Source organism: Pseudomonas agarici (assembly GCF_900109755.1).
GTDB lineage: Bacteria > Pseudomonadota > Gammaproteobacteria > Pseudomonadales > Pseudomonadaceae > Aquipseudomonas > Aquipseudomonas agarici.
This window is the reverse complement of record NZ_FOAR01000034.1, coordinates 1-50,127: the sequence shown is the minus strand read 5'-3', so window position 1 is coordinate 50,127 and position 50,127 is coordinate 1. Positions and strand designations below refer to the sequence as shown.

At 58.0% G+C, this 50,127-nt stretch carries 42 protein-coding genes, 1 rRNA gene and 1 pseudogene; 15 read left to right on the top strand and 29 right to left on the bottom strand.

Translation table 11 applies throughout. The features are described from left to right. The 5 genes from BMX68_RS25215 to BMX68_RS22915 all read right to left on the bottom strand — a co-directional run. The coding region (locus BMX68_RS25215; protein WP_083400867.1) for a PoNe immunity protein domain-containing protein at window positions 1–855 on the bottom strand (855 nt) is incomplete at its 3' end. A 3-nt stretch (window positions 856–858) separates the two neighbouring features. Continuing rightward, a complete protein-coding gene (locus tag BMX68_RS22930; RefSeq protein ID WP_017133082.1) occupies window positions 859–2,379 on the bottom strand; it encodes a hypothetical protein in 1,521 nt (506 codons plus the stop codon). A 3-nt stretch (window positions 2,380–2,382) separates the two neighbouring features. Beyond that, window positions 2,383–5,319 (bottom strand): type VI secretion system Vgr family protein, encoded by a 2,937-nt coding sequence (locus tag BMX68_RS22925; protein WP_017133081.1) that lies wholly within the window; start codon window positions 5,317–5,319, stop codon window positions 2,383–2,385. Window positions 5,320–5,457: 138 nt separating this feature from the next. Then, window positions 5,458–6,468 (bottom strand): PoNe immunity protein domain-containing protein, encoded by a 1,011-nt coding sequence (locus BMX68_RS22920; RefSeq protein WP_074862651.1) that lies wholly within the window; start codon window positions 6,466–6,468, stop codon window positions 5,458–5,460. Window positions 6,469–6,470: 2 nt separating this feature from the next. Then, window positions 6,471–7,892, bottom strand: a complete 1,422-nt coding sequence (locus BMX68_RS22915) for a hypothetical protein (RefSeq protein WP_017133079.1) — start codon at window positions 7,890–7,892, stop codon at window positions 6,471–6,473. Window positions 7,893–8,478: 586 nt separating this feature from the next. On the opposite strand from BMX68_RS22915, the gene BMX68_RS22910 reads away from it, so the two are divergent. Beyond that, the gene (locus BMX68_RS22910; protein ID WP_017133078.1) at window positions 8,479–9,081 is read left to right on the top strand and encodes a BON domain-containing protein; all 603 of its coding nucleotides are present in this window, start codon (window positions 8,479–8,481) and stop codon (window positions 9,079–9,081) included. Window positions 9,082–9,362: 281 nt separating this feature from the next. Here BMX68_RS22910 and BMX68_RS22905 read toward each other — a convergent pair whose 3' ends face one another. From BMX68_RS22905 to BMX68_RS22840, 15 genes are all read right to left on the bottom strand, one after another. Then, window positions 9,363–9,662, bottom strand: a complete 300-nt coding sequence (locus BMX68_RS22905) for a DUF2845 domain-containing protein (protein WP_017133077.1) — start codon at window positions 9,660–9,662, stop codon at window positions 9,363–9,365. Then, window positions 9,659–12,583, bottom strand: coding sequence for a DUF748 domain-containing protein (locus BMX68_RS22900; RefSeq protein ID WP_017133076.1), 2,925 nt, complete (start codon window positions 12,581–12,583; stop codon window positions 9,659–9,661). The genes BMX68_RS22905 and BMX68_RS22900 overlap by 4 nt, the downstream gene beginning before the upstream one ends. Window positions 12,584–12,716: 133 nt before the next feature. Continuing rightward, window positions 12,717–13,733, bottom strand: coding sequence for a class I SAM-dependent rRNA methyltransferase (locus BMX68_RS22895; protein ID WP_017133075.1), 1,017 nt, complete (start codon window positions 13,731–13,733; stop codon window positions 12,717–12,719). A gap of 104 nt (window positions 13,734–13,837) precedes the next feature. After that, window positions 13,838–15,775: an acetate--CoA ligase gene (gene acs, locus BMX68_RS22890; RefSeq protein ID WP_017133074.1), complete on the bottom strand. Its 1,938-nt coding sequence runs from the start codon at window positions 15,773–15,775 to the stop codon at window positions 13,838–13,840. 117 nt (window positions 15,776–15,892) lie between these two features. After that, a complete protein-coding gene (gene pgi, locus BMX68_RS22885) occupies window positions 15,893–17,557 on the bottom strand; it encodes a glucose-6-phosphate isomerase (RefSeq protein ID WP_017133073.1) in 1,665 nt (554 codons plus the stop codon). Between the two features lie 326 nt (window positions 17,558–17,883). Beyond that, the gene (gene panC / locus BMX68_RS22880; protein ID WP_017133072.1) at window positions 17,884–18,744 is read right to left on the bottom strand and encodes a pantoate--beta-alanine ligase; all 861 of its coding nucleotides are present in this window, start codon (window positions 18,742–18,744) and stop codon (window positions 17,884–17,886) included. Continuing rightward, window positions 18,741–19,541: a 3-methyl-2-oxobutanoate hydroxymethyltransferase gene (panB, locus tag BMX68_RS22875; RefSeq protein WP_017133071.1), complete on the bottom strand. Its 801-nt coding sequence runs from the start codon at window positions 19,539–19,541 to the stop codon at window positions 18,741–18,743. Before panB ends, panC begins: the two co-directional genes overlap by 4 nt. A gap of 271 nt (window positions 19,542–19,812) precedes the next feature. Next, window positions 19,813–20,295, bottom strand: a complete 483-nt coding sequence (gene folK / locus BMX68_RS22870) for a 2-amino-4-hydroxy-6-hydroxymethyldihydropteridine diphosphokinase (RefSeq protein WP_017133070.1) — start codon at window positions 20,293–20,295, stop codon at window positions 19,813–19,815. A gap of 4 nt (window positions 20,296–20,299) precedes the next feature. Continuing rightward, a complete protein-coding gene (locus BMX68_RS22865) occupies window positions 20,300–21,688 on the bottom strand; it encodes a polynucleotide adenylyltransferase PcnB (RefSeq protein WP_017133069.1) in 1,389 nt (462 codons plus the stop codon). Between the two features lie 741 nt (window positions 21,689–22,429). Next, window positions 22,430–23,863 (bottom strand): sigma-54-dependent transcriptional regulator, encoded by a 1,434-nt coding sequence (locus BMX68_RS22860; RefSeq protein ID WP_017133068.1) that lies wholly within the window; start codon window positions 23,861–23,863, stop codon window positions 22,430–22,432. Between the two features lie 22 nt (window positions 23,864–23,885). Then, the gene (locus BMX68_RS22855; RefSeq protein ID WP_026013294.1) at window positions 23,886–26,840 is read right to left on the bottom strand and encodes a sensor histidine kinase; all 2,955 of its coding nucleotides are present in this window, start codon (window positions 26,838–26,840) and stop codon (window positions 23,886–23,888) included. Further along, entirely contained in the window at window positions 26,824–27,000 is a 177-nt protein-coding gene (locus tag BMX68_RS25725; RefSeq protein ID WP_003176118.1) for a hypothetical protein, read from the bottom strand. The genes BMX68_RS22855 and BMX68_RS25725 overlap by 17 nt, the downstream gene beginning before the upstream one ends. A gap of 77 nt (window positions 27,001–27,077) precedes the next feature. Next, the gene (gluQRS, locus tag BMX68_RS22850) at window positions 27,078–27,977 is read right to left on the bottom strand and encodes a tRNA glutamyl-Q(34) synthetase GluQRS (RefSeq protein ID WP_017133066.1); all 900 of its coding nucleotides are present in this window, start codon (window positions 27,975–27,977) and stop codon (window positions 27,078–27,080) included. Window positions 27,978–28,073: 96 nt separating this feature from the next. Next, window positions 28,074–28,520, bottom strand: coding sequence for an RNA polymerase-binding protein DksA (gene dksA / locus BMX68_RS22845; protein ID WP_017133065.1), 447 nt, complete (start codon window positions 28,518–28,520; stop codon window positions 28,074–28,076). A 21-nt stretch (window positions 28,521–28,541) separates the two neighbouring features. Continuing rightward, window positions 28,542–28,784, bottom strand: coding sequence for a hypothetical protein (locus tag BMX68_RS22840; protein ID WP_017133064.1), 243 nt, complete (start codon window positions 28,782–28,784; stop codon window positions 28,542–28,544). A gap of 140 nt (window positions 28,785–28,924) precedes the next feature. On the opposite strand from BMX68_RS22840, the gene BMX68_RS22835 reads away from it, so the two are divergent. Both BMX68_RS22835 and sfsA read left to right on the top strand, forming a co-directional pair. Next, the gene (locus BMX68_RS22835) at window positions 28,925–30,097 is read left to right on the top strand and encodes a pyridoxal phosphate-dependent aminotransferase (RefSeq protein WP_017133063.1); all 1,173 of its coding nucleotides are present in this window, start codon (window positions 28,925–28,927) and stop codon (window positions 30,095–30,097) included. Beyond that, window positions 30,097–30,804 (top strand): DNA/RNA nuclease SfsA, encoded by a 708-nt coding sequence (gene sfsA / locus BMX68_RS22830; RefSeq protein ID WP_017133062.1) that lies wholly within the window; start codon window positions 30,097–30,099, stop codon window positions 30,802–30,804. The genes BMX68_RS22835 and sfsA overlap by 1 nt, the downstream gene beginning before the upstream one ends. A gap of 4 nt (window positions 30,805–30,808) precedes the next feature. On the opposite strand, the gene BMX68_RS22825 is transcribed toward sfsA, so the two are convergent. Then, complete coding sequence (locus BMX68_RS22825; RefSeq protein ID WP_017133061.1) at window positions 30,809–31,126, bottom strand: Rieske (2Fe-2S) protein; 318 nt, start codon at window positions 31,124–31,126, stop codon at window positions 30,809–30,811. Between the two features lie 108 nt (window positions 31,127–31,234). On the opposite strand from BMX68_RS22825, the pseudogene BMX68_RS26515 reads away from it, so the two are divergent. Both BMX68_RS26515 and deoC read left to right on the top strand, forming a co-directional pair. Further along, window positions 31,235–31,374: pseudogene (locus BMX68_RS26515) on the top strand (heme ABC transporter ATP-binding protein); the annotation flags it as partial. A 179-nt stretch (window positions 31,375–31,553) separates the two neighbouring features. After that, a complete protein-coding gene (gene deoC, locus BMX68_RS22820) occupies window positions 31,554–32,345 on the top strand; it encodes a deoxyribose-phosphate aldolase (protein WP_017133060.1) in 792 nt (263 codons plus the stop codon). Between the two features lie 528 nt (window positions 32,346–32,873). Here the strand turns inward: deoC and BMX68_RS22815 are convergent. From BMX68_RS22815 to BMX68_RS22805, 3 genes are all read right to left on the bottom strand, one after another. Beyond that, complete coding sequence (locus tag BMX68_RS22815) at window positions 32,874–33,146, bottom strand: TfoX/Sxy family protein (RefSeq protein WP_017133059.1); 273 nt, start codon at window positions 33,144–33,146, stop codon at window positions 32,874–32,876. A 257-nt stretch (window positions 33,147–33,403) separates the two neighbouring features. Further along, on the bottom strand, window positions 33,404–33,748 hold the full coding sequence (locus tag BMX68_RS22810) for a pentapeptide repeat-containing protein (protein WP_017133058.1): 345 nt from the start codon (window positions 33,746–33,748) through the stop codon (window positions 33,404–33,406). A gap of 90 nt (window positions 33,749–33,838) precedes the next feature. Continuing rightward, a complete protein-coding gene (locus BMX68_RS22805) occupies window positions 33,839–35,395 on the bottom strand; it encodes a bifunctional aminoglycoside phosphotransferase/ATP-binding protein (RefSeq protein ID WP_017133057.1) in 1,557 nt (518 codons plus the stop codon). Between the two features lie 118 nt (window positions 35,396–35,513). Here BMX68_RS22805 and mrcB point away from each other — a divergent pair, with 118 nt between their 5' ends. From mrcB to BMX68_RS22790, 3 genes are read left to right on the top strand one after another with little or no spacing between them, the layout of a single operon-like run. Further along, window positions 35,514–37,838 (top strand): penicillin-binding protein 1B, encoded by a 2,325-nt coding sequence (mrcB, locus tag BMX68_RS22800; RefSeq protein WP_017133056.1) that lies wholly within the window; start codon window positions 35,514–35,516, stop codon window positions 37,836–37,838. A 16-nt stretch (window positions 37,839–37,854) separates the two neighbouring features. Then, window positions 37,855–38,592: a tetratricopeptide repeat protein gene (locus tag BMX68_RS22795; RefSeq protein WP_017133055.1), complete on the top strand. Its 738-nt coding sequence runs from the start codon at window positions 37,855–37,857 to the stop codon at window positions 38,590–38,592. Then, on the top strand, window positions 38,592–38,930 hold the full coding sequence (locus BMX68_RS22790) for a YqcC family protein (protein WP_017133054.1): 339 nt from the start codon (window positions 38,592–38,594) through the stop codon (window positions 38,928–38,930). The genes BMX68_RS22795 and BMX68_RS22790 overlap by 1 nt, the downstream gene beginning before the upstream one ends. Window positions 38,931–39,089: 159 nt before the next feature. Here the strand turns inward: BMX68_RS22790 and BMX68_RS22785 are convergent, their stop codons facing one another. The 5 genes from BMX68_RS22785 to BMX68_RS22765 all read right to left on the bottom strand — a co-directional run bounded on the left by BMX68_RS22785 (window position 39,090) and on the right by BMX68_RS22765 (window position 43,084). Continuing rightward, complete coding sequence (locus BMX68_RS22785; RefSeq protein WP_017133053.1) at window positions 39,090–39,725, bottom strand: FMN-binding negative transcriptional regulator; 636 nt, start codon at window positions 39,723–39,725, stop codon at window positions 39,090–39,092. A 12-nt stretch (window positions 39,726–39,737) separates the two neighbouring features. Next, window positions 39,738–40,589 carry a TauD/TfdA dioxygenase family protein gene (locus BMX68_RS22780; protein ID WP_026013293.1) on the bottom strand — a complete coding sequence of 284 codons (852 nt, stop codon included), beginning with the start codon at window positions 40,587–40,589 and terminating at the stop codon, window positions 39,738–39,740. A gap of 42 nt (window positions 40,590–40,631) precedes the next feature. Further along, on the bottom strand, window positions 40,632–41,636 hold the full coding sequence (locus tag BMX68_RS22775) for a TauD/TfdA family dioxygenase (RefSeq protein WP_017133051.1): 1,005 nt from the start codon (window positions 41,634–41,636) through the stop codon (window positions 40,632–40,634). 27 nt (window positions 41,637–41,663) lie between these two features. Further along, entirely contained in the window at window positions 41,664–42,278 is a 615-nt protein-coding gene (locus BMX68_RS22770) for an FcoT family thioesterase (protein WP_083400866.1), read from the bottom strand. A 380-nt stretch (window positions 42,279–42,658) separates the two neighbouring features. Next, window positions 42,659–43,084, bottom strand: a complete 426-nt coding sequence (locus BMX68_RS22765) for a DUF4124 domain-containing protein (protein WP_017133048.1) — start codon at window positions 43,082–43,084, stop codon at window positions 42,659–42,661. Window positions 43,085–43,485: 401 nt separating this feature from the next. Between BMX68_RS22765 and BMX68_RS22760 the strand changes: the two genes are divergently transcribed. The 7 genes from BMX68_RS22760 to BMX68_RS22725 form a co-directional block, all read left to right on the top strand. Beyond that, window positions 43,486–45,210: an acetolactate synthase 3 large subunit gene (locus tag BMX68_RS22760; protein ID WP_026013292.1), complete on the top strand. Its 1,725-nt coding sequence runs from the start codon at window positions 43,486–43,488 to the stop codon at window positions 45,208–45,210. A 1-nt stretch (window position 45,211) separates the two neighbouring features. After that, window positions 45,212–45,703, top strand: a complete 492-nt coding sequence (gene ilvN, locus BMX68_RS22755) for an acetolactate synthase small subunit (protein ID WP_017133046.1) — start codon at window positions 45,212–45,214, stop codon at window positions 45,701–45,703. 47 nt (window positions 45,704–45,750) lie between these two features. Further along, a complete protein-coding gene (gene ilvC / locus BMX68_RS22750) occupies window positions 45,751–46,767 on the top strand; it encodes a ketol-acid reductoisomerase (protein ID WP_017133045.1) in 1,017 nt (338 codons plus the stop codon). A 143-nt stretch (window positions 46,768–46,910) separates the two neighbouring features. Further along, complete coding sequence (pssA, locus tag BMX68_RS22745; protein ID WP_017133044.1) at window positions 46,911–47,768, top strand: CDP-diacylglycerol--serine O-phosphatidyltransferase; 858 nt, start codon at window positions 46,911–46,913, stop codon at window positions 47,766–47,768. A gap of 63 nt (window positions 47,769–47,831) precedes the next feature. After that, on the top strand, window positions 47,832–48,845 hold the full coding sequence (gene msrP, locus BMX68_RS22740) for a protein-methionine-sulfoxide reductase catalytic subunit MsrP (RefSeq protein WP_017133043.1): 1,014 nt from the start codon (window positions 47,832–47,834) through the stop codon (window positions 48,843–48,845). Next, window positions 48,845–49,471 (top strand): protein-methionine-sulfoxide reductase heme-binding subunit MsrQ, encoded by a 627-nt coding sequence (gene msrQ, locus BMX68_RS22735; protein WP_017133042.1) that lies wholly within the window; start codon window positions 48,845–48,847, stop codon window positions 49,469–49,471. Before msrP ends, msrQ begins: the two co-directional genes overlap by 1 nt. A 540-nt stretch (window positions 49,472–50,011) precedes the next feature. Then, window positions 50,012–50,127 (top strand): 16S ribosomal RNA (locus tag BMX68_RS22725); the annotation flags it as partial.

Genomic DNA, 50,127 nt, shown 5'->3' with positions numbered 1-50,127 from the left:
GCCGGAGGCTTTGCGTGATATCGAACGGTTTTCAGATTGTGGCCGGCCCGGTGGGTTACTGACGCTGCGTGCATAATCCACTAGATCTTTTGGATAAAAAGGCATGTCGCGGTAACTGCTGTCGTCGATGTCAAGTAGGAAGGTGATAGCCCCGGCTTCCAGCGACCAATAACCTGGAAAAAACGCACTCTTGTGCCGATCATGATAGGGCTCTCGGCGGCTGGCCAAATACCACTCTTTTAGATATTGAGTTATTAGGGCGGATCGTTCTTCCGGGTTGGCCTGGAAGATTTTTCGAGTTTTACGGTAGGGCAGTTGTCGAGTGTAAATAGTGGAGCCTGGACGCCCAGATAAATAGGGCGCGACCAAATCTTCCAGCAAGGCATCCTGGTCATCGTTTTCATGAGAAAGAAGATCCATGATTTTAACTAGTTTATCGGTATGACCCAGCAGAATGGAAAAACATACAAGTTGTAATGCTTTCCAGTAGTAAGTGTCGTATAGGTCAAGATGAGGCATTTTATGCCCGTCATTGTTGTCGCTTACTTCAAATTCAAAGTTGCATTTGGCGAACTCTTGATAAAAAGTGATACACTCAGGCATGCGAGGAGCTATTTCGTTGTTGATGTTCACCCCGGCTGAATAGCTATAAATCATAAGATCCAAAGACTGCTCGGCCCTAATTTTTGCGGCCCATGCTCTTCTGAATAAATCGGGGATTGGGTATTCATTTATCCTTTCCGTAAAAGAAGGTTGTAATTTTTTCGCTTTGGATATGACACTCTCATAGTCTTTGTACGATTGCAGTGGTTCACGTTTTACGTTGTTCCATTCGGGTTTTGATAGTATTTTCAAGGGTCACCGGCCTAGAATTTCATCGGGTATATTAATAATTGGGAGTTGTGGTTTGTGAGTTTTTCCTTTTGAACGCTCGTGGGTTTCATATTGTTTTCCTGTAACCATAAAAATTTCTCGGTTATAGGGGAGGTTTCCCTGTCTCGCCACAGCCAGTTGTAAAGCGTCAATTATTTTAATTTTGTGACTGGCTGGGATCGTATAATCTTGTTGTATGGACAGTTCAATCCACCAATGACTCATCTGTCGCCCTTTAGTTTTTGTCGAACTGAGCGTGCCGGTTTGCTTATCCACGTCTGCCAACGCTTTTTCATTATCGATAGTGACGTAAGTGCTGCTCGGTGCATCCTTACTCATTGCTAGCTCAGGGTTGTAAGCCTGTTGATCACCCAGCACTTTGGCGGTATCGGCGCGCGTGCCTTCCACGACTTTCCTATCCCCCTCGCTCATTGCGGCCAGAAAGCTGAACTGTGCCCAAGTGCTGCCCTTGGTTTCGCCCACCGTGTAGGGCCTTCCTTTATGCTGACCAAACCATAGGTGATCGAGTCCTTGGCTGGTCACGGCAGATTGACGATGAGGTGTATTGCCTTTCTTCTTGCTGCTTTCCCATTCTTCGGTCAACCGCCCGTGGTCATTGATTTTTCGACAACTCGGCCGGGCGCTTTTTACGTAGTACTCGACGATATGTTCTGCCGGTACACCCGAGGCCCAGCGTTTGCGTTTGCTTTGGCGAATCTGGTGAACGGTGGGCGTCTGGCCTCGATTCGCAGGGTTCTTGCCGGTGTTGTCGACGATGGGCGAGTGTTGCACTTTGCTGCTGGCCGTGGTGGTCGTTGATGAGGGACGAGTCGCCATCGGTGGGGTCGGCAGGCTGCGTTGGGCACCGGAAACCTGCGCGGTACTCAGGACGTTGGGTTGTTGCAGTAGGTCATCCACGGTTTTTTTCAGTTCACCAGTGGCTTTTTGTAACATCGAGGGTGCTTGTTGCTTCAAGTTGCTCAATGTCTTGATCAACTCATGGGCTTGTTGTCGACCGGCCACCAGTTTTACCAGCCAACCATCGAGCGCGCTGATGAGGTTATCGAGCATGCTATTAAGCATTTGCAAGGCTTCGCGTTGGATCTTGCTCCAATCGAGGCTTTGCAGGGCGGCGCGTGGGTTGATGCGCGCATAGGTGCGCATGGCGTCGAACACACGATTAACGTTCTGCCCGCTACGGGCCAATTTGAAGGCCGCTTTAAAGGCGTCGCCAAATCCAGGAATACAGCCAATCAAGGTCACCAGTAGTTCTACCCAACTACCGATACTGTTGGGCGATGTTGTGAGGGTAATGATGCAGCGAATCAAGTCGCGCAGATCAAACAGTTGGCCGACCACTGGAACGCAACCGAGTACGGCGGTAACGATGGCATGGGACGGCGTATTCCCCTTGCCATCCAGCAAACCGGTTAGCCATTGGCCTGCGGTCTCGTCGGCTTGACGTATTTGGCGTGAAAAGGCCGGTGCGGAAGACGGGGTGTTCATCGATCAGGGCTCCTGTTCCGGGCGAGGTGCGGGGTGGTCTTTTTTATAGTTGGCTGCGTTGGAATCTGACTCATCCGGGAGCTGGTATTCAAGAAAGCCCTCATGCCCCAACTCCATGTTTTCTTCCTGCAACGTTGCGATTTCATCGTCAAAGAAATACTCCTTGAGGTGCGCCTGTTCGCTCGTTGAAAATTGTTCTAGTACTGACAAGGTTTCATGGTCGTTCTGAGGGGTTTGACCAAACGTCGGATTCTTTAGCGGGGGAATAAAGTCATCGGGCTGTGTGCGGTCGGTTTCTCCATATTCGACTTCAGCAGGAAAGGGCGGCGGATTGTCAATCACCGCAGTACCTTGCTCATTGAGCAGGCCCGCCAAGGTTTGACCATTACTGAAGCGCAGAGTGAAAGGGGCACCCGTGACAGGAGACTGATCGAGGTAGCGATACGCAAGACTGAGTACTGCGGGTGTTAGGCCATCAAACAGAATAGACGTATTGAATAATCCTTTGGCTCCACCCAACAACGGATGCTCACGGCCCTTGACGCTGAATATCCCTGGACAGGCGAAGAAAATGTCATTGCCTTGCAAGGTTATGCTGGTCTGGCCGACTTGAAGCACGATACCGGCCTTAGCCACCAGGTCGATCCGCCCCTCCTTTGCGATAAAAGTGGCTGCCTGATCGGCCAGGATTTCCATTCGCTCGGTATGCGCCCGCACGCTGACCGGGCCGTTTTGCGCGATGACCTTCGCGCCACCGGCAGCGGTGTACCAATGCAGACTGGCGCCGCTGATGCCCGCGATGGTTTGCCCGGCACTCAGGTGCAGGTCCTGTTGACTGGTCACCTGCATCTGCTGGTCGGCATGGCTGTTGCTGCTGGTGGGCGTGGCTGCGATCAGGTGGTCCGGGGTTTCCAGCACCATATGCGGTGCCTGGAAACACTCCACCGGCTGTTCACCGCCGGGCGGGGTGGTGCTTTGGCCGTTGACCTGCGCGGCGTGGTGCGCCGCCTGTCCGGGGTCCAGTTCATCGACCAGTGCGCGTTGTGCGTCGTGGGCGGCAAGGTTACCCGGCTGCGCCTGCTGGGCGGCCTGACTCAAACGGTCGGTGGTGGCCACGGCGGCGCGCAGTTGGCCGAGGGCTGAGGCCATCTGCATCTGGGCCGCATCGGCGGCGTGCTGAAGGCTGGTGGACAGCAGCAGCCCTTCGCTAGCGCGAAGCTGGTTCCAGCCATCGGTGGTTTGGGCAAAACCGCAGCCTTGGTAGGCGTTGCGTTTAGCGCCTTCGCAGGCAATCAGATAACCCACGGCGAAGGTGCTGCGGGTGGTGTCGTTGTGCAGTTGCTGACGCAGTTGGCCGTTAGCATCGTCCAGTTGCCAGTGGTTGGCAGGTTTGCCATCAAGGGCCAAGGTCCGCATGCCGCTGATTGTGCCGGCATGGTTCGCCGAGGCGTCGATGCCGGCACTGAACGGTGGCGACGCTGTGCCGTTGTGTAGCTCGGCAATCACCACCGATTGGTCGATATCGGCATGGACGTAGCTGATCAACACCTCACCGCCAATGCGCGGGGTAAAGTTTTGGCCGAAATGCGCGCCTGCCATTGTTTCAGCTACGCGGACCCAGGTGCCTGAGGTTTCGTTTCCAGGCGCGTGGGCGTTAGGGTTGCCTGAGCTGTAGGTGTCCTGCAGGCCGCCCGTCAGGGCGTGTTTGCCGCGCTGCCAAAAGAATTGCACCCGCACCTGATGGTCACGCGTACTGGTGATGACGTGCTGCTCGGCGCCCACCACCGTGGCCGTTTGCATACCTGGTGCCAGCGGTCGGGGAATGTGTGGAGGGACTACCGACACGGTCGGCGCCAAGGCGCTGAACTGGTTGGCATAGGTGCCGTTTTCCAGATCAGCCTGCCCCAGGCGTGCGGCCAGCCCAATACCCAAATTGTTGGTCGCGACATGCCGGACTTCGCGACAAATAAAGGGCAGGGTGCCCAGGTCCGGGTGTTTGTTCAGGGTATAGCGTTTGCCCGGTCGTAGCTGGCGCGTGGCGCTCTCACCCTGATAGCCATGGGTTTCCAGGCGGCGTGCATTCAAGTGCCGAGTAGCGGCTTGTCGTGCCTCGTCAAACGTCACAAAGGCGGTGCCGGGATTGGCGTCAAAGACCTGCAGCGGCGGCAGTGTAGGGCCTTTCTGGTGGGTGTCTGTCGCGGATCCGCTTAATCCCAGTAGTACCTTGTTGTTCCAGGTGCCGGTAACCGCTGCATGGCTGGTTATTTGCCGCTGTTCGCCCAGGCGACGGATGCCATCATCGGCCTGTAATGAATCCTCGCGGGTGAAGATCAGTGAACCGCCGTCGGCCCACGGACAGTCGCACTCAACGATGACCAGTTTGGCGTGGCCCTCTGCAACTTTCTCGTGTTCAAAATAAAAACTCAAGCCTTCTTCGGATAACAATCGCCGAACGAACTCGAAATCGGTTTCCCGGTATTGGGTACACAACGCTCGCTTTGGCAACCGCTGGCGCACGCGTGCATCCCAGCGGGCTTGCGGATAGTCGGCGAAAATCAACGTGATGATTTCCAACGCGTCCAAATCTTGAAAGATGAGGGTATTACGGCGTTGTTTAAGTGGGCTCAACCAACTGCCCATGTGCAGCCGATAGCGAGCGATATCACCGTCACTGCCCTGGCGCTCGGCGTTGATCACCGTGCCGTGCCAGTGTCGTTGCGAACCATCAATTTGCGCCAGTTGCAGGGTTATCGCGGTGCCTGGCAATACACTGAGGTCCAACAAGGCCGAAGGGCTCAGGCAATCGAGGGTGAACACCAATTCCTCGTTGAGGGCTTCGATCCCCTGCATGCGCTCAATCAGCAGCGCGTCGGGTAGTACGGTTTTCAGGTGCAGCAAACGATTGTGCTGCGATAACAACGCGGGCCAGTCAGTGTGCATGCAAAGATCCTTCAGGAAAAGTGAGCGGGAGGCGGGCAGCCCGTGTGGAAAGCGGGATCTCTTTCGACCGCATGCAGTGATACCCAACCATTGGCGTCGCTTTCATTTTTGTTCTCGTGTCGCCTTGTCAGTGGCTGTTCACAGCGTTGGGTTGGATTGATCTGGGCTCCACTGCCAGAACGTCAGGCCGTAGTCGCTGCCTTCTATTACGGGGAAGGCAGCGCCTTGCTGGAAGTAACGGCGGGAGTTGAGTCGGGCTGGGGTGAACCACCAGCCCGATTTCGGGCAGGGTTGTCCCGCTGCAACCCGATTTGCAGTAGTTTTGTCGGTTGCAGGTGGTGTGCTATTTGAGTATTCGGCGGCATGAGCCCGGCACCAAGCAACCAGGTCTTTGGGGTAGTAGAGGTATTTATGGAGGCTGCTGTCATCTTCGATGCCGAGCAAGATGACTGCCGCGCCCGCTTCGAAACTCCAATAGCCGTAGTAACCACCTTCTGCTTTATGGCTGTCGTGCCATGCACAGCCCGCTAAGTCTTTGTACCAACGCTTTAGAAAAATGTTGAGTTCTTTTAACTGCTTGGGATACTCATCTTCGGTCAGTGCATAAAACAGCGGCTCATAGGGTTTCAGTGCACAGAGGTAATCACTTTGGTAGCGTTTTTCACGCCCTATGGCGTGAATCATGAACTCTTCAAAAAGTGCGTCGGCGCCGCCATTCTCTCCCTCTACACCATCTTGTAATGCAGCTATTCGAGGCAATAAATCGCGGCGATGTAATAGAAAGCAGAGACCTATCAGTTGCATTAGGTTCGCATAATCATCAGTAATGACGTAGTCGAATACGGGTTCGTTATGGTCCCCGTAGAGTGCCCAAAGCCTTTCAGAATATACCTCGTAGGCGTTAATGATATCTTCAATTTGCTGGCGCAATGGCTCAATAGGCTCGCCCGCCGTATATTCAAGAAAGAGCTTTTCATATAGATTCGCTACAATGCGTCGCTGTGAAATCATCCAGCCCTCTTGTTCCGTGGCACCAGAGCCCGCTGGACGTTGCCGAAACATTTCTAGAACACCAGGAATTTCTGAAATTGTTTCTGAGTAATGGCGTTCACCGAGGAATTGTTGTCTTCTTTTTGAGTTGAAATTCATTTCTACCTCCCTGTTCTGTTTCGAGCTGGTGCGGTAAGGCCGGCTCGGTTATTGGCGACTCTCTGGATTTCGTTGTCACGCCACTCTCGTGTGGCCTCGTGAGTAGCATGCACAATAGAGATTACTGAGGCTCCAACTGAGTATCTAAGTAAAGCCTCCGAGTGAGCCACTGCTTGAGGAACAGAAAAAAACAAGATATGGCGTGAGTAACCATGACTTATTATTTTTTCACTTAGATTTTTTGATAAAACAGCCGATTGCAAGCGGCTTTCTATCCAAGCATTACTCATCTGCGTGACCTTTCCATTTACTTGTCTGACTTGTCCCGAACCACCACCAGTATTTCCGCCAGATCCAGTTCTCCGACGTACATTACCGCCACCATTTAGATTGCTTTCGATCTTATCTCCCGCCGCACCCAGCAACTGCCCCAATGACTTGGCCGGATTGAAACTGGCCTTGGCTTCGATAATGGCGTATGGCTTAGGTCCATCCGGTTTCCATACCGCATCAATCCCCCGTCCGCGAGGAATACAAGGCCAGAGTTGCACCATCCGGTGCTGGTCATTGAGTTTGGCCGGATTCTTCTCACTGTTATCGTGAGCTGCTTGTTCTTTACCCCAGCCCTTGACGTCCTGGCAGTAGTAGTCAGCCATATGCTCACCCAGCACTCCAAGCAGCTTCTGGTTGACCTGTTTAAATCGAGCGGTGCGCTGGGTATGGGCATTGGCTCGATTGGGTAGCACCTCATTGCTAGCGTCGCGTCGGGTGCTCCGACCCTCGCCGTGCCAGCTGTTGGGCTTGGTGTCTGGGGTTCCGACCGCCTGCTTGTTTCTGAGTGGCGCTTCGGCACTGGTTTTTCGCCCCTGGGCCAGCCAACCGTCGACTTCCTTTTTAAAGGCTGCGAACTGCCTGTCCAAGCCACCGCGAATGGCGTTGACCTGAGTGTGCATCTGTGGGGAAAGCTGGTTGAGCAGGCGTGGGTTGTTAAGGATCTCGTCCAGCCTGTTACGCAACGGCGCAAGGTCCATTACTTGCCGCAGCAGTTTTTCCGGATCACCGGAATAGAAACGCCGAATCATCGCCAGCAGATCGTCGACGTTCGCCGCTCCACTTTTGATCGCTCGCAACGAGCGTTTGGTGGCATCGCCGCCGCCCGGAATCAGGCCGATCAAGGCGGTAATGACATTGAACCAAGCCGCCGTGCTGTCGGGTTGGTCCGAGACCTCGACCAAACCTTTAATAATGTCGCGTGCATCGACGATCTGCCCCAATATCGGAATGCAGCCGATAGCGGTTTCGGCGAGGATGGCCCAGGGCGCGTTGTTATCGCCTTTGAAGAAACTGATGGATTGTTCTTTTAGGGAATCAAACCAGCCTCTACGCGGGCTGGGCGCTTTGGATACAGCAGACAGATCGGTCAAGTCGCTTCTCCTGACAGGGTGTTACGCAGTTTTTCTTGTTGGACGAGGTGCGCAGCAGGGCATCGCCTTCGCGGGTGGCCCAGTAGGTGTCGGTCATGACGGCGCGTTCCGTGCGGACAGGGACAGCCATCGGAACATGAACGAAGATCGGAGATTAAGAGGACGGCCTAACTATATGGCGTAGGAATAATCTCTATAAACGGTTGAAAAGGCTGACTTTACAACCTGAGGAAAACCTGTAAGGCGTTTGGCGATCTCATTGTCCTCTTCGCAAGCAAGCCCGGCTCCGACAACGGACGGTGTTCGAGCTTGATTCGACCGAAATTGGCTCATAGAACTCATCACACAGGCCACCAGGGGATGACGGTGCCCGATGGGTTGCCCAGGGCGCAAACGCGCAACTTGCATGCTGCTTGGCGAGCTGTCATGCAAAATGCACGACAGCGATTTTTTTGATTTTATTTAAGCTGTTGATTCATATGTATTTATTTTATTGCTGAGGATTGGCACAGCACCTGCACTCATATTGGCAACCCTGTCGCCAGGACTAAGGCGCAGATTTTTCAGAAGAACAGGAGTTACCTGTATGAAGAAGTTCGCTATCGCTGCCGCCACTGCCAGCGCTCTGACCCTGACTTTGGCCAATACCGCCTTCGCTCAAACCTCTCAGGCACCCATGGTTCTGGCTGCCGGTGAAGTGACCGAAGCCAAACAAGCCACCTCCGACACCTGGATCACGACCAAGGTGAAGAGCGATTTGCTGACCGAGAAGGGTATTCCTGGTTCGAAGATAAAAGTTGAAACCAACCAGGGCGTGGTTTCCCTGTCCTCGGACGAGAAGATCTCCGATGCTCAGAAAACCACCGCTATAAATATCACCAAGAATATTAAGGGTGTTAAAGCGGTATCGGCTGACGGCTTGCTTGCCGGCGGTGTCGCGCATCCCGACAAAATCGACCGTGCCAAAGAATCGACCTCCGACACTTGGATCACCACCAAAGTAAAGGCTGACCTGGTGACTGAAAAAGGCATTCCTGGCACCGACATCAAAGTCGAAACCAACAAGGGTGTGGTGTCGTTGTCATCAGACGTGGCGGTGACTGAAGCGCAGAAAACCACTGCTGTCGCTATCACCAAGAAAATCAAAGGCGTCCAGGCTGTTTCGGCCGATGGCCTGAAAGCCAACTGAGGTTCATCGGTTTCGCTGGAACCCGCTTTAGGGTCAAGCAGGTGGTGTTGCAGTGTACCTGCTGAACCTTGAGGTTCCGGCGACGGGTCGCAGGGAGTGACCCACCACAGGTCCCGACGTTACGCGTCGGGACCTGTTTTTATATAGGGCTTGTGAAGACTGATGCCCTGTACGGGGTCCCCGTAGGCCATAGGGGTGGAGCCTGTCCGCACGGACGCCATCACCGCCCATCGAACGCTGACCGGTCATTCCTTCGGGGTGTTGTTGAGGTCAGCGGGTTGTCAGTTCCCGCGCTTGCTGTCGATGCGCTCCAGGCGCCCGCCGACAAAGCGCAGGTACTGGACCATGCCACCACTCTGGGGATAGACCCATTCTTCGATCTGCACCTCGACACGACGATCGACGCTGCGTTGATAGCCCACCACATCCCGGGAAAGTGGTTCGCCGCATTTATCCAGAACCTCCGATTTCCTGTCGCCGATGCTGATCAAGTGGCTGGCGCAACGCAAGGAGCCAGCCTGGGCCTGGCTGGCAATCAATGCCCATGCGAGGCCGAACAGAATAGGTTTGAGCCTGCTCATTCGCTATCCAGGTGCAAGGGAGTGACGACGCGGCCATCGCTCTCGGCTTGACCGAGGCTGGCATCAATGAAGTACACACGAGTGTCCTCCAGTTGGCCTTTGTCTACCAGGAAGTCCTTGATGCTGCTGGCCCGCTCCTGGCCCAATTTGCGCAGCAATGCGGCGTTGCCACTCCAGTTCTTGAGTACTGCGTCGCGCAGTCTGGCGGTGCGTTCGTCGCGGCTCAATTGCGCCCATTCGGCTGGCGGCTGTTGCTTGAGCTGACTGCGGTAGATGCCCTCCAGCATCGGCGCCTTCTCACCCTCCGGCACCTGCAACAACGAGGCCTGTGCCGGGACCTTGTCGCCACGGCGCTGGAGCATCTTGTAGTAAGTGGCCTGATATTCGCGGTCCAAGCGTTGCTGGGCGATGAGCGGGCCGTCGCTGGCCTGGGCACTGGTGCCTTCGATCTCCAGGCGCAGGTTTGGACGTTCCTTCAAGGCGGCGGCTAGCTTGCTCAGGGACGATTCGGCGTCCTTGCTCAAGTCGCTGGAGCCTGGGGTGAAGGCTACATTGCTGAGGTCCTGGGAATCGCCACCGGCAATCAGCCCGCCAATGAACTTGAAGGGGGCCGTGGCTGCCCGCACGACCAGGTTACGCAGGGTCTGCCAGACAATCGGCATGACGCTGAACTGCGGGTTGTTGAGGTCGCCGGAAACCGGTAGCTCGATGGAGATCTTGCCATCGGAGTCCTTGAGTAGGGCGATAGCCAGCTTGATCGGTAGATCGACGGCGTCCGGGCTGTCGACTTTCTCGCCCAGTTGCAGTTGCTCGACCACTAACTTGTTCTCGGCCTTCAACTGGCCCTTGGTGATCAGGTAATGCAGATCGAGATTGAGTCGGCCCTTGCGGATACGATAACCGGCGAACTTGCCGGCATACGGTGTCAGGGTGGTCAGCTCGACGCGTTTGAAGCTGGTGGCGATATCCAGGCTGGCCATCGGGTCGAAGGGATTGAGCGCGCCCTTGATGGTCACGGGTGCATAACGATCGACCTTGCCCTTGATATCGACATTGGCCGGCTTGGCCTGGCGGCTGTCGATGGTGCCGATCTGGCCGTTGAGTTGCTGGATGGCGGTGGCGAAGTTGGGAGTGAGGCTGAAGTCGGCGAAGTTGGCCGAGCCATCGTTGATGGCAATGCCGCCGACATGGATACCCAGTGGCTTGCTGTTCGACGGGGCGGCCTTGGCCGTTGATTTGCCAGGTCCCCCAGCCGGCTGTGGAATCAGCAGGTCATCGATGTTGGTGGTACGGTCGTCGTTGATCATGAAACGGACATAGGGCCGGAACACGCTGACTTTGTCGATCGACAGGCTGTCGCCGTGCTGGTAGTTCAGGCCGTCGACCGCCAATTTCTGCCATTTCACGAAGTCCCGACTCTTGAGAGTATCGAGGGTGTGCAGTTGATCGACCTGAGCTCTTCCGGTCACGCTGAAGGTCAGCGGGTCGATATTTTTCAGGTTGACGTCGAGGTCGCTGCCGAGCAGGCCGCTGCGTACTTCCAAGCGAATAAACGGCTCGACATAGGCTTGGGCCACTCGCAAGTCGATATCCTGGGTCTTGACCTTCAGCTTGGCACTGATCGGGCTCAAGCTGACTTCGCCACTGGCAAGCACCTTGCCTTGCTTGCCCAGTCCGATATCGAACTTGAGGCTGAAGGGCGATGGATTGAGGCTGTCGAAGTTCTGCAGGTCGAGGTTCAATGGGCCGAGATCGAGGGCGACCGGTGTTTTGTTCGCGCGGTCGGCGAGATGTATGCGGTAGTCGCGCAGTTGTACGTCCTTGAGCAGCACCTGCCAGGGTTTGCTGGGTGCAGTCGGTGCGGCGCGAGGGGTATCGGCGGTCGCAGGTGGTGGCTCCTTGGGGGCGGGTTTGGCTGGCTGGCTGGCGAGCAGTTTCTGCCAGTCCAGTTGACCATCGGCTTCACGGGCTGCCCAGGTTTCCAGCTTGCTACTGCGGATCTTGCCGACGACGACCTGCTGCTTGGCGAGGTCGATGCTGGTCTCGCTGACGTCTAGCCGCTCCAGGCGCGCCAGGGGCCGGCCATCGGGAGCCTTGATGGCGAACGGTGCGACGCTGAGCGACGTGTTGCTCAGCAGCAGCTCGGTGTCCTTGGCGAGGTTGAGGGTGTAATCGGTGCTGAGATTGACGATGCCATCTTCGAGGTCCAACGGCAGCGCATCACGGACGTAGGGCCACCAGAGCTTCATCTTGCCATCGGTGACTTTCAACGAGCCTTGGGAGGTGATCGGCACGAGGCTGACATTGCCTTTCCAGTCGATACGCCCACCTTCGGGGCCTGCGGCCACCAAGGTCATGTCGGCGGCGTCGTCGGGCAGGGTGCTGAGATTTTTCAGCTGCAGATCCATCTTGTCATAGAGGAACTCGATAGGTTCGCTCGGACGCAGGTCCTGGAAGTGCAGATAGCCGCCAGCCAGCGCGATCTGGTCGATGCGCACGGGGAAAGGCTTGGCATTGGGATCGGTCGGGGTCGGTTCGCTGGCGGGCAACTTGAACAACCGGGAGAGGTTGAGGCTGCCGTCTTTGCTGAAGGTCACTTCAGTCTTGGGCTGGTCCAGTTGGACTTCGGCCAAGTGCAGGGCCTGGGTCCAGAGGCTGTCGGCCTGCAGATTGACATAGAGACGCTCGAACGCGACCTGCTCCTGGCCCGGCTCGCCGATGTTCAAACCCCACAGCGTCAACTCCAGACTGAACGGGTTGAACTCCAGACGCTGGAGCTTGGCAGGCACCGTGGCGTAGTGCGCCAGTTGCTGGTTGGCAATACGCAGGCCCACGCCCGGCAGGATGAAAAAACCTAGCACGGTGTACAGCGCGAGGACGGTCAGCAAGGCGCCGAGGGCGCGTTTCAATCCTTTGGGCATGTGAGGCGTCGTCTATCTCAGTCGGAGGTGATTTGGAGTATGGCACGCGTTAGCGGTTCCGAAGCAATCGCCTTTTTTCATCGCTACTTACGTTGTTAGGTGCATTTCAAGAGACGGGTCTCTGGCGCCATGCCTACAGTTGGAGGATCAGGGTTTTCAACGGAGGTTGTCCGTCCCACGAAGGGAAGTCAGCCGCCGGTGCCAGTACCTGCCAATCGCGTACCGGTCGACCGGCTTTTTCCGCGCAACGCAAGACCTGTTCGCGCCAGTCGTCCAGGCTGACTTTTGCCAGATTGTTGCAGCATATCAGCACGCCATTGTCGGCTGTGGCCAGCAGTGCTGGCTTGAGCAGGCTCTGGTAGTCACGCAGCAGGTCGACGGTGCCGAAGGCACTCTTGGCCCAGGCGGGCGGGTCGAGCAGTACCAGGTCATATTGGCGCTGTCCCAGGCGCGGATAGCTCGGCAGCTTCTGACCGCGACGCTGGGCGATGGGCAGGCCGGCGAGCTGACGGATGGCCGGAAAGTAGTCGGACTGGACGAACTGCATGGCCGGCAGTTGCGGGTTGAGCAAACCGTTCTCGCGGCCCACGGCCAGGTTACCTTCGGCGAAGTCGAGGTTGCAGATTTCCAGGGCACCGCCGGCGGCTGCGCTCAGACCGACGCCGCAGGTATAGGCAAACAAGTTGAGGACGCTTTTGCCCTGGCTGTGCTGTTTGACCCAGCCGCGGGCATCGCGCAAGTCGAGGAATAGCAGTGGGTCCTGTCCGGCGTGTCGGCCGCGCACGCGGTAGTTGAGGCCCCATTCGTGGCCGATCAGGTCGGCGAGGGCGCTTTCGTCGGCCCGGTAGACCGGGTCTTCGCGATCGATCCGCGAATGGCCGCGGGAACGGTCGTTGTAGACCAGCAGAGTGTTCAGTTGCAGGTACTGGTTGATGGTCCCGTGCAAGGCGAGCAGCTCTTCGCGCGCCAGTGTCTGGTGGAAGGTCTGTACCAACAGTTGCGGGCCGTAGCGATCGACGGTCAGGCCACCGGCACCTTCCTGGCTGCCGTGGAACAGCCGATAGCAGTCGGTGCCCTGGGTATGAAGTTCGGCCAGCAGGTCCTGGCGACGATCGAGGGCGGCGCGCAGCGCCTGATTCAAGGAAGACATGGAGTGCGCCTTGGGGGATGTGGCGCGGGAGTTTACCAGCCTTCCGGGGATCAGGCCCATGCAGCAAGGTCGGTGGCGGCGAAAGTAGCTTTCGCCGCCACCGGTTATTGATTCAGACGCTTGTCGATGAGTCCTTCGACCACGCTGGGGTCGGCCAGGGTCGAGGTATCACCCAGGCTGTCCAGTTCATTGCAGGCGATCTTGCGTAGGATGCGCCGCATGATTTTCCCTGAGCGGGTTTTCGGCAAGGCGGGTGTCCACTGGATCAGGTCCGGCTTGGCGAAGCTGCCGATCTCCTGGCTGACATGGGCCAGCAACGCTTTGCTGAGGGCCTCGCTCGGCTCGATGCCCTTAATCGGCGTGACAAAGGCGTAGATGCCTTGGCCCTTGAGGTCGTGGGGGTAACCGACCACAGCAACTTCGGCGATGCTTTCGTGGAGCACCAGCGCGCTTTCCACTTCGGCGGTGCCGATGCGGTGTCCGGAGACGTTGATCACGTCGTCGATCCGTCCGGTGATCCAGTAATGACCGTCTTCGTCACGGCGGGCGCCGTCGCCGGTGAAGTAGTAGCCGGGGTAGGGCTTGAAGTAGGTGTCGAGCATGCGTTGTGGATCGCCGTAGAGGCTACGGATCTGCCCCGGCCAACTGGCCTTGATGGCCAGCACGCCGCTGCCGACGCCGCTGATTTCCTGACCTTGCTCATCCAACAGCACGGGTTGCACGCCGAACATCGGCTGGGTAGCGCAGCCCGGCTTGAGCTGTTGGGAGCCGATCAGTGGCGTGAGCATGATGCCGCCGGTCTCGGTCTGCCACCAGGTGTCGACGATAGGGCAGCGCTGCTCGCCGACTATGTTGAAGTACCATTCCCAGGCTTGCGGGTTGATCGGTTCGCCAACGCTGCCAAGCAGGCGCAGGCTTGCCCGAGAGGTCCGTTTCAGCGGTTCGTCGCCTTCGCGCATCAATGCCCTGAGGGCGGTCGGTGCGGTGTAGAGGATATTGACCTGGTGTTTGTCGATCACCTGCCAGAAGCGTGAGCTGTCCGGATGGCTCGGCACTCCTTCGTAGATCAGGCTGGTGGCGCCGTTCGCCAGCGGGCCGTAGACGATATAGCTGTGGCCGGTGACCCAGCCGACATCGGCGGTGCACCAGAAGACTTCGCCAGGGCGATAGTCGAAGACGTACTGGAAGGTCATCGCCGTTTGCAGCAGATAGCCGCCGGTGGTGTGCAGCACGCCCTTGGGGCGGCCGGTGCTGCCGGATGTGTAGAGGATGAACAGCGGGTCCTCGGCCTCCATCGGCTCGGGCGGGCAGTCATCGCTGACGCCATGCACGGCCTGGTGATACCAGAGGTCGCGGCCTTCGACCCACTGTACCTCGCCCTGGGTTCGCTCCACCACCAGGACGGTATCGACACCGGGGCAACCGAGCAGTGCCTTGTCGACATTCTGCTTGAGCGGTATGTACTTGCCGCCGCGTATGCCTTCGTCGGCGGTGATCACAGTATGGCAGTCGGCATCGAGGATACGGTCGCGCAGGGCATCGGGAGAGAACCCGCCGAACACCACCGAATGGATAGCGCCGATCCGCGTGCAGGCGAGCATGGCGTAGGCCGCTTCGGGAATCATCGGCATGTAGATGCAGACGCGATCGCCCTTCTTCACACCGCGCTTTTTCAGCACATTGGCCAACCGGCAGACGTTGTGGTGCAGTTTGCGGTAGGTGATTTGCGCCGATTCGGCAGGATTGTCGCCTTCCCAGATCAGCGCGATGCTGTCGCCGTGTTTGGCGAGGTGGCGGTCGATGCAGTTGTAGCTGACATTCAGTTGCCCGCCGGCGAACCATTGCGCCTGACCTGTACGCAGGTCCCATTGCTGGACCTTGTCCCAGGGGCGGGACCAGTCGAGAAAACGCCTGGCCTGTTCGGCCCAGAAAGTGTCGGGGTGGTCGATGGAGTCCCGGTAGAGCCGCTGGTAGTCGGCCTGGCTCAGTTGGGCGGCCTGGCGCACGGCTTCGGCCTTGGGGTATGTGCTGATATCGAACATGGCGGTTCCTTGTTCTTGTCTGCGACAAACCTAAGGGTGCGCCCTGTAGCGGGAAGGTTCAAGGGGGCAGGGAGAATCGATCGTTCCCGCTTGTGCGGGAACGATCTCAACAACCGGTCAGCCGCGATGACGACCGCGGAAGTAGTTGATCAGCCCCTGGGTCGAGGCATCGTCGGCCAAAGACTCCTCGCTGCCGACCAGGCGATTGTAGACGCCTTTGCCCAGTTCCTTGCCCAGCTCCACGCCCCATTGGTCGAAGGCGTTGATGCCCCAGATCACGCTCTGCACGAAGACCTTGTGCTCGTAGGTCGCCACCAGGGCACCGAGACGACGAGGACTGATACGCTCGACCACCAGCGTGTTGCTCGGACGGTTGCCGGGGATCACCTTGTGCGCTGCCAGTTTCTGCACCTCGGCTTCACTCAAGCCTTTTTCACGCAGTTCGGCTTCGGCTTCGGCGCGGGTCTTGCCGAGCATCAATGCCTGGCTCTGGGACAGGCAGTTGGCGTACAGCCATTGGTGATGGTCAGCCACTGGGTTGAAACTGACAATCGGCACGATGAAGTCGGCCGGGATCAGTTGGGTGCCTTGGTGCAGCAATTGGTGATAGGCGTGCTGGCCGTTGCAACCGACGCCGCCCCAGATCACCGGGCCGGTATCGGTGGACACCGGGCTACCGTCCTGGCGCACGCTCTTGCCGTTGGATTCCATGTCCAGTTGTTGCAAGTGCTTGGTGATGTTGCGCAGGTAGTGATCATACGGCAGGATCGCGTGGCTCTGCGCGCCCCAGAAGTTGCCGTACCAGACCCCGAGCAGGGCCAACAGCACCGGCATGTTCTGTTCGAATGGCGCGTTCTGGAAGTGCTGGTCCATGGTGTAGGCGCCGGACAGCAGTTCCTTGAAATTCGACATGCCGATGGCCAGGGCAATCGGCAGGCCGATGGCCGACCACAGCGAGTAGCGCCCGCCGACCCAGTCCCACATCGGGAAAATGTTCTCTTCGCGGATGCCGAAGGCCACGGCGGCGGCGTTGTTGCTCGATACCGCGATGAAGTGCTTGTACAGCTCCGCCTCGGAACCGCCCTGGGCCAGGTACCAGTCACGGGCGGCACGGGCATTCTTCAGGGTTTCGAGGGTGGTGAAGGTTTTCGAGGAAACGATAAACAGGGTCGTCTCGGCGCGAATCTTCGCCGACAGCTCGTGGAACTCGCTGCCGTCGATGTTCGCCAGGTAGTGGCAGCGCACGCCTTTGTGGGCGTAGGACAGCAACGCCTCGGAGACCAGCTCCGGGCCGAGGAACGAACCACCGATACCGATGTTGACCACGTCGGTGATTGGCTTTTCGGTGTAGCCGCGCCACAGGCCATCATGGATTTTCCCGACCAGCTCGGTCATCTGATTGAGCACTTTATGCACATCGGGCATCACATTGACGCCGTTGACCGATAGCTTGTCGCCGACCGGACGGCGTAGCGCGGTGTGCAGCGCCGGGCGACCTTCGGAGGCGTTGACCAGTTCGCCGGCAAACAGCGACTTGATTGCGCCTTGCAGATCGACTTCATTGGCCAGGCCCACCAATAGGTTGCGGGTCTCGTGGGTAATCAGGTTCTTGGAGTAGTCGAGGAACAACCCGCAGCTGCTGAGGGTGAATTGATTGAAACGCTGCGGGTCGGCATTAAAGGCTTCGCGCATGCTGAAGTTGTGCATGTTTTCGCGGTGTTGGTTCAACGCCTGCCAGGCGGGCAGGGCGGTCACGTCGTGAGGAGTGCGGTAGTACGCCATCGCTGCGGATTTCCTTTTACGAGAGCTGCCTGTTGGACATTTGACTTTTTTGGACACCAGAAACCCCGGAAGGTCCTGCTTTTATTCAGTGGCAGTGTCCGACAACCTGCGTCGGTACCTTGGAAGACGCAGCGCGATTACAGTAAACCTCGCGCTGGCGTCTGTCTTGGCTTTGTCTGACCTTTTCTCGATACTTTTTCGCACTCTTGGGGTTCAGGTTCGAGCAGGCCCGATCAAGCGACCTGGGCCGCGAACGCGTCCATTTGCCCATGAGATACTCGGACGGCGACCGTTTGACTCAAGCCTGGAGCTCGGGCAGTCGCTATTCATGCGGGAGTGTCGAGGCTCAAGTGCAGATTGTCGATCAGGCGGGTGGTGCCGAGGAAGGCGGCAACCAGGATCACCACGTCGCGGTCCTGCGCGGTGGCAGGGCGCAAGCTGAGGCCGTGGCGGATTTCCAGGTAGTCCAGGCGCAAGCCGGCACTTTCGATCAACCGGGTATGTTCGGCGAGCAGCTTGGGATAATCACGTTCGCCCTGCTCGATGAACCCGGCGATCTGGCTCAGGCTGTGATACAGCACCGGGGCCGCGGCCCGTTCGGTTTCACTGAGGAAGCCATTGCGCGACGACAGCGCCAGGCCGTCGGCAGCCCGAACGGTCGGTTCACCGATCACCTGGATGGGCATGTTCAGGTCATGCACCAGGGCACGGATCACAGCCAACTGCTGGTAGTCCTTCTGACCGAACACCACCAGATCGGGCTGGACCATGTTGAACAGCTTGCTGACCACGGTGGCCACGCCTTCGAAATGACCGGGGCGACTGCTGCTACACAGCCCTTCGGACAGGTGCGGGACGCTGACCCGGGTCTGTCCGGCCATACCGTCGGGGTACATCTCCTCGACCGTAGGCGCGAACAGCAGATTGCAGCCGGCCTGGAGCAGTTTCTCCTGGTCGGCGGCGAGAGTGCGCGGGTACTTGTCGAGATCTTCGTTAGCGCCGAATTGCAGCGGGTTGACGAAGATGCTTGCCACCACGAAATCCACGCGTTGGGCCGCCTTGGTGACCAAGGCGGTGTGGCCGGCATGCAGGTTGCCCATGGTCGGCACGAAGCCGATGCGTTTGCCCTCGCAGCGGGCCCGCGCGACGGCGGCGCGTAGTTCACGGACGGTCTTGACTGTATTCATGCCGAAAACCCGTGTTCGGTGCCTGGAAAGGTGACGGCCTTGACTTCGCTGACGTAGGCGCCCAATGCCGCTTGGATACTGCTCTGGCCGAGCATGAAGTTTTTCACGAATTTGGGCACGCGACCGCTGATGGAGAGACCGAGCATGTCGTGCAGCACCAGTACTTGACCGTCGGTGGCGGTACCGGCGCCGATACCGATGACCGGCACTTTGACCGCTTGGGTAATTTCCGCCGCCAGCTCGCTCGGTACACACTCCAGTAGGATCATGGCGGCACCGGCCTGCTCCAGGGCGATGGCGTCGGCACGCATTTGCCGGGCCTGGGCTTCACCACGGCCCTGGACCTTGTAGCCGCCGAAGATGTTCACCGATTGCGGGGTCAGGCCCAGATGCGCACAGACCGGTACACCCCGTTCGGCCAGCAGGCGAATGGACTCGGCCAACCAGGCGGCCCCTTCGACCTTGACCATATTGGCGCCGGCCTGCATCAGCAGAGCACTGTGGTGCAATGTCTGTTCGACGGTGGCGTAGGCCATGAACGGCAGGTCGGCGACAATCAATGCGCCCTGATTACCACGCTTGACGCTGGCGGTGTGGTACACGATGTCGTCCACTGTCACGGGCAGCGTGCTGTCATGCCCTTGGGAAACCATACCCAGCGAGTCGCCAATCAGCAGCACTTCAACGCCTGCTGCACAAGCGGTGTGGGCGAAAGTGGCGTCGTAGCAGGTCAGCATGGCGATTTTCTCACCTTTGTGCTTGAGGCTTTGCAAGGTGGTCAGGGTAATGTCTGGCATGAAAAAGTCCTCTTCAGGCTCCGTGCAAATTACTGCGAGTAACGCGCGTGGTTCGTCATTTATACAGGCGCACGTTTTTTGTCGTGCTTATAAACCTCGATTGCGCTCTTTAACGCCGCAGAGGCGGCAACGGGACGCCTATAGTCGTGAGGAGAACCGGGGAAGTCAATCGGATGTGTTACCGCTATGTTACGCCGGGGGTGTTACCGGTGTAACTGATGCGATTCAGCCAGACCGCCGCATCGACGCTTTTCGCGGGAGGGTGACGTTCCTAGCGGGAAAGTCGCTCCAGGCCGACAAACGGGCATTCTCCAAGCAAGTTGCGCAGTGTGCGGCCATCGGCCAGTCGCAGGTCGGCGGGGGCCAGTTCTGCCAGCGGATACAGCACAAAAGGGCGGGCCTGCATGTGGTAATGCGGAACTTTCAGACGCGGCTCGTCGATCAGCCGGTCGCCGAATAGCAGAATATCGAGGTCCAGCGTGCGCGGCCCCCAACGTTCATGACGCTCGCGACCCTGGTCGATTTCGATGGCCTGCAGCGCATCGAGCAAGGTCAGGGGGGGCAAGAGGCTGTCGAGCGCCGCCACCGCATTGGTGTAGCGCGGTTGGCCGGGCAACAGCGAATCGCTCTGGTAGAACGCTGAGACGCCTACCAGCTCGCTGTCCGGCAGTTGTGTCAGAGCGTTGATGGCATTGCGCAATTGCTCTGCCGGCTCAGCCAGGTTACTGCCTAGGCCGATATAGACGCGCTCCATCAACTTACTCTTCCGAACCTGCGGTACGCTTGCGCTTGCCGGCACTGCTGCGACGACGTTTGCGCGGCGCGCCGCTGACGTCTTCCTTGCCGCTGAGGTCGCGGATCATGTCGCGGCGGCCAGCGTCATTGGCGTCCTGATAGTCGGTCCACCAGTCACCCAGGCCGTCGGTCTGTTCACCGGCGGCTTCGCGTAGCAGCAGGAAGTCATAGCCGGCACGAAAGCGTGGATTGTCCAGCAACAGGTCGGCGCGTTTGCCGCTGCGGCGTGGCAAGCGTTCCTGCATGTCCCAGATCTCGCGGATCGGCAGGGTAAAACGCTTGGGGATTGCAATGCGCTGGCATTGCTCGCTGATCAGCTCGTGAGCAGCCTCCTGCATCGCCGGAATGGGCGGCATACCACGGGCTTGCAAGTGTAATACCCGCGTCGGCAGGGCCGGCCACAGCAAGGCGGCAAACAGAAAGGCCGGCGTGACCGGCTTGTTCTGCTTGATGCGCAGGTCGGTATTGATCAGCGCTTGGCTGATCAGCGTATGGGTGTAGTTCGGATTGTGTTCCAGGGCCTCGAAGCTGGCGGGGAACAGCGGTTCGAACAAGTTCAGGTCGACCAGCATCTCGAAGGTGTCGGCGGCATAACCCGAGAGGAACAGCTTGAGCACTTCTTCGAACAGGCGCGCTGAAGGGATCTCGCACAGCATAGGCGCCAGGTCGCGGATCGGTGTCACGGTATGTTTCTCGATACCGAAGTCCAGCTTAGCGGCAAAGCGCACGGCCCGCAGCATCCGCACCGGGTCTTCCTGGTAGCGCTGGGTCGGGTCGCCGATCAGGCGGATCAGCCGATTGCGAATGTCGTGTACGCCGTGGGCGTAGTCGAGGATACGTTCGCTGACCGGATCGTAATACAGCGCATTGATCGTGAAGTCCCGGCGCTGAGCATCGTCTTCGAGGGTGCCGTAGACGTTGTCGCGCAAGATTCGCCCGCTTTCGTTACGAGAGGACTGATTGCTGTCTTCCTCGTCGTCGTTCTGCGGGTGATTGGCGCGAAAAGTCGCGACTTCGATGATTTCCCGGCCAAAGTGGATATGCACCAGTTTGAACCGCCGACCGATGATCCGCGCATTGCGAAATTCGGCTCGGATTTGTTCTGGCGTGGCGCTGGTGGCGACGTCGAAATCCTTGGGGGTGATATTGAGCAACATGTCGCGCACGCACCCGCCGACCAGGTAAGCCTGGTATCCGGCGCTCTGCAGACGCTCGACGATGTTCACCGCATACCGGCTGAACTGCGCTTTTTGCAGCGAATGCTGGCTGCTGTTGAGCACTTCAGGGGTGCTGCGTTTGTGTTGCGTTCGACGCAAGGGAGAACGGAATGACTGGAACAGCTTCTTCAGCATGGGATGCACTGTTTGAAGGAATATTCGGCCAACACGAAGAATGGCCGCATGATGGGCGCAGATTCTAGCATTTAGTCGAGGGATGGTGTAGGAAGCTGCGCCAGTCAGTGCTGTGCAGTTGCTCGGAGCCTTATGGGGCGGGCCTTAGCGGGTGGAGCAGAAGCTTTATGGCAGAAACTACAAGGGGAGCTAAAGCTCCCCCAGAAGTAGTTGCGTGCTCTTTTTTTATTATGGTGACGGGCTTTTGTTTTTGTTGATCGCCCTATGTCACAAGTCTTTTTTGCTTGTGACGTCTCCCAATCGGGAGTCAAGAGCAAACGGATTGCTTTGGTTGCTGTGTTGTCATGATCCAGTGGATCCAACCAGTTCAGGCTCTGCCTTGAGGGCAGTTTTTGTTGTTCTCGGCCTGGTCGTGGGGCAAGCCCCAAATACAACGCCTCTCCAAAAGAATCAGTTAGCTGCGCCTCCGCCGTGTTGTTTTTATTGTGCGTGAGTCGATTCGTCTTATTTTTATTGTCTTGTACATTGCTTGTTATTGTTCTTGTACAAGACATATAGCAGGTGTCGTGCCAACTTTTGTGAGGTCCAGTAAAACCAGGGCTTTCGAGGGGTTTTAGATTTTTCACAGGCACAAAAAACCGGATCTTCGTTACCGATAGACCCGGCTTTTGTTACGCGAAAAAACTGGGGGTAACAGTTTTTTCATTTTTCGGGGAGGGGCCTGGAGAACTGAGTCCTCGTTCAGCTTTCGCTGGCCACTCCGGTTTTGCGACGTGGAATTCCCAGGCGCTGGCGCCGTTCCCACAGGCACTTGCGACTGACTCCGAGTTTGCGCGCCAGCTCGGTCTCGGTCATGTGGTCCTGATGCTCCAGGACGAAGTGCTGGAAGTAGTCTTCCAGCGACAGGTCCTCGGTGGGTTCGTGGCTGGTGTTACCGTTCGTGGTCGGCTGTGGCGCCAGGCCAACGAAATGGTCCTCTTCCAGATCGCTCAGTTCGATGTCGATGCCCAGCAGCTCAACCGAGATTTCCGGGCTTTCGCACAGAATCACTGCCCGTTCGACCGCATTCTCCAGTTCCCGGACGTTACCTGGCCATGAGTAATGACGGATGGCTTGTTCGGCATCCGGCGCGAACTTTAGATCGGTGCGCCCGACACGGGTACTCTGACGGCTGAGGAACGCCTTGGCGATCTCGTTGACGTCGGCGCCGCGTTCACGTAGCGCCGGCAGTTTCAGGGCGATCACATGCAAGCGGTAGTAAAGGTCTTCACGGAACTGGCCGATCTTGGCCAGGCTCTTGAGGTCGCGGTGGGTGGCGGCGATCAGGCGCACATCGACCTTCTGCGACTGGACCGAGCCGACCCGGCGGATCTCGCCTTCCTGCAATACCCGCAGCAGGCGTGCCTGGGCTTCCAGCGGCAGTTCGCCGATTTCGTCGAGAAACAGTGTACCGCCGTCGGCAGCTTCCACCAGGCCGGCGCGTCCGGCGCTGGCACCGGTGAACGCGCCTTTCTCGTGACCGAACAGCTCGGACTCGATCAGGGTTTCCGGAATGGCCGCGCAGTTCACCGAAATCATCGGGGCCTTGGCGCGTTTGGACAGATTATGCAAAGCGCGGGCTACCAGTTCCTTGCCGGTCCCCGATTCGCCCTGGATCAGCACGTTGGAGTCGGTGGGCGCGACCTTGCGGATCTTGCTGTAGAGGTCCTGCATCGGCGCGCAGGTGCCGATGATGCCGATCTCGCCATTGCTGTTATCAGTGCCTGATTTCTCTGCCGAGCCGGTGCCCTTGGCACCCCGCTCCGCCGGCGCGCCCTGGTTGTGCTGGCGGTCGCGCAGGATGCGGGCCACGGCTTGCAACATCTCGTCGTGGTCGAAAGGCTTGGCGATATAGTCCACCGCGCCCATCTTCATCGAGTCCACAGCCGAACGCAGGCTGGCGTAACTGGTCATGATCAGCACCGGCGTGCCCTGACCGAGCTTGATCAGCTCGGTGCCCGGCGCGCCGGGCAGGCGCAGGTCGCTGACGATCAAGTCGAACGAGGGGATGCTGAAGCGCTCTTGGGCTTCCTGCACCGAGCCGGCTTCGCTGACTTGGTACTGATTGCGCTCCAGCAGACGACGCAAGGCAGAGCGGATAATGGTTTCGTCTTCGACGATCAAAATGTGCGGCATTGATTCGGTTCTCTCGACGGTCTCAGTTCACAGCGGACGTCGCTTCGACGTGACGCGGTAAGGTCACCCGAATACGGGTGCCGCGTTGGCTTTCAGTGTCAGCCGGGCTGTCGATGGTGATTTGTCCATAATGCTCTTCAACGATGGAATAGACTAGTGCAAGGCCCAGTCCGGTCCCTTCTCCAGGATCCTTGGTAGTGAAAAAGGGTTCGAACAATCGGGCCATGATGTTCTTCGGGATGCCACTGCCTTCGTCTTCGACGATCAGATCGACGGTGTGTTCGAAGGCTTCGCTCTTGACCCGTACCGCGCTGCCGGAGGGCGACGCGTCACGGGCGTTGGACAACAGGTTGATCAGCACTTGCGCCAGGCGCTGCGGATCGCCGTCGACCCAATGTTTGGGATCGCACAGGTTGAAGAACTGTACTTCAAAATTGCGCCGATTCAGTGCTAGCAGACCAATGGCATCCTGGGCGACCTCGGCCAGGCACACCGGTTCGTCGTTGTGCTGGTGGCCACCGGCGTGGGCGAAGCTCATCAGCGACTGGACGATACGTGAGACGCGTTTGGTCTGTTCGATGATCTGCCCGCTGATTTCGGTGATCTCGCCGTCTTCTTCACGCTCTTCGCGCAGATTCTGCGCCAGGCAGGCGATACCGGTGATTGGGTTGCCGATCTCGTGGGCGACCCCAGCGGCCAGGCGACCGATACTCGCCAGGCGTTCGGAGTGCACCAGCTTGTCTTCGAGCATCTGGGTTTCGGTCAGGTCCTCGACCAGCAGCACCAACCCGCTGTTGCCCGGAGCCAACGGCTCGTCGATGGCGGCCTTGTGCAGATTCAGCCAGCGGGTCTGGCCGTCGAGGGCCAGGTGTTGTTTGTGCAGGTGTTCGTCTGGAAGGTTGATAAAACCTTGTAACAATTCTTTCCACGGTTCGCCCAGAGTCCCCAGTCGCGAGCCAACCACCCGTTGCGCGGCAACACCGGTAAGTTCTTCCATGGCCTTGTTCCACATCAGGATCTCCTGGTCCTTGGCCAGCGAGCAGACGCCCATGGGCAGCTCCTGCAATGTCTGGCGGTGATAGCGGCGCAGGGCATCGAGTTCGGCGGCCAACCCGGTCAGGCGCGAGTGATAGTCCTCAAGGCGGCTTTCGATAAAGTGAATGTCTTCAGTGACATAGCTTTCCCCGTCGGACTTGTACGGCAAGAAGGTCTCGACCATGTCCTGTGCCACGCTCGGCCCCATCAGGCCCGACAAGTTGGCCTCGATCCGGTCGCGCAGGCGGCGCAGGGCATAGGGACGTCGTTCGTCGAACGGCAGGTAGAGGTCACGCAAGGCTTGCTCGACCTCCTTCTGCGCGGCCTTGGCCCCCAGCGGCTTGGCCAGTTGCGTAGCGAACTCCTGGGGGGAGGCGGCGTGCAGTTCGCGCCGCTGCGGACGGCGGACATTGTCTACCGTACAGGCTTCGGCGGCACTGACTTCTTCCGGGCTGGCATTACTGAACAACGAAATCAGTGTGAACATCAGCACATTGGCTGCCAGCGACGCGATGGCTGCCATATGCCAACTGGTATCGTCCAGCACGTAGATCATGTTCAGCAGTGGAGTATAGAAATCTTGCAGGTCGCCGATCAGCGGCAACAGCATGGTGACCATCCAGACGATAATCCCGGCCAGCAGGCCGGCGATGAAACCGCGTCGATTGGCCGTTGGCCAGTACAGCACCGAGAGTACGCCCGGAAGGAATTGCAGGGTGGCGACAAAGGCGACGATGCCGAGGTTAGCCAGATCTTGTTCGGCTCCGAGCAGCAGGTAGAAGCCATAGCCGGCCATGATGATCGCGACGATCAGGGCGCGGCGGGTCCATTTCAGCCAGCGGTAGATATTGCCTTCGGCCGGTGGCTGGTAGAGCGGCAGCACCAGGTGGTTCAGGGCCATGCCGGACAGGGCCAGGGTGGTGACAATGATCAGCCCGCTGGCGGCCGAGAGCCCGCCGATATAGGCCAGCAACGCCAGGGCTTCGTTGTGGGCGGCGATGCCGATACCCAGGGTGAAGTATTCCGGGTTGGTGGTGGCGCCCAGTTTCAGCCCGGCCCAGAGAATCAGCGGTACCGCCAGACTCATCAGCAGCAGGAACAGTGGCAGGCCCCAGCTGGCGCTGACCAGGGAGCGCGGATTGAGATTCTCGGTAAAGGTCATGTGATACATATGCGGCATCACGATGGCCGAGGCAAAGAACACCAACAGCAGGGTGCGCCATGGGCCTTCCTGCAAGGGCGTGTGCAGCGCGGCGAGGGCAGTCTGGTTCTGCAACAGCCACAGTTCGAGCTGTTGCGGGCCGTCGAATACCCCGTAGAGGGCATATAGGCCGACACCGCCGATGGCGATTAGCTTGATCACCGATTCGAAGGCAATTGCGAAGACCAGGCCTTCGTGCTTCTCCCGGGTGGCGATATGGCGGGAGCCGAAGAAGATAGTGAACAGGGTAATCAGTGCGCAGAAGCTCAAGGCCACGCGGTGCTGCACCGGTTCGCGGGTGAGGATGCCGATGGAGTCGGCCACGGCTTGGATCTGCAAGGCCAGCAGCGGCAGCACGCCGATCAACATGAACACCGTAGTCAGCGCGCCGGTCCAGGTGCTGCGAAAGCGGAAGGCGAACAAGTCGGCCAGGGACGACAACTGGTAGGTACGGGTGATCTTCAGGATCGGGTACAGCAGCACCGGCGCCAGCAGGAAGGCCCCGGACACGCCGAGGTAGCTGGACAGGAAACCATAGCCATACTGATAAGCCAGACCCACGGTGCCGTAGAATGCCCCGGCGCTGGCATAGACGCCCAGCGACAAGGTGTAGGTCAGCGGGTGACGGATGATCGAGCGTGGAATCAGGCCTCGTTCGCTGATCCAGGCCACGCTGAACAGGACCAGCAGGTACGCGGCGCTGATCAGCAGCATTTGGCTCAGGCTAAAGCTCATCGGCATCTTTTTGGCTCTGCAGGATGAAAGTCACGACGATCAGAATCAACCAGAGCAGATAGGGCCGGTACCAGGCGCCAGTCGCATCGATCCACCAATCCATGATCGCTGGCGAGAACAGGTAGATCCCGACTACCAGAAGCAGGACCAATCGATAGATGTACATCCTGGCCTCTCTTTTTTATAGGCGTGTCCGAAAACGTGCGGCGATGGTAACGGATGGGCGCCAACCTGCAAGAGCCGTCAGCGCAATTGCGTTTCGTCCAGGGTCGCGACCCTGGGAATCAGTGTGGCATCCCAATGGCGGATTCCCCAATCGAGGACTTCCCTGGGCGTGGCCTGCTCCAGTATGGCAGGCGGTGTCTGTCCCAGTGTCCGCAGGGCCCGCATCAGCAACGGAGTGGCCTGATCGGCGGTCAGCGGCGGAGAGCGATAGGACTTGCCGAGCTTGTTGCCGTCCGGCTGGATAATCAGCGGGACATGCAGGTAACGCGGCTGTGGTAACCCCAGCAACTCCTGCAGGTAGAGCTGGCGCGGTGTCGAGTCCAGCAGGTCGGCACCGCGCACGATATCGGTCACGCCTTGCCAGGCATCGTCGAGCACCACCGCCAGTTGGTAGGCGTAGAGCCCATCGCGGCGACGGATCACAAAGTCGCCGACGTCACGACCCAGGTGCTGGCGGAATTGGCCCTGTACCCGGTCCTGGAAGCTGTAGCTCAACTCCGGGGCACGCAGGCGGATGGCCGCATTGTCGATATCGTGCCCGAGGTTGCGACACAGACCGGGATAGATGCCGTCATAGGCTTCCAGTGCTTTGCGCGAGCAGGTACAGGCGTAGGCCAGACCCTGGCTGAACAGGCGATTGAGTACGTGGGCGTAGACTTCATGACGATCGCTCTGGCGGATCATTTCGCCGTCCCACTCCATGCCATAGCGTTCCAGCGTATTGAGGATCGAGGCCTGGGCGCCGAGGACCTCCCGTGGCGGGTCGAGGTCTTCCATGCGCAGCAGCCAGCGGCCGCCGACCGAGCGAGCATCCAGGTAGGAGGCCAGTGCCGCGACCAGCGAACCGAAGTGCATGTGTCCGCTGGGAGTGGGGGCGAAGCGTCCGATATAAGCGGCTGAGGTGGTGATGGCAGTCATAAGTCGCAGGATACTGAATCCGTAGAGGGCAGTGCCAGAAAACGCAGAAACGAAAACGGAGCGTTCCAACGCTCCGTTCGTTCAGTCCGGCAGGGACTACTTGCCGACCTGTTTTTCCTTGATCTCTGCAAGGGTCTTGCAGTCGACGCACATGTCGGCGGTCGGTCGGGCTTCCAGTCGACGAATACCGATCTCGACGCCACAAGACTCGCACCAGCCATACTCTTCGTCCTCGATGAGCTGCAGGGTCTTGTCGATCTTCTTGATCAGCTTGCGCTCGCGGTCGCGGGCGCGCAGTTCGAGGCTGAATTCCTCTTCCTGGCTGGCGCGGTCGGCGGGATCGGGAAAGTTGGCCGCTTCATCTTTCATGTGGTCAACGGTGCGGTCGACTTCCTGCATCAAGTCCTGCTTCCACTTCTGCAGGATCTTGGTGAAGTGCTTGCGCATGGGCTCGCCCATGTACTCCTCGTCCTTGCCTTCGACATAGGGTTCGAAGCCGCTGATCTTTTGCTCAGTGCTTTGCTGCTTTGCTTGGGTGGGCATGAATGGACCGCCTCTACTCTTCTAATCCATTGCGCAGAATTTCAACATCACCGACACCTGCCGGCCCTGCGGCTGCAAGCGGGCGAACTTACCAGATCGAATCAGGGTGCGCCACTCCCGGTTGTCGAGCCTTGTGATGCGGGCCGGGCTCTTTAGTTTCTGGCGATCCTCGACGGCACCTTCGTCGGCTAGTATCGTATCAATAGGTTTCACGGTTGTTTCGGCACCGTGAGGGGTTGATCGATGAGGTGGTTGAATCTTCATTTTAGTCAATTCTGGGCGTATCGTCGCATTGCTTTAACCCAGGACAACCGTGGCATCAAGGTTGTTTTACAGGCTCGCGGGGTCAAGGTTGGGTAGAATCGAATGTTGCCCCCCGATCAAGGAACCATCAAGGAAGGCTAATGGCTCAGCCCTACAGTGCGCGTAGCCGCGCGATCGAACCGTTCCACGTGATGGCCCTGCTGGCACGCGCCAATGAATTGCAGGCGGTCGGGCACGATGTGATTCACCTTGAGATCGGCGAGCCGGACTTCACCACGGCGGAGCCGATCATCCAGGCCGGCCAGGCCGCCCTGGCCGCAGGCAAGACCCGCTACCTCGCGGCTCGCGGCCTGCCGGAGCTGCGTGAGGCGATCGCCGGCTTCTATCAGAAGCGGTATGGTGTGAGCGTCGACCCGCAGCGCATTCTGGTCACCCCCGGCGGCTCCGGGGCATTGTTGCTGGCTAGCAGCCTACTGGTGGACCCGGGGAAACACTGGCTCCTGGCCGACCCCGGCTACCCATGCAATCGCCACTTCTTACGCTTGGTGGAGGGGGCGGCGCAGCTAGTACCGGTCGGACCGGAGGTGCGTTATCAACTGACTGGCGAACTGCTGGATCGGCATTGGAACGAAGACAGCGTCGGTGCCCTGGTCGCGTCACCGGCCAATCCAACCGGCACGTTGCTGAACCGTGACGAACTGGCGGGGTTGTCGAGGGCGATCAAAGCGCATAATGGCCATCTGGTGGTCGATGAGATCTATCACGGTCTGACGTATGGCTGCGACGCTGCCAGTGTGCTGGAAGTCGACGACAGCGCCTTTGTCCTTAATAGCTTTTCCAAATATTTCGGCATGACCGGTTGGCGCCTGGGCTGGCTGGTGGCGCCACCCGAAGCCGTGGCCGATCTGGAAAAACTGGCGCAGAACCTCTACATCAGCGCGCCGAGCATGGCTCAGTATGCTGCCCTGGCATGCTTCGAGCCGCGGACTCTGAGCATCCTCGAAGAGCGTCGCGCCGAGTTCCGCCGTCGTCGGGATTTCCTTCTGCCTGCGTTGCGCGAGCTCGGGTTCGGGATCGCGGTGGAGCCTGAAGGGGCCTTCTATCTGTATGCGGATGTCAGCGCCTTTGGCGGCGATGCCTTCGCGTTCTGCGAGCATTTCCTCGAAACCGAGTATGTGGCGTTCACTCCGGGGCTGGATTTTGGTCGTCACCTATCCGGCCAACATGTGCGTTTCGCCTACACCCAAAGCCTGCCGCGATTGCAGGAAGCGGTGGAGCGGATTGCCCGTGGGTTGCGGAGTTGGCAAGGCTGATGCGTTTTTCCCCCGCACTCGAAGAAGGACGGCTGATCAGGCGCTACAAGCGATTCCTGGCAGATATCGAAACCGCCTCTGGCGAATTGCTGACGATCCACTGTCCCAATACTGGCTCGATGCTCAACTGCATGGTTGACGGTGGGCAGGTCTGGTTCAGTCGCTCCAACGACCCCAAGCGCAAATTGCCCGGCACCTGGGAAATAAGCCAGACCCCTCAAGGGCGGCTGGCGTGTGTCAACACGGCGCGGGCCAATCCGCTGGTTGAAGAAGCCTTGCACGCCGGACTGATCGTCGAACTCAACGGCTTTACCGGGCTCAAGCGCGAGGTCGCTTATGGCCAGGAAAGCAGCCGGATCGACTTTCGCCTGGACTACCTAGCGGAGTCGGCGTTTGTCGAGGTAAAAAGCGTCACCCTCGGCTATGACGGAACAGCTGTGGCCGCCTTTCCAGATGCGGTCACCCAGCGTGGCGCCAAGCATCTGCGCGAGTTGGCCAGCTTGGCCCGGGAAGGCGTGCGGGCAGTGCAACTGTATTGCGTCAACCTGACGGGGATCGAGGCGGTGCGGCCGGCCCGGGAGATCGATCCGGCCTATGCCGATGCGCTAGGCGAGGCGGTGGCCGCTGGCGTCGAGGTGCTTGCCTATGGGGTCAGCCTCAGCGTGGAGCAAGTGCGGGTTGATCGGCGTTTGCCGGTGCTGCTCTGACGGCTCAGGCCTGGACCCAGATGCCCTCGGCATCTTCCCGGCAGGGCAGCGCCAGCAGCGACTGTCCGACACAAGGCCCTGCCACACATTCGCCGCTTTCGATCAGGAACAGTGCCCCATGGGTGGCGCACTGGATCAGGCTGGCACTGGCGTCGAGAAACTGGTCGGGTCGCCATTCCAGCGCAATGCCCCTATGCGGGCAGCGATTCTGATAGAGATACACTCGACCTTCGCGGCGTACCGCGAGCACCGGCCTGCCATCCACTTCGAAACCACGGCTGCTGTTGTCGGCGAGGGTATGTGACGTACAGAGAAACTTCATGTTGATCCTTTGGCAGCCTGTCTTGCCTTTAAAAGGGCCTGAGTGGTTAGTTCTGTGAGGCAATTTCGGCGCCACAAGCCCCTGAGCGGCGTTACTGACCGCTTGTGACTCTTGGAAATGGGACGCCCACATGCCCTTGACTTCCCTAAGCAGGTCCTGCGGCCCGACATGCTCAACGCGGTGTGCTGTCTGGAAGCACCGTGCTGCCTCATCCGGAGCGTGGTCATCCCCTGATCATCGCGCGCTGACACTGCTCATATAGAGAATCTTCCTATTTTGATGTAGTCCAGGTCCTTGTCTTTGGCTCGCTGTGATTTCGTTCGGATCAGTCCTTTATTGTATCGGCTGCGCGTGTTTCGCGTCGTCTGAGGGTTTGAACTTCAGATGATTTGTCACGTTGATGCAATGATCGGATGTGGGAGCAAACATGAAGCAGATTAATCGAGCGGATCAGCAACTGGCGCGTCAGGCTATCGGCCTGCTCGACCTGACCTCTTTGAACAATGATGACGATGCCGAGCGAATCATCTCGCTCTGCCGGCGGGCCGTGACGCCCTTCGGGCCTGTAGCGGCGGTCTGTGTCTTCCCGCGCTTCGTGACCCTGGCCCGCAAGACGCTGGACAAGCTCAATGCGCCAGGGATACGGGTGGCCACGGTGGCCAATTTTCCCTATGGTGGGCCGAATGTGGCGGCGGCTGTCTCGGAAGTGGAGGCGGTACTCAAGGCCGGCGCGGACGAGGTGGACCTGGTCTATCCCTATCGTTCGCTATTGATGGGCGATACACAGACAGGCAGGACCATGGTTTCGGCCTGCCGCGAATTGTGCGCGGGCCGGGCCAGGCTCAAGGCGATTTTGGAAACCGGCGAGCTGCGCGATCCGCAAATGATTCGCCTGGCCAGCCAGGACGCGATTGCCGCTGGCGCCGATTTTCTCAAGACCAGCACCGGCAAGGTCCTGGTCAACGCCACGGAGCAGGCTGCGCGGATCATGCTTGAAGCCATAGCGGAGCGGGGTGGGCAGGTGGGCTTGAAGGTGGCGGGCGGGATTCGTACCTTCGATGACGCACGAACCTACATCGAGTTGACGAACGCCCGTTTCGGCGAGAATTGGGTCAACGCCGATCACCTGCGCCTGGGCGCCTCGGGGCTACTGGACGAATTGCTGGCACAACTGGAGTGGTCGGCGATGCCTCCGACAAAACGCCGTGGCCGGCACTGAGTTTTCTCCGGGATCGGCCCTGGGAGCGCCTTTGGTAGAGCATCCCCCTGTTACGCCGCCCGGCTTGCGGGGCCGTGCCCGCAGCGGTTTTTCTCGACCGCGCCATTGATCAGCGTGCTCATCTCAGGATTCACCCGGATCAGTCGTATCCAGGCGACCGCTCATTGCCGGGCTGGCAAAAAAAGACCCGGCAAAAAGCCGGGTCAATAACCGTGATTAGCCTGATGAGGAGATAATCTGAGCGTCCGAACCAAGGACCTTCCAGAAAATCCAACCGATCTTGCGATCAGTTGTGATAATCATAACGATTATCATTTGTAAGTCAATAGGTTTTTCTCAACCGCCCGTCGCCGACGCTTATCAGGCCATTGGGCCATGTCGCAGAGGCCCTGGGTCTGTGCGACCTCAAGCGCTCCGCCACAGGGCGGCAGACCTTCCAGTCATCGAATGGGCATGCTCTGCGGGCGATTGATCAATTCATCGACGTGCTTCGATGACTCCCGATAGATACATGACAAAGCTGCATAATCAATTCCTATGCCGTGACGATATTGCTTCCAGTTGTCTATTCAAGGCTTCTTTGCGCTCTAGCGGGATGTCATTCCAGTGAATGTCCATCAGCGCGCCCTCAATGGCGTACAGCAGCACTTTCGAGGCCCTGAATCCGCGGGTTTTTACTGCTCGATAGGCATCCACTGCCCCTAATCGACGTAGATCCGATGCGCTGTGGATACCCACAGCGTGCAGCCATTGCGCCGACGTCTTGCCAAGGTTCTTCAGGTGTTGCAGTTCATCGTTCATCAAGCCTCCTTGCGATGGCCGAACGCTGCGTTAACGAGAGTAGGCAAGCCTAAAAAGAGTGTAGCGGTCAGTAGGAAAAGCGTGGTTCTTTGGTCGGCTTGTGCGCAAAAGCTTCTAAGCCCACGCTATGGACTACACAGGCTCGGCGTTTTTGAGTCGGTCGCAGGAGGGGAAAAACACTGCCTGCCGTCGTCCAGGACAGCAACCGGCACCGGACTTCAGCGTTTGCAGCGGCGACCTTTTGCAGGCCGGAGCAGTTACTTTGGATCGTAGCGCAGACGTGTGCCGAATTGCACGGACATCAGGATCTCGGCAGCCTTCAGTTGTGTCGGAAAGTAGGCCCCGGAGATCTGCGCGTGTGCCACGCTGGCACCTTCCAGTATGGCGTTTTGGAAGTTCACGCCGCGCAGATCGGCGGAGCGGAAGTAGGCGTCGGTGAAATCGATGCCGTCAGCGTTCAGTTCGCGCAGGTCGAGACCGCGGAAGTCGCCGCCACGCATGTCGATCTGGCCATCCTTGGGGCGGGCTTTATTGAAACCGGCAATGTCATCTTTGTGCAGCAAGGCAAACAAAGCGGAGTCGAGAAGCTTGGGATGGCTCATGAGGCGTCTCCTGTAGGATTTATGACGCCATTATAATGCCACTATTCTTCAGCCGTGAAGCCATTGCGGCTTCGCGGCTGAAATAGTTTTTTACAGACCTGGCAGGCGCAGGCGAATCTGCGCAATCAGGGTGTCGAGGCTGCTGCTCTCGTTGGTTTGCACGCGTTTGCTCCGCGAAATTTCATCGGCATCCAGGGCTTCGCGAGTGGCCTGTTGGGCGGCGATGACTTCCAGGGTCGCATCGGAAGGATCGATGGCGTCTGCCTGGCGCTGGGTCAGCCAGCTCTCGATGACCGCCTGGGGAGCGTCGCAATCGAGGATCAGGCAGGGCGCACCAGTGGCTTCGGCAACCTTGGCGGCAGCGTCGCGCTGGTCGCGCTTGAGGTAGGTGGCATCGATCACCACCGGGAAACCGGCGCGTAGGATGATGTCGGCGATTTCATGCAGGCGCTGATAGGTCTGTGCGCTGGCATCCTGGCTGTAAATGCCGTTCCCCAGCGCCTTGGTGCCCTGCTGTTCGCCGAACAGGCGCTTGCGCTCGACATCGGAACGCAGGCGCAGCGCGCCCAGAGCCTCGACCAGGTGCATGGCCACATGGCTCTTGCCGACCGCCGACACCCCATGAGTAATGGCCAGAAAGCGCGACGGGATGGTGCTGTAGCTTTCCGCCAGGTTGGCGTAGTTGCGGTATTGGCGCAGGGCGATGGCCCGTTGTACGGCGGTGGCGTCCGTCGGCATGCTGAACAGCGCGACCTTGGCGCGGACCAGGGCACGGTAGGCTTTGTAGAAGTTCAACACCTCCAGGCCCTGATAATCACCGGTCAGTTCCAGGTACTGGCTGATGAAGCGTCGGGCCAGGCACTTGAGATTGCGGTCTTCCAAGTCCATGGCCAGGAAACCGATGTCGGCATAGACGTCGGTGAAACGGAACGGTTCATTGAATTCGATGCAGTCGAAGATCACCACGTTGTCGTCGATGACGGTGGCGTTGCCCAGGTGGATATCGCCATGGCATTCACGGATGAAGCCTTCGGCCTTACGTTGGGCAAACAACGGCTTGAGGCGTTCGAAACTGGTCTCGGCCCAGGTTTGCAGGGCCTCGAGTTGCAACAGGTCGGCCTTGTCCTGGAGGAACGGACGAATCTGCTCGAAATTTTGCCGCACCGGGTCCATGACCGCTTCTGGAGTACCTTGGTAGTGATCGTTCGGCACTTTCGGCGCGTTCTGGTGGAAGCGGGCGATTTGTTGCGCCATCTCGTCGATATGCCGGGTGGTCAACTCACCATTGGCCTGCAAGGTGCTGAGTAGTTGGCTTTGCGGGAACTGGCGCATTTTCAACAGGTATTCGAAAGCCGGGCCATCGCCGCCCAATTGCGGGGACTCGACCGTACCGGTGACTGGCAGGACTTCCAGGTACAGGTCGTCGGTCAGGCGCCGGTTCAGGCGGAGCTCTTCCGCGCAGAAGTGTTCGCGGCTGGACAACTCGGTGAAGTCGAGAAAGCCGAAATTGACTGGCTTTTTGATCTTGTAGGCATAGGGCCCGGTGAGCAGGACCCAGGAAATATGGGTTTCGATGAGCTGGAATCCTTCTACCGGGTGAGGGTAGAGGGCCGGGTTTTGCAGGGCGGCGATCAGGGACTGGCTCACGGGGCGATCCTTCAACGTTCGGAAAATTCAAGGCCGCTATTATGGCTGCTCGGGCGAGTGCTGCAAACCGCTGGAGCGTGCATGTTGCTCATGAATAAAGTGCGTATAATCCGCGCCCATGACTCGTACTCGATCCCCGCGTTCCAAACTCAAACCTGCCTCCCGCGGCCTTCGTCCCTGGCTCGGCTGGGTGCTCAAGCTCAGTCTGGTCGGCCTTGTGGTGCTGGCCGGCTTCGCCATTTACCTCGATGCCGTGGTGCAGGAGAAGTTCTCCGGCAAGCGCTGGACTATCCCGGCCAAGGTCTATGCCCGGCCGTTGGAGCTGTTCGTCGGCCAGAAACTGAGCAAGGCGGATTTCCTGACTGAACTCGATGCCCTTGGCTATCGCCGCGAGGCGGTGGTCAACGGTCCGGGAGCGGCGGCGGTCAATGGCAACACGGTCGACCTGAATACCCGTGGCTTCCAGTTTTACGAGGGCATGGAAGCGGCGCAGCCAGTGCGTGTGCGTTTCTCCGGCGACTATGTCGCCGAACTGTCGGCGCTCAATGGCTCGAAACTCTCGGTAGTGCGGCTTGAGCCGTTGCTAATCGGTGGCCTGTACCCGAAAAATCTCGAGGATCGGATCCTGATCAAAATCGATCAGGTGCCGCCCTATTTGCTCGATACCCTGGTGACCGTCGAGGATCGAGATTTCTATCATCATTTCGGTGTTTCGCCGAAGTCGATTGCCCGGGCGATCTGGGTCAATACTTCGGCGGGCCAGATGCGCCAAGGCGGTAGTACATTGACCCAGCAATTGGTGAAGAACTTCTTCTTGACCAACGAACGCAGCCTGAGTCGCAAGCTCACGGAGGCCATGATGGCCTTGCTGCTGGAACTGCACTACGACAAGAAAGAGATTCTCGAAGCCTATCTCAACGAAGTCTTTATCGGCCAGGACGGCCAGCGCGCCGTACACGGTTTCGGCCTGGCGAGCCAGTTCTTCTTCAGCCAGCCGTTTGCCGAATTGAAGCTGCATCAGGTTGCGTTGCTGGTGGGGATGGTCAAGGGGCCGTCCTACTACAATCCGCGTCGTTATCCCGAGCGTGCCCTCGAACGGCGTAACCTGGTGCTCGATCTATTGGCACAGCAGGGCGTGGTGCCTGTCGAACAGGTCGAGGCAGCGAAGAAGATGCCGCTGGGCGTCACCAAGCGCGGTAGCCTGGCCGACAGCTCGTTCCCCGGTTTTCTCGATCTGGTCAAGCGTCAGTTGCGCGAAGACTATCGTGACGAAGATTTGACCGAGGAGGGGCTGCGGATTTTCACCAGCTTCGATCCGATCTTGCAGATGAAGGCCGAAGCCTCGGTCAATGAAACGTTCAAGCGTCTGGCCGGTCGCAAGGGTTCGGAGGATGTCGAAGCGGCAATGGTAGTGACCAACCCGGAAACCGGTGAAGTCCAGGCTATGATCGGCAGTCGTCAGCCCGGTTTCGCCGGCTTCAACCGGGCGCTGGATGCGGTACGCAATATCGGCTCGCTGATCAAGCCGGCGGTCTATCTGACCGCACTGGAAAAACCGAGCCAGTACACGCTGACCAGTTGGTTGTCGGATGAAGGTTTCTCGGTGAAAGGCGCGGATGGCCAGGTCTGGAAACCGCAGAACTTCGATCGCCGTTCCCACGGCACGGTTTTCCTGTATCAAGGGCTGGCGCACTCCTACAATCTGTCGACGGCACGCCTGGGTCTGGAGGTCGGTGTACCGAACGTACTCAAGACGGTCGCCCGATTAGGGATTACCCGTGAGTTTCCCGCTTATCCATCGATATTGCTGGGGGCCGGTGGCATGACCCCAATGGAAGTGGCAACCATGTACCAGACCATCGCCAACGGCGGCTTCAATACGCCGATGCGCGGTATCCGCAGCGTCTTGACGGGCGAGGGCGAACCGCTCAAGCGCTACCCGTTCCAGATCCAGCAACGCTTCGATCCGGGTTCGATCTATCTGATTCAGGCGGCGATGCAGCGGGTGATGCGCGAGGGGACCGGGGCCAGTGCCTACAATGTGCTGCCAAGAACCCTGACATTGGCGGGCAAGTCCGGCACCAGTAACGACTCCCGTGACAGTTGGTTCTCCGGTTTCAGCCAGGACCTGCTGGCAGTGGTCTGGCTGGGGCGCGACGACAACGGCAAGACGCCGTTTACCGGCGCCACCGGTGCCTTGCAGGTCTGGACCAGTTTTATGAAGAAAGCCGATCCGCTGCCGCTGGACATGCCACAGCCGGATAATATCGTTCAGGCCTGGGTCGATCCGCACACCGGGCAGGGCTCCGATGCCAATTGCCCGGGTGCGGTGCAGATGCCGTATATTCGCGGTAGTGAACCCGCGCCAGGTGCGGCTTGTGGTGGTGCGGTGCCTGCGCCGGCCACCGAAGTGATGGATTGGGTCAAGGGCTGGTTGAATTAAGCGAAGAGGGTTTGCAGTGAACAAGTGGTGGTTTCCAGCTTTTACGGCTCTGGCTTTGCTCGGCGGTTGCTCGAGCGTGCCCCATGGTTCGATCCCTGTGGTCGATTCCGGGACTGCCGTCTCCAACAATGATCGGATTTCCGCCAACGGCGGTTTCCGCCAAACCATCGTCAAGCGCACCGCGCCGAACCAAGCTCAGGCCGTTGCGCAGGATTCCGGGGTGGTGGTGATGATTCCGGGGGGAGGCGCGGCGACTTCCGCGCCGATCAGCAGCGAACCCTGGACACCTGGCCCCGCCACGTCAGGGCCGATGACTCCGGGAGCACAGGACAGTGCGCCGATCAATCAGGGCAGCTACAACATGCCCAGCCAGGTGACGCCCAGCGGCGTGCCTTCGGGCAATGTCGGTGGCCTGTCGGCCGATGAGCAGTTGGATGGTCCGGTCCTGGCGCTTCTGACCACGGCCCAGCAGCAGCAGTCCAGCGGTGACCTGAACGGTGCCTCGTCAAGCCTGGAGCGGGCCCAGCGCGTGGCCCCGCGTGAGCCGCAAGTGCTTTATCGCCTGGCGCAGGTACGGATGGCCCAGGGCGATGCCCCACAAGCGGAACAACTGGCACGTCGTGGCTTGAGCCTTGCCAATGGTCGACCGGATTTGCAGGCCAGCCTCTGGGGCCTGATCGCCCAGGCTCGGGAAAAGCAGGGTGATGCGGCTGGCGCGGCCTTGGCGCGACAGAAGGCCAAGGTCAGTCTCTGATGGACGGGCGTTTGCTGTTGATTGCCGACCAGTTGCTGCTGATCGAACGTGAGTTGCGCATCCAGGGCTGGTGGGATGAACTACCGCCTCCCGCGCAGGCTCTGGCCAGTGTCGAGCCTTTCAGTGTCGACACACTGGAGTTCGAGCAATGGTTGCAATGGGTTTTCCTGCCGAAGATGAAGATCATTCTCGAACAGAATCTGCCGCTGCCCAACGCCTCGGGTATCCTGGCCATGGCCGAAATGGTCTATGCCCAGCGTCCGGGCCAGGGCCGAACGTTGCAGGAGTTGCTGGCACGGTTCGATCAGTTGATCAGCGAATCGCCCCGAACCGGCTGACATAAGTGTGGCGAGGGGCTTGCCCCTATTGGGCTGCGAGGCGACCCCGAAACCTCTGATCGCGGTGCTTCGGGGCTATTTATTAGTGAACAAGTCACGGCCATTCTGGTGGGTAAGGGGCCGTCGAGACGGCACCCTGACCTTGTGGCACAGAACCGCTTATCGCAGATGTTCTTCCATTATTTCAGCCACTGCCGCTGGTTTCTCATGGTTTTCACGCCTGAGCCCCTCGATTGCGCCCTTGCGGTCTTCTGTGGATGCGTATTGGCTCATCTTCCATTTCCCTTGAATGTGTTCCACCGGAATTTCAAAACCGACAACGCCATGGGCCATCGCGTGTATGTGATCTGACGGTGCCTGTGCGGGGCTCCAGGGATAAGCTCGCCCTGACTCGTGCCGTGCGGTTTGGCGGGTAAGGAGTTCCAGTATTTGCTCCTCCTCCTGGAAAAATCGAATCGTGCCGCGAATGTGTATGGCCGTGTAGTTCCAGGTCGGGACTGAACGACCTGTTTGTGCCGTACTGGGGTACCACTGAGGTGAAATGTACGCATCGGGCCCAAGAAACATCACGATCGCTCGGTTGTCGACTGACAATGGCTGGAACTGGGGGTTGTTGCGCGACAGGTGCCCCAACAGACGTAGTGACCCCTCTTCGTTTTCGTCGAGCAACATTGGGATATGGCTGATTTCTAGATCTGAGTCGTTAAACGTTACAAGCGTACCGAACCCAACCTGGTTCACGGCTGCTCGTAACACGGCCAGATCTTTTTCCTCGAATAGCGGTGGAAGATACATGGAGAGCCCTTTTTAAGCGTAAAAGTCTTTGTTGTCATAAACACCGATGCGATAGCTCACACTTTTCTCGCCCTTGGCCAAAGCCGAAGATCGATGCAAAGTGGTTCGGTTGTCCCAAATCAACAAATCGCCCTCTTCCCAGAGGTGTTTGTAAACATGCTCAGGCTTTTCAATAAAGCGAATCAGCGCCTGGAGCGCTGCCGCGCTGTCCTCGGCAGACATATCAGCGAGACTCACGGTAAAGCCACTGCTGATGTACAGTGCCTTTTTACCGGTGACAGGATGGGTGATAACCGCTGGATGTCTCACGGCAGGTGCCATTTGCTCTTTTTCTGCGAGCAGCTCACTGATCGAGCGATCAATGTCTTCTTCTTGAATCTTGTAACGCCATTTACCTTCGTGAATGGCATCACGTCCCGTGATCAGTTCGCGCAGTGAATCGGGTAGCGTTTCATAGATTGCCACCATGTCTATATATTCCGTTGCCCGACCGCTTGCCGATATCTGCGGCAGCAGGGTGGTCAGGGGCAAGGGCGCACTCAGAAACTGGCAGTCGGTGTGCCAATATTGTCCGGTTCCTGATACTCCGACCTTTCTGCCATTCTCGGGCATGTTTGACGAGACAAAGATCTCCGGGTGGTCCGGGTGATGATAATTGGCCTGTGGGTAGATTTGTGGCGTGCCTAACATGCGCGAAAAGTTCACGTAGTCTTGTTTGCTGAGTGTCTGTTGTTTGACAACAACCAGTTTGTGTTCATAAACCAGATCCAGCAGTCTGGCGCTGTCTTGAAACGTCAGAGACAATATATCGACATGGTTGATCGACACACCCATCGTGTTATTCGATAGCCTGGAAATATGCATAAAAGAATCCTTCTTGATTAAGCGATTTCTCGAGATCGAAAATCAATCGATATTAAAATCGGCGGCACGGGCGGGTTGGCGAAACGAGGCAAGTATCGAGCGTTGACCGGAAAAGGGCTTTCTGCCATGAGACGCTAACATGTTGTCAATATAGAGCATATCACCCGTCTGCCAGGAGATATCCAGCTCATGTTCTTCGTAGGCACGGCGAATAAGATTAATGGTGGAGTCAGGAATAATGCCACCATCGGCGAACTGAGCATCTTGCCACAGGTCGCCAGGCCGTTGCGGTTCCGGCGCGTTAGGGTAAACACGGCGCATGATATCCAGCCAATAGGCCGGGTGCCACAGTACCAAAGTGTTGAAGAAGACAGACTCACCGGTCTCGGGGTGTTGACGTACCGCAGGCCCCAACTGCCTAAGCTGAAGAGTGGTGTCGTTTTTCCATTGAGTTTGAATATTATTTTTCTCACAAAACGCGTCGATAACCTGACGATCGGTTGTGCCAAATGTTTCTTGGATGGATTTATAAGGTACGCGTGCTGAATAGTTTCTCACGTATCGAATGCCTCGTGTATTTAATTCATCACGAACTTCATCAGGCAAGCATTCAAGTATTCGGCGGGCATCACAAACGGTTGTCGCTCCTCCCTCACTAGGGGCTTTTTCGCAGAAGAACATCACCCGCATCGGCCATGTGGATGAATAGGACATTTCATTATGGGAAGCCAGACCGACTGCGGGTGGCAAGTCTGTCGATGTGAACACATCTTCCTCAACCAGATGTCTGGGGCCAATACCGCCGGTGTAGTCGATGGCATCCGGTTCCAACACGCGGCCCACGGCGCCAAACTGCCGCCTGTTCAGCTCCAGGCCGCGAATTTGGATAGCGCCGTGCTTCAGTAGAGCCTCGCGCAAGGCGGTACGATGTTCGCGCGCCCATTCGTCTGCCGGTACATTGGCGGGTGCATGGACCAGGAGGAATGGGTGTTGATAAGACAATCGCTCGGCAGTCAAATTACCAAAGCGAAGAGTAGAGAGGGTCATTGCAACGTCCTTGATAGAAGAGGTGAATCAGTGAAACGGAATCGCAAACATGACTTCACCATAAGCACTATTGTTATGCTCACCAAAGCCGAACTCCGCTTTGCAGAGAATCAGGCCCATTTTTTTTGAGACGCTTTTCCAGCGCAAACTTCCGCGAAAGTCGCGGGCATCCAGGGCCTGGCGAAAGCGTGAAGAAAGCGAAACGATAAAAATTTTCGCCAATTGCTTTTCTTTAAAAGTGTCTAGGTCAAAGCTCCCAAGAGTGGTCCAGAAGGGGTGCGCATTGGGTGTCGATACAAAATCTGCAAACAGAAGATAAGACATCTGGTTCAGGCAGATATTGGCTTCGACAGCATTGAAATGACCGGTTGATTCAATATAGAAGGACTTTGGGATGGAGAATTCCGCACTGAGCACAATGTCGGATGTTTTGCTGGAGGTAATTTTGTATGCAGATTTCAAGTATCGGCATTCAGTGGTATAAGGTCCCAATGCTAAGATCGTGACGCTTTCGGCAATGGCTGTTTTGGTTAAGTCTGTATATTCATGTTGTCCTCCGAAATAATAAGGTTCGCATAAATAGTTCCTCAAAGATGCGTTTCCTTGAGTTATTGAATCTTTATCGTCGTTGGTTAGGGTCATGCTATAACAAAAAACAGTTGATTGACAGGGTGTTTCTGTTTTTGATGAGGGTCGGATGGTTTTAAAACATGGAGTAGGCTACCTGTTTAAGTTTGATTGTTCATGGTGTCGAGGGGGATAAGTTTCAGGTGTTGGGTTTATCTTCATAAAAGCCAACGGGGTTTTTGTGAATAAAATAGATGCTGAGTGGTGAAAAATTTAATAAAGTTCCATCATCGCTGATCTGTCAGCAGCGCGACGACGCCAACCGGGTATTTTTTGCGGTCGTCTGTACCTATTGCGCTATCTAATCGGGTGACGGCCCCCATTCAGCTTTAGCTTGACTGCTCCGCGGTCGACGGAGCGAAGCGGCGCTCCTGCAAGCGCCTTCGCCACAAGATTCAAGAACAGTTCTCTTCAATCGCCTTGCGCGTTTCAATCAATCGGGTCTGGCGTTCTTCTTCGGTCAGGCGCCGCGGTTCTCCATTGACTTCCTCTCGTACCCGCGGATCGTTCTGCAATCGCGCCAGATTGGTCCGCGCCTTGTCGCAGAACACCTTGAGCATGGCATCTCGCTCGGCCAGACGTTTCTTGACCTTGGCATCCACGGCTCGCTGATCGCCCACTGGGCTGCTGGCCGGAACCTGCGACCTGGGCGGCGCTGGGGGGGCGATTGTCGGGGTGACCACGCTGACCGGTTGTCCCGGTGGTGGTTGGGCGTCGAAATGGGTGACCCCCTGGGCGTCGACCCATTTGTAGATCGAGGCGGCCTGGCACAGGGGACTCAAGGCAAGCAGCAGGCTGCCTATGAGAATGCTTGTACGCATCAGGTTTCCTTGTCAGACGATTTAACCGGCAACCTAGCATATTCCTTCGAGCAAGGTTTTCTTCTACTTTCTCATGCGCTTAGTTCGAAGAAAGCGCACAGATGACTTGACTTGGGCGAGGCGAATCAGAACAATCCAAAGTCCGCTGTAGAGGGACTGCCAGAAGCAGGCCCATTCGGCAGATCATGAGGCGCACATCCGCGCCGACCTGTTACACCCGCAACGCGTTACCTCGCGCTGGGTGGGAACCCCCGCAACACTTGGGGTACTCCCAATACTTGCTCAGTCAGTGCTGACGTAGTCGGCGACCACCGTCGCTCATGCTCTGTCGAGAAGTAAACCTATTAAGACCCGTCTCCAGCGTTTGTAGACGGTATTCTGGCGTTTTAGAGGTGAACAACGTGGAGCTTTTATCTGGCGGTGAGATGCTCGTCCGCTTTTTGCGTGACGAGGGCGTCAAATATATCTATGGGTACCCGGGTGGTGCTCTTCTTCATGTCTACGATGCCCTGTTCAAAGAACCGGAAGTGACCCATATCCTGGTTCGTCACGAGCAGGCTGCGACCCATATGGCTGATGGCTATGCTCGTGCCACCGGTAAAGCCGGTGTGGTACTGGTGACTTCCGGTCCTGGCGCAACCAACGCCATCACTGGTATCGCCACGGCCTACATGGACTCCATTCCGATGGTGATCATCTCCGGTCAGGTGCCGAGCACCCTGGTCGGTACCGATGCATTCCAGGAAACCGACATGATCGGTATCTCCCGGCCGATCGTGAAGCACAGCTTCATGGTCAAGCACGCGTCGGAAATCCCGGAAGTCATGAAGAAGGCGTTCTACCTGGCGCAGTCCGGCCGCCCTGGTCCTGTCGTTGTCGATATCCCGAAAGACATGACCAACCCGGCCGAGAAGTTCGAATATATCTTTCCGAAAAAAGCCAAGCTGCGTTCCTACAGCCCGGCAGTACGTGGTCACTCCGGTCAGATCCGCAAGGCAGCCGAGATGCTCCTGGCCGCCAAGCGTCCTGTCCTCTACTCGGGCGGCGGCGTGGTCCTGGGAGGTGCTTCGGCACCCTTGACCGAACTGGCCAAACTGCTCAACCTGCCGGTGACCAACACCCTGATGGGGCTCGGGGCGTACCCTGGCACCGACCGTCAGTTCGTCGGCATGCTCGGCATGCACGGCAGCTACACCGCCAACCTGACCATGCACCATGCCGATGTGATCCTGGCCGTCGGTGCGCGCTTCGACGACCGTGTCATCAACGGTGCTCCGAAGTTCTGTCCGAACGCCAAGATTATTCATATCGACATCGACCCGGCATCGATCTCCAAGACCATCAAGGCAGACGTGCCTATCGTTGGGCCGGTGGAGAGCGTGCTGATCGACATGGTCGCGGCCCTCAAGGAAATCGGCGAGACGCCGAACCAGGAGTCGGTGGCCAACTGGTGGAAGCAGATCGACGAATGGCGCGGTGATCGCGGTCTGTTCCCTTATGACAAGGGCGATGGCAGCGTCATCAAGCCGCAGACGGTGATCGAAACCCTGTGCGAAGTGACCCAAGGCGATGCCTTCGTGACCTCCGACGTGGGCCAGCACCAGATGTTCGCGGCCCAGTACTACAAGTTCAACAAACCCAATCGCTGGATCAACTCCGGTGGCCTGGGCACCATGGGTTTCGGTTTCCCAGCGGCCATGGGCGTGAAATTGAGTTTCCCGGATGTGGATGTCGCCTGCGTTACCGGCGAAGGCAGTATCCAAATGAACATCCAGGAACTGTCGACCTGCTTGCAGTACGGCCTGCCGGTGAAGATCGTCAACCTGAACAACGGCGTTCTTGGCATGGTTCGCCAATGGCAGGACATGAGCTATGGCAGTCGCCATTCGCACTCGTACATGGAATCACTGCCTGACTTCGTCAAACTGGTCGAAGCCTATGGTCACGTCGGTATCCGTATTACGCAGCTCAAAGACTTGAAGCCGAAGATGGAAGAAGCGTTCGCCATGAAGGATCGCCTGGTGTTCCTCGATATCCAGGTCGATACCAGCGAGCACGTCTATCCGATGCAGATCAAAGATGGCTCCATGCGCGATATGTGGCTGAGCAAGACGGAGCGTACCTAACATGCGGCATATCATTTCCCTGCTTCTGGAAAACGAACCTGGCGCTCTGTCTCGGGTGGTTGGCCTGTTTTCGCAACGCAACTACAACATCGAAAGCCTGACCGTGGCCCCGACCGAGGACCCGACCTTGTCGCGTCTGACGCTGACCACCGTGGGGCATGATGAGGTCATCGAGCAGATCACCAAGAACCTGAACAAGCTGATCGAAGTGGTCAAGCTGGTCGACCTGTCGGAAAGCGCTCATATCGAGCGTGAGCTGATGCTGGTCAAGATCAAGGCCACCGGCGCCCAGCGCGCCGAGATAAAACGCACTACCGATATTTACCGCGGGCAGATCGTTGATGTCAGCGCCAGCGTTTATACCGTGCAATTAACCGGTACAAGCGACAAGCTGGACAGCTTCATCCAGTCGATCGGCACGGCGGCGATTCTGGAAACCGTGCGCAGCGGCGTCACCGGGATTGCCCGTGGCGACAAAGTACTGAGCATCTAACTTAATTTAGCGAATGGCCGTATGGCCTGGATATAAAGGGGTATTTCATGAAGGTTTTCTACGATAAAGACTGTGACCTGTCGATCATCCAGGGCAAGAAAGTCGCCATTATCGGTTACGGCTCCCAGGGCCACGCGCAAGCTTGCAACCTGAAGGATTCCGGCGTCGATGTTACCGTCGGCCTGCGTAAAGGGTCGGCCACTGTTGCCAAAGCAGAAGCCCACGGCCTGAAAGTGACTGACGTTGCTTCCGCTGTTGCTGCTGCCGACCTGGTGATGATCCTGACCCCGGATGAGTTCCAGTCGACGCTGTACAAGAACGAAATCGAGCCGAACATCAAGAAAGGCGCCACCTTGGCCTTCTCCCATGGCTTCGCCATTCACTACAACCAGGTAGTGCCGCGCGCCGACCTCGACGTGATCATGATCGCGCCGAAAGCTCCGGGCCACACCGTGCGTTCCGAATTCGTCAAGGGCGGCGGTATCCCTGACCTGATCGCGATCTACCAGGACGCTTCGGGCAACGCCAAGAACGTTGCGCTGTCCTATGCCGCTGGCGTGGGTGGTGGCCGTACCGGCATCATCGAAACCACCTTCAAGGACGAGACCGAAACCGACCTGTTCGGCGAGCAAGCCGTTCTGTGCGGCGGTACCGTCGAACTGGTCAAGGCCGGTTTCGAAACCCTGGTTGAAGCGGGCTACGCGCCAGAAATGGCCTATTTCGAATGCCTGCACGAACTGAAGCTGATCGTTGACCTCATGTACGAAGGCGGTATTGCCAACATGAACTACTCGATCTCCAACAATGCCGAATATGGCGAGTACGTGACCGGCCCTGAAGTCATCAACGCCGAATCCCGCCAGGCCATGCGCAACGCTCTGAAGCGCATCCAGGACGGTGAATATGCGAAGATGTTCATCAGCGAAGGTGCTACCGGCTACCCATCGATGACCGCCAAGCGTCGTAACAACGCCGCTCACGGCATCGAGATCATCGGTGAGCAACTGCGCTCGATGATGTCGTGGATCGGGGCGAACAAGATCGTCGACAAAGCCAAGAACTAAGTTCAAGGCCTGTCTGGAGAAACGCGGCTTCGGCCGCGTTTTTTCGTTTAGGCGGCCGCTTCTGGTATAAAGTTGAATCGTTTTGCGGCCGATCTCGGTCGCGAACCTCTGTCGAATTTTTTCACCGTTGCAAGGTATTGTCCATGAGCGAACGTCCCGAAGAGCCGAGCCAGGCTCCCGACGCCGAAAGCCTATTGCCGATCGATGAGCATGTCGAAGAAGGACATGACGCCGAAGGCCGTAAAGTCCGGCATCGTGGTATCTATCTGCTGCCGAATCTATTCACTACCGCGAACCTGTTCGCTGGTTTCTACGCGATCATCAGTGCGATGAGTGCGCAAAGTGCCGCCAGTGCGGGGGATCCTGTTGGCGCGAGCAAGTATTTCGCGTTTTCCGCGATCGCGATCTTCGTCGCTATGGTCCTCGATGGGCTGGATGGGCGCGTGGCGAGAATGACCAATACCCAGAGCGCCTTCGGTGCCGAGTATGACTCACTGTCCGACATGGTCGCGTTCGGTGTGGCGCCAGCGTTGCTGGCCTTCGGTTGGGCACTGGGCGATATGGGCAAGGTCGGTTGGATGGTGGCCTTTATCTATGTGGCCGGTGCGGCCTTGCGCCTGGCGCGCTTCAATACTCAGGTCGGCACTGCGGACAAGCGTTACTTCATTGGTCTGGCCAGCCCCGCCGCGGCCGGTGTGGTGGCGGGTACAGTCTGGGCCTTCAGCGACTACGGTATCCAGGGTTCGAAGATGTCGTTCCTAGTGGCCTTACTGGTGGCGGCTGCCGGGATGTTGATGGTCAGCAACATCAAGTACAACAGCTTCAAGGAACTGGATCTCAAGGGGCGTGTGCCGTTTGTCGCAATCCTGGCGGTGGTGCTGGTGTTCGCTGTGGTATTCAGCGATCCACCGCGGATCCTGTTACTGATTTTCCTCGCCTATGCGGCTTCCGGTCCTGTTCAGTACCTGCTACGCCTGCGTCGTCATAAAAGCGTCGAGTGATGTAATTTCCCTTACACTCCGTAGTCTATTGGTGCATCACTCGCCCAATACTGCGGAGTTGCCATGCTGATCAAGCTTTCCAGGACTTCCGACTCCAAGGAATCGGAAGTCACCCCCGAGTCCCTCTATCTTTCTCGTCGCGCCGTGCTGGGTAGTTCGCTTGCCGGGCTGGCGCTTGGCAGTCTACCGCGTTGGGCCAGTGCGGCCGAGGTAGCGCGTTACGCCGATGCGGAAGTGGGCAATGCACCGTCCTGGTTTGCCGGTAAGCTGGCAGATACCCGCTGGGGCGCCGTGACGGTCAAGGATGAAGCAATCACGCCCTACAAGGATGCCACGCACTACAACAATTTCTATGAGTTCGGTACCGAAAAGGGCGATCCGGCGCGGAACGCCGGATCGCTGAAAACCGAACCCTGGTCAGTGGTGATCGATGGTGAGGTCGGCAAGCCCGGGCGTTATGCACTCGAAGACTTCATGAAACCTTATCAACTGGAAGAACGGATCTATCGCTTACGCTGCGTCGAAGCCTGGTCGATGGTGATCCCATGGATCGGTTTTCCAATCTCCGCGCTGCTCAAGCAGGTCGAGCCCACCTCCAAGGCCAAGTACATTCGCTTTGAAACGCTGCAGGATCCCAAGAGCATGCCAGGGCAGCGCTCCAGTTTTGCCTTGATCGACTGGCCCTATGTCGAAGGCTTGCGCCTGGATGAAGCGATGAATCCGTTGGCGATCCTTGCCGTGGGTATGTATGGTCGGGAGCTACCGAATCAGAACGGTGCGCCGTTGCGTCTTGTTGTGCCGTGGAAGTATGGCTTCAAGAGCGTCAAGTCCATCGTGCGCATCAGTCTGGTGGCGGAGCAGCCGCAAACCACCTGGCAGCGCATCGCTTCGGATGAGTATGGCTTTTATGCCAACGTCAACCCGACGGTCGATCACCCACGCTGGACCCAGGCCCGGGAGCGCCGGCTGCCCAGTGGTCTGTTCAGTCCCAATGTGCGCGAGACGCAGATGTTCAACGGCTACTCGGATGAGGTCGCTTCTTTGTATACCGGTCTGGACCTGAGGAAGAACTACTAATGCGATATCCATTCTTGCGTATAGGCTTCTTTATCGGGGCGGCGATCTGGCCATTGCTCTGGCTGTATCAGGCGTGGACACTTACCCTGGGGCCCGATCCCGGAAAGGTACTGGTTGACCGATTGGGCTTGGGGACGCTGATTCTGCTAATGATCACCCTGGGGATGACACCGTTGCAGAAGTTGAGCGGCTGGCCGGGCTGGATTGTGGTACGGCGCCAAATAGGGTTGTGGTGTTTCGCTTACGTGGTGCTGCATCTGTCGGCATACCTGATGTTTGTCCTCGGGTTGGATTGGTCACAGTTGGGTGTCGAGTTGCGCAAGCGGCCCTATATTATTGTGGGGGCCTTGGGCTTTCTTGGCCTGCTGGCGCTTTCCGTGACGTCGAACCGCTACAGTCAGCGTCGCCTGGGCGCGCGCTGGAAGAAATTGCATCGTCTGGCCTATGTGATTCTCGGATTGGGCTTGCTGCATATGTTGTGGATCGTGCGGGCTGATTTGAAGGAATGGACGATGTATGCCGTTATCGGTGCGCTGCTATTGGCATTGCGCATCCCTGCGTTGGCGCGGCGAATTCCGCGCCTTGTGGCAAAGAGGCCTCCCGTTGCGGCAACGCGATCCTCGTAGGCGTCGGCTTGCAGGCGCTGCCGTTCTTATGACAGAAAGATGAAAATAAGGGTTGACGGTAGCTTCCATGGGCCTATAATTCGCCCCACTTCCGACGCGGTCTAAACGAAAAACTCCTTTTTATTCAGTGAGTTAAGTAGATTTAGATCGGTGCGGTCTTCAGTTCATCGAAGCCCGGAAGCGCTGTAAAAGAGGTGTTGACAGCAGCGTGTAACGCTGTAGAATTCGCCTCCCGCTGATGAGAGATCGACAGCGCAAGTGGTTGAAGTTGAAGCGTTTTTTGAACGAAAAGCCTTGAAAACTTCTCAAATAATCACTTGACAGCAACTGGCGCTGCTGTAGAATGCGCGCCTCGGTTCAGCGAACAGCTCAACCCACCGCTCTTTAACAACTGAATCAAGCAATTCGTGTGGGTGCTTGTGGAGTCAGACTGAATAGTCACTAGATTATCAGCATCACAAGTTACTCCGCGAGAAATCAAAGATGTAACCAACGATTGCTGAGCCAAGTTTAGGGTTTTCTCAAAACCCAAAGATGTTTGAACTGAAGAGTTTGATCATGGCTCAGATTGAACGCTGGCGGCAGGCCTAACACATGCAAGTCGAGCGGATGAAGGGAGCTTGCTCCCGGATTCAGCGGCGGACGGGTGAGTAATG

What these genes read in the sequence shown, in the direction of transcription:
- BMX68_RS22895 (WP_017133075.1), bottom strand. Translation starts at nt 13,733, where the DNA reads ATGTCTTCCTTGAATCAGGCGCTGCGCGCCGCCCTCGATCGTCGCCAG.
- folK (WP_017133070.1), bottom strand. Translation starts at nt 20,295, where the DNA reads ATGGAGCGCGTCTATATCGGCCTAGGCAGTAACCTGGCTGAGCCGGCA.
- BMX68_RS22815 (WP_017133059.1), bottom strand. Translation starts at nt 33,146, where the DNA reads ATGAACGATGAACTGCAACACCTGAAGAACCTTGGCAAGACGTCGGCG.
- BMX68_RS22930 (WP_017133082.1), bottom strand. Translation starts at nt 2,379, where the DNA reads ATGAACACCCCGTCTTCCGCACCGGCCTTTTCACGCCAAATACGTCAA.
- BMX68_RS22925 (WP_017133081.1), bottom strand. Translation starts at nt 5,319, where the DNA reads ATGCACACTGACTGGCCCGCGTTGTTATCGCAGCACAATCGTTTGCTG.
- BMX68_RS22765 (WP_017133048.1), bottom strand. Translation starts at nt 43,084, where the DNA reads ATGCGTACAAGCATTCTCATAGGCAGCCTGCTGCTTGCCTTGAGTCCC.
- BMX68_RS22905 (WP_017133077.1), bottom strand. Translation starts at nt 9,662, where the DNA reads ATGAGCAGGCTCAAACCTATTCTGTTCGGCCTCGCATGGGCATTGATT.
- BMX68_RS22860 (WP_017133068.1), bottom strand. Translation starts at nt 23,863, where the DNA reads ATGCCGCACATTTTGATCGTCGAAGACGAAACCATTATCCGCTCTGCC.
- mrcB (WP_017133056.1), top strand. Translation starts at nt 35,514, where the DNA reads ATGACTCGTACTCGATCCCCGCGTTCCAAACTCAAACCTGCCTCCCGC.
- BMX68_RS22775 (WP_017133051.1), bottom strand. Translation starts at nt 41,636, where the DNA reads ATGACCCTCTCTACTCTTCGCTTTGGTAATTTGACTGCCGAGCGATTG.
- BMX68_RS22910 (WP_017133078.1), top strand. Translation starts at nt 8,479, where the DNA reads ATGAAGAAGTTCGCTATCGCTGCCGCCACTGCCAGCGCTCTGACCCTG.
- BMX68_RS22790 (WP_017133054.1), top strand. Translation starts at nt 38,592, where the DNA reads ATGGACGGGCGTTTGCTGTTGATTGCCGACCAGTTGCTGCTGATCGAA.
- BMX68_RS22840 (WP_017133064.1), bottom strand. Translation starts at nt 28,784, where the DNA reads ATGAAGATTCAACCACCTCATCGATCAACCCCTCACGGTGCCGAAACA.
- deoC (WP_017133060.1), top strand. Translation starts at nt 31,554, where the DNA reads ATGAAGCAGATTAATCGAGCGGATCAGCAACTGGCGCGTCAGGCTATC.
- pgi (WP_017133073.1), bottom strand. Translation starts at nt 17,557, where the DNA reads ATGGCGTACTACCGCACTCCTCACGACGTGACCGCCCTGCCCGCCTGG.
- dksA (WP_017133065.1), bottom strand. Translation starts at nt 28,520, where the DNA reads ATGCCCACCCAAGCAAAGCAGCAAAGCACTGAGCAAAAGATCAGCGGC.
- acs (WP_017133074.1), bottom strand. Translation starts at nt 15,775, where the DNA reads ATGTTCGATATCAGCACATACCCCAAGGCCGAAGCCGTGCGCCAGGCC.
- ilvN (WP_017133046.1), top strand. Translation starts at nt 45,212, where the DNA reads ATGCGGCATATCATTTCCCTGCTTCTGGAAAACGAACCTGGCGCTCTG.
- ilvC (WP_017133045.1), top strand. Translation starts at nt 45,751, where the DNA reads ATGAAGGTTTTCTACGATAAAGACTGTGACCTGTCGATCATCCAGGGC.
- BMX68_RS22835 (WP_017133063.1), top strand. Translation starts at nt 28,925, where the DNA reads ATGGCTCAGCCCTACAGTGCGCGTAGCCGCGCGATCGAACCGTTCCAC.
- BMX68_RS22865 (WP_017133069.1), bottom strand. Translation starts at nt 21,688, where the DNA reads ATGCTGAAGAAGCTGTTCCAGTCATTCCGTTCTCCCTTGCGTCGAACG.
- pssA (WP_017133044.1), top strand. Translation starts at nt 46,911, where the DNA reads ATGAGCGAACGTCCCGAAGAGCCGAGCCAGGCTCCCGACGCCGAAAGC.
- BMX68_RS22825 (WP_017133061.1), bottom strand. Translation starts at nt 31,126, where the DNA reads ATGAAGTTTCTCTGTACGTCACATACCCTCGCCGACAACAGCAGCCGT.
- msrQ (WP_017133042.1), top strand. Translation starts at nt 48,845, where the DNA reads ATGCGATATCCATTCTTGCGTATAGGCTTCTTTATCGGGGCGGCGATC.
- BMX68_RS22810 (WP_017133058.1), bottom strand. Translation starts at nt 33,748, where the DNA reads ATGAGCCATCCCAAGCTTCTCGACTCCGCTTTGTTTGCCTTGCTGCAC.
- BMX68_RS22785 (WP_017133053.1), bottom strand. Translation starts at nt 39,725, where the DNA reads ATGTATCTTCCACCGCTATTCGAGGAAAAAGATCTGGCCGTGTTACGA.
- panC (WP_017133072.1), bottom strand. Translation starts at nt 18,744, where the DNA reads ATGAATACAGTCAAGACCGTCCGTGAACTACGCGCCGCCGTCGCGCGG.
- BMX68_RS22900 (WP_017133076.1), bottom strand. Translation starts at nt 12,583, where the DNA reads ATGCCCAAAGGATTGAAACGCGCCCTCGGCGCCTTGCTGACCGTCCTC.
- gluQRS (WP_017133066.1), bottom strand. Translation starts at nt 27,977, where the DNA reads ATGACTGCCATCACCACCTCAGCCGCTTATATCGGACGCTTCGCCCCC.
- BMX68_RS25725 (WP_003176118.1), bottom strand. Translation starts at nt 27,000, where the DNA reads ATGTACATCTATCGATTGGTCCTGCTTCTGGTAGTCGGGATCTACCTG.
- BMX68_RS22770 (WP_083400866.1), bottom strand. Translation starts at nt 42,278, where the DNA reads ATGACCCTAACCAACGACGATAAAGATTCAATAACTCAAGGAAACGCA.
- sfsA (WP_017133062.1), top strand. Translation starts at nt 30,097, where the DNA reads ATGCGTTTTTCCCCCGCACTCGAAGAAGGACGGCTGATCAGGCGCTAC.
- msrP (WP_017133043.1), top strand. Translation starts at nt 47,832, where the DNA reads ATGCTGATCAAGCTTTCCAGGACTTCCGACTCCAAGGAATCGGAAGTC.
- panB (WP_017133071.1), bottom strand. Translation starts at nt 19,541, where the DNA reads ATGCCAGACATTACCCTGACCACCTTGCAAAGCCTCAAGCACAAAGGT.
- BMX68_RS22855 (WP_026013294.1), bottom strand. Translation starts at nt 26,840, where the DNA reads ATGCCGATGAGCTTTAGCCTGAGCCAAATGCTGCTGATCAGCGCCGCG.
- BMX68_RS22780 (WP_026013293.1), bottom strand. Translation starts at nt 40,589, where the DNA reads ATGCATATTTCCAGGCTATCGAATAACACGATGGGTGTGTCGATCAAC.
- BMX68_RS22920 (WP_074862651.1), bottom strand. Translation starts at nt 6,468, where the DNA reads ATGAATTTCAACTCAAAAAGAAGACAACAATTCCTCGGTGAACGCCAT.